We start from the raw sequence: 57,671 nt of genomic DNA, 5'->3' as shown, positions 1-57,671 counted from the left end.
CACCTTTTCCTTGGTTTTATCACTGACCTTATCCGGTTGGGTGATCACCAAAGATACGGTGGATTTAGACACTCCGGCCTGGTGGGCAACATCAATGATGGTGATTTTAGGATGAGGTGCTGTGCTGGTCATGTTGCTATCGGGGGCTGATTAAGCGTTATATGGTAGCAGATTCTGCGCCAAACTAACCAGTTAATCGCAATGAGTTGTTTCGTTTATATCCCCAGGTAGACTGTACCCAAGAGTCTGTTTATTTAGATAAATAGGCCCAAGAGGATAATAATCACAACAAAAGGGTTTTCTATGAAACAACACCTCATCGCCTCCGTGCTCCTCGGAGCAGTGGGCTTGATTTCGGCGCCCACCGCGCTTGCTCAGCAAGAAGCGTTGGTCGCTGCACAAAATGACGGTGGCTATCAAGTGCCATCGAAAGAGCTGGCGCAGGTCGTCGATGCCAAGTTGGCACCGCGTTCCATGTTATCACCGGACGGCCAATGGCTGGCGTTACTTGAACGCCGCCGCGTTGAGAGCTTACAGGAGCTGGCCAAGCCAGAGCTGAAACTAGCCGGTATCAAGCTCAATCCAGATAATTTTTCTCGCTCGCGAGTGCGCAACAAGTACACGGCGCTGACGTTTAAATCCCTCGAGGGGGATATTACCCTGGACGTAAGCGGTCTGGATGAGGGCATTATGCGCTCGCCGCAGTGGTCGAGCGACAGCCGCTATCTAAGCTTTGTCTATGAAACGCCGGCATCGGCCACCTTGTGGGTGTACGACATCAGTGCGCGTACCCTGAAACAGTTGACCGAGCATGCACTTAACTCAGTGGTTACCGCCACCCCGTATCAATGGATGCCCGATGCCAGTGGCTTAATCATTAACCAGGCGGTTAATCTGGGTAAAGCGCAGCCACAAGACGATGCCAGTACGGTTGTGCCAGTGATCCAACAAACCACGGGTGAAAAGGCGCCGGCCCGTACCTATCAGAATCTATTGACCAGTCCCTACGACGAAGCGCTGTTTTCCTTCTATGGGCAGGGTCAATTGATGCGTGTGAGTTTGGATGGCGAGGCCAAGGCCATAGGTAAGGCTCAGCTATTTAGTAATTTCAGTATCTCACCCGATAGCAACAATATTCTTGTTGCCACCTTGGATCAGCCCTTCTCTTATCAGGTGCCGTATTTCCGTTTTGCCACTACCTGGTCTGTGTGGGGAATGAGCGGCTACGAGCTAAAAGAATTGGTTAAACAACCCTTGGCCGACAATATTCCTCAGGGTTTTGACAGCGTGCGTACCGGTCCTCGTGACTTTGACTGGCGCAGCGATAAAGGTGCAACGCTTATCTGGGCCGAAGCCCAAGATGGCGGTGACATGAAAAAAGACGTGCCGCATCATGACCATATTTACACTCTAAGTGCGCCGTTTAAGCGCAAGCCTAAGCTGTTTGCTAAAACCGAGCGTCGCTTTTCCGGGGTAACATGGGGCAATGAGAACCTGGCCATGCTGTCCGAGTGGCGCTTTAGCGACCGTCAGGTGCGCAGCTGGATTATCGCGCCAAACGATGCAAGTGCTTCGCCGGTGCTCTTCTCCGAGCGCAGCTATAACGATGCCTATAAAAACCCGGGCGACCCCATTTACACCCACAATGATTTGGGCGTGCGCGTAATGCAGGTCGTGGGCGACCGCTATATTTACCTGCGCGGCGATGGTGCCTCACAGCAGGGTAATATCCCGTTTTTAGACAGGTACGATGTTAAAACCAACAGCACCGAGCGCCTGTGGCGCAGCGAGGCACCTTACTATGAGCGCGTTATTGACCTGTTAGACGAAGAGGGTGAGCGCTTTATTACCGTGCGTGAGTCTAAAACCGAACAACCCAATCTGTTCGTGCGCGACTTGGATGACGATTCCCTGACGCAACTGACTCAGTTCCCTCATCCGTATCCGGCCTTTAAAGGCATTCAAAAAGAGCAGGTACGCTATAAACGTGACGATGGTGTTGAGTTGTCCGGTACCCTGTATTTGCCAGCCGGTTATGAGCCGTCACAAGGCCCAATCCCCGTGCTGATGTGGGCCTACCCACTGGAGTACAAGGACAAAAATGTGGCCTCGCAGGTGCGTGAATCGCCTTATGAATTTACCTACATAGGTTATTGGGGCCCTATGCCTTATTTGGCCAAAGGCATTGCTGTATTCGACGACCCGAAAATGCCCATAGTTGGGGTAGATGGCAAGGAGCCGAACGACACCTTCCGCAAGCAGCTGGTCGCCAGCGCCCAGGCGGCGGTGGATGTCCTGGTTGAAAAAGGCGTGGCGGATAAGGACAAGATAGCCATTGCCGGTCACTCCTATGGTGCGTTTATGGTGGCCAACCTGCTGGCCCACAGCGACCTGTTTAAGGCCGGCATTGCCCGCAGCGGCGCCTATAACCGCACGTTAACGCCATTTGGTTTCCAGGGCGAAGAGCGTAACTTCTGGGAAGGCCAGGCGGTGTACGCCAATATGTCACCGTTTTTCCATGCAGAAAAGATTAACGAACCCATGCTGATGATCCATGGTAAGGAAGACCCCAACAGCGGCACCTTCCCGATGCAAAGTGAACGCATGTATGCGGCAATGAAAGGCCTGGGTAAAGACGCTCGTCTGGTGATGCTGCCCTACGAAGCACACGGCTATCGCGCCCGCAAGAGCCTGCTGCATGTTTTATGGGAGCAAGAGCAGTGGCTGGATAAGTACCTGCTCAGCGACACTAACGCTAACGCCGAGTAAATTGCGTTTTAAAAAGTAAAACCCACGCCTAAGCGTGGGTTTTTTATGGGGGAGGCTAAGCCTTTTGCTCGCTGTAGATATCGGGTTGCCAAATCTGCATTAGTATTTCCGGGTTCTCTATCCCTTTGAAACCATATTGAGCATATAAACCATGGGCATCTCTTGTGGCCAACACCATACGCCTTAACCCCTGTAGATCCGGGTGAGAAACAATCGACTCTACAAGCCATTTGCTCAGCCCTTTACCGCGATGCGCTTCGACTACAAATACATCGGCCAGATAGGCAAATGTCGCTCTTGGAATGCCCATGGCCCAATAACTTTGCGAAATGAATTGATAGATTACCTCGAAATCCAGGTCTTCATGGTTTGTACTGATTCGATATCCTTTCATTGAACCTTCCTCGCTTGTTACTCGCCATTTTCCTTGGCTGCAGATTGCCTGAAGCCATCAAGTGGCATGGTGATAGCAAAGCATACGCCTCCTTCACTGTGCGACTCATATTCCAGCGTTCCGCAAAAATATTGACTAATAATTTCATGTGCTAAACACAAGCCCAGCTCCGTAACTGTTGCATCGCGGTTACCGACAACAAGGGTATCGAACAGGTTGCCTTTTATAGCATCAGGAATACCACAGCCGTTGTCGCAAACCCTTATTGTTAGCTCTTGATTAGTTAAACTGGCTTGAATGTGTAATTTATATTGGGTGGATGGATGCTCAAAGGCATGGTTAAAAGAATTTTCTATCAAGATAGCCAGAGGCAGATGCAGTAAAAATCGAGGTGCTTCAATTTGAATGTGTTCATCGACATCGATGTCTAACTCTACATCCATCCCTTTGTTATCCGCGTCTTCAACACAGTCGCGTATTTCATCTGCAAGCACGAGCATTTGTGCTTTTTCGTCAAATCCATACTGAGTAATCACTTTTAGTTTGGTCATTATATTGCTGATGCGACTGGCGCTGTTACCGACTAAATTCGCACAATTTTCTATGCTTTCAATTGATTCAAGTAAGGATGTTTTGGCTAATTTATTCTCGTTAACACAGGCTTTGACCTCTTCAAGGGCAAGAAGCTGACTACTTGATGCGGTCACGGCAATGCCAACTGGCGTGTTTATCTCATGCGCTAGCCCTGGAATAAGGCGCATCAAGGTTGCCGACTTCTCGGCGTTAACCAACCTGGCTTGTACCCGCTCAAGATCGGATACTGCGGCACAGAGCGCGTTATTTTTTGATACGAGCTCGTTGGTTTGATTTTTTACTTCAGAATTCAAAAAGGAAATAATGTTTTTGCGTATGCGTGAACGGGCGTTGTAGAAGAAAATGAGGACGCAAAGTAGGGATAAAAAGCAAACCACAGCAGCGAAATAATAGACGTTGAGTTTCATCGTAGAGTAAGCGATAAACTCGTCCAGCTTTTGTTCTCGAATAGATAAAAATTCGTTGATGTGGCTCATTATGCGTACCTTACTTTGCAGATAGGCTTCGCTATATAAGATTGTTAACGCTTCTTGATTTTTACCTTGGCGCACTAAATCAAAGGCTTGGTTTTCTAATAGCACCAAAGATTCACTTTGCTCATAGGCACGCGTCAGGGCTGTTAACTCTTGCTCGGACGCGCCATTTTTTTTGAGTAGGTCGAGCAGTGATTTAGGTTCGCCACTGGGGAAGGGGGGTGACCCATCGAGCACCATAAGCATGTCCCAGTACACCCTGTTGAGGTGTTTAGGCCTGGGGCTCTCGCCGGAGCGAATACTCAGAATTTGTTCAAAAAACTGTTTAAACTTGGGATTCGATGTAGCAGCATAGGCTCTTGCCATCATGGTGAGTTGATCTGAACTCAAGCGTAGTTCTTGAGAGAGCCGTACTAGGTTAAAGTTTTGCTCCAAGCCTTTTTGTTGCTCACTCTTACTGACAAACGCTAAAACCACAAACACTAATGCGGCTATAAATAAGGTTAAACACAGTCCGATAATATATTCAAAGTATTTGAAACTAAGAAACTTGTGATATTGCTTTTCATTCATGGATCAATTCAGCTCGTAACTAATATAAAGCTTAACCCGTGATTCTTAGTATAGGTGAAGTTTTTTTGGCCCTGCGTGTTCTTGTTATGGAGGGGTGAGATTTATGCAGGCGAACTGCTGTGTTCCAGCTAATTCTTCAGACCTTGATAGCGGTGAGAAAGCAAACCAAAGTAGGTCTATAAACTCCCGGATTTATATCTACAAGGTAAGGAGTTAGTGGTGAAAATGCAGCACCAGAAAAGTGCTGCATAGGTGTTTGGTTTTATATTTAAAGCCCAAACGGGTTATCGATACTGTGTGCCGGCTCGGTAAACCACACCGGGCCTTTTTCCGTGGTATAGAAGTGATCTTCCAAACGCACGCCAAACTCGCCCGGGATCACCAGCATGGGCTCGTTCGAGAAACACATGCCCGGCGCCAGCACCTGCGGGTTGTTTTTAACCAGATAGGGCCATTCATGAATATCTAAGCCTATGCCATGGCCGGTACGGTGCGGGCAGCCTGGTAGGTGATAATCCGGGCCAAGGTTTTGCTCGGCAAGGTAGCTGCGTGCGGCCAAATCGACGTCACCACAGGTGTTGCCTACCTGCGCTGCGGCAAAGGCTTTAAGCTGGGCATTCTTTTCAATTTCCCAGAACATGCGCTGGCGCTCGGTGGCCTCGCCAAACACATAGGTGCGGGTGATATCGCTTAAATAACCTTTAAGCTGACAGCCTGTGTCAATCAGCACCATGTCACCTTGTTTTAAGGTTTGTGCGTCCTTTACGCCATGGGGAAAGCTGGTGGCCTGGCCAAACAGTACGATACAGAAATAGTTACCGGCAACGGCGCCTACTTTTTTGTGCGCCGTATTAATAAAGGCTTCCACCTCGCGGGTGCTGATCCCTTCATAAAGAATGGATGCCGCGGCCTTGTGTACTTCCAATGTCATGTCCATGGCACGTTGGATCAGCGCTAGTTCATTGGCTGATTTTTGCATACGGCAATGCTTGGTCACCTCGCCACCATTAATCAGGGTGTAATTGGGCGCGGCTTTTTTGATGCCATCGGCAATAAAAAATTGCGCGCTTTCATCTATGGCCAAAGTAGCTGTGTCGCCATAACCCAGTTGCGTCATCACCTCGCGCACCAGTTCATAGGGATTTTCTTCTTCTTGCCATGCATGAATGGGGGCATCAATCACCTGGTAGTCGCGCAGCGAACCAATTTCAAAAAACGGGGCGATAAAAGCAATATCACCTTGGGCAGGAAGAAGGGCACCCACCAAACGCTCACTCGCGTACCATTTTAAGCCGGTGAAATAGGTCATATTGGTGCCGGCATTAAGGTAGACGGCGTCTATGCTGTTGGCTTGCATATAGGCCTGGGCTTTGGCTATTCGGGTGCGGTACTCCACCTCTTCAATGGGCTTAATATCCGTGGTCATGTCGCTTAGCTGCGCCAGTGCTTGTTCTTGAGTTTGATAGCCAATGCCTTTCATTGCGCCTAGCTCCTTACTTATTGAAACCGCGAGATGCAAAATGCATCGAGATTTATCGCAGTGGGTTGTTCGTTAATACTTGCTGCTATCAGCTTGCTCCTTGTTGCCACTTGAGTCAGTCCTCAGTGCTGCGTGTAACCAAGCCGCTGGCACAGCACTTTACTGTATGCAGCGATACACACAACCGGTTTGCGATAAGTGTGTGTGGTCTGCGCTAAATAACTGGCAAAACCTCTGGGAAGGATGTATCGCCTCAACGCGTAGGGCCACATACTCTGCGCCCGCCTGAGCTAATGTATCAAAAAGATGACTGCTCAGCGCTTTTGGTGATACGGCATCGCCTACCTGAGTAATAAAAGGGTATGGTTAATATTGGTGCTCAGCCTAGGCCCAAGGGCCAGCTTTTGCTCATGAAATAAATGCCAATCCAGTGAGGGTATATCCATTGAGATACAAGAAGCAGAACTCAGATTAAATTACCTAAAAAACAAAAAAGCGCTCACTAGGAGCGCTTAAAGTAACGATTATAAAGGAATGAAACGAACCCCTTTAGCCTTGACCACCTTTTAGGTTGCCCTTCGGTACCTGGCAGCCATTGGCCTTGAGATAGTCGACTGCATCCTTGGCCTGTACTAGACCCCAGCCATAAGCATAGTCATAGCCCGACTCACCCAGATCCTGCGCCGAGGCACGAAGCGCCATGCGAATACCATTTGCAGAGCATTCGGGGAAATTACTCCATACCAGAGCAGCGACGCCGGATACATGAGGGGTTGCCATGGATGTGCCGGACATTAGATCGTGATCCGGGAAGTTTGCCGATGAAATTGTGGTCTCTTTACCAAGATTATCCATCAACAACTGACCTTCTTGGTAGGTGACGGCTCCGGCAATCATGTCGGTTGGATTGATCATGGGGATCAATTTACCTGGCATGTTATTGCGCACGATAACACCTACACCACCGTCGGCTTCACATTGGTCCACTTTTTGAAAGAAAGGGATTTGTCCCCGTTCCATTAGGCAAATTTTGCCTGTGACATCGCCACAGCTTTCGGTACCCAGACCACAATCCACTAGTTCGCCGGTGACACTGCCTATACCCGAGTTTTCCATTGAGTAGTGCAGCACGTTTAGGCCATCTTGCACCACATTAAACTTATTAAAGCGAGCACCTCGTCCCTGAGGAACGGTCGAGAAAACATCCACGCCAGGGGCGCTGAGCTCAACCTGACTCGTGCGCTGGGAGAAAGACGCATGACCTTTAGAGCTATCGATAGCGGCTACGGAAACCACACTGTCGTATGAAGCTGGGTAGCTGTGGCTCGGCTGGCCCGAGTTACCTGCGGCGGCAATCATCAGCACATTGTTACGCGCGGTCTTGGCGATGGCACGTTCCTCAAGAGGGCTAGAGAAGGTGCCGCCTAAACTCATAGAAATGATATTGGCGCCCGCTTGCTCACATTCATTGATGGCATGAGCCAGATCCGAGGCATAAGCCCAGGCACCATTGCCTGCAAATACGCGGACGATATGCATATCAAGGGAGTGATCCGAGACCAAGCCCACGGTGCCGATGTCGTTGTTCACGGCCGCTATGGTGCCGGCAACATGGGTGCCGTGACCAAATGGGTCTTCATACCATACGCCAGCGCCTCCGTCTTCGGCACCTGTTACAGCCGCGCTAGGCAGATCTGGATGGCTTAAGCCATAACCGCTGTCAATTACGCACACCTTCTGGCCGCCTTGGTAGCTTACTTGATCACCTTGCACCATGGGCAGGCCATAGGGAATAAATTGGGTGCTGCCCTCAGACATCAGCTTTCGCGGCATGTCCGGATAGAATGCCTGAATGCCCTTTAATGCGGAAACATTGCCAAGCTGGCTTTTATCTAGGGTGATCGCCAGACTATCCAAATCTGATAGTTCGCGATTTATTTGAATGCCTTGCGCAACAAGCTGTGATTTAACGCTATCAAAGTCGTTGGCGTTGACCTCTAGGACCATGCGCAGTGGCTCGGCGGCCGCAGCGGGTAGACTCAGTAGGGTGGCGATACTCGCCGCAAGTAGGGTTTTATTTTTTAGTGCTTTCATTTTTGGCTCCTTGCGTTTAGGCGTCGTCATCGCTTGATGGACAATCTTGTACTTGAACGTTACCGCTCATGGTTCCGGCATTGTGATAACCCTCATACGGGCCAGACTCGAGTAACATCACATTTAAGATGCCATTGGCACCAAAGCCCGAGTTGATCCCCTCGCCGATATCCATCATGCAGGCAAAGCCTGTTCCTTCGCCGGGCGCACCTGGGTTGGTAGAGTCATAATTAAACTCAACCTGGAACATGCCTTCGGTACAGATATCTTGTTTGCAATGTTGAGTTTCATCCTCAAGACCATCTGGGTCGACAGGGTCAACACTGCATAAGCCGGCGCCAGAGACACTGGCTCTAAATGCTACGCCGCCGACTTGTTGCCAATCGATGGCGGTTTTATCCTGGTAATTTACGCGGCCGTTAATGTCGCCATCACAGCGTGCCGCATGGGCGGTAAAGACCGCCTTGCCGTCACCGCCTTGCGAGTGCAAGGTGCCGCCGACCGCCACACGGCCATCGAGCTTGGCGCAACCGCTTAACGTGGTCATTGCCCCAAGTATGAGTAATCCTAGATATGTTGATTTCATTGGACCTTCCCCAAAAATTTAAGATTTTTGTTTTTATATGTGATGCCGCTTGTTGTGCAAAAGGCCATTCAGGCGCTTTACCGACAAGCAGCGATTTACTGCCTACAAAAATTAGTAGAGCATTCGCCATCTGATTACAACGCCCGCTCTTTGCGCAAAGTATTGGAAATGGGGCGGGAGAAAGCGCGGTGGAATTAAAAAATCAGTGTTAACAGGGTGTTAAATTGGCATCGAAACACATGTGCTAAATGGTGTTAATTTGTACTGTTCTGTATCAGGCGTTGGCATTTAATACTTTTTACTGTTGTTAGAATATAAACTCTATTATTTTATTAGTATCAGTCACTTAACATTTGAGCCAGGTTGCATATCCGCTGCGATAACGAAGAGGTTGTGTGTCGTTTTAGGAAATGACATCATTTAAGCCTTTGGATATTGTCTGCAACTCAATAGAGGAACACTCCTGTATATCGCAGACGTTATAGAAAACTAAAGGCGTGAGCCATCACCTTTACCTGCCGCAGCGAAATTAAAAAGAAGCTATGATGCTTTGTTTAAATTGGGTTTGCTGAGATATTGATAGCGTAAAGGCGCGCTTGGCGCTGTCAGCGCCTTAATTGAGAAAAGCATTAGCCGTAACAGCCGTTTTACTTCATTTTTAGGGTCTTCTTACAAGGGTTTATATTTAACTATGAGTCAGGTTTTTTTAACGCGTTTGGCACGACTACAACATCTTATGCTCTCGCAGGGCGATGAACTGCTGATCGTACAGGGATTTGAGAATATCGCTTATCTTAGTGGCTTTTCCGGCAATGCCGCGACCCTGTTGGTGATGCCGCAAAAGGTGATGATGATCACCGACTATCGCTATTACCAGCGCGCCCTGAGTGAAACCCGGAATATCGAGGTGGTGCAGCGGGACCGTGATAATGAAAGCTTGGGCGCCTGTATTGCGCGACTAAGCGGCAAAAATCTGCGCATTGGCTTTGAAGCGGCGCACTTTAGCGTGGCGCAGTGGCAGGGTATAGCTAGTGAATTGAACGCCGCCGCGCTCACACCAAGAACCGATATGGTTGAGTCCTTGCGGCGGATAAAAGACGAGGATGAAATTGCTTGCATACGTCAGGCTGCGGGCATCGCCGACAGTGCTTTGGCACATACGTTAACGCAAATTAAAACTGGTATCACAGAGCGTGAGCTGGCCATTGAGCTGGATTATCAGATGCAATTGCGCGGCTCTAACGGCACCTCATTCAACACCATCATGCTGTTTGGTGAGCGCAGCGCCTTGCCTCATGGTAATCCCGGGGAGAAGCAGCTGGCTGAGGGCGACTTTATTCTCATCGACTTTGGCGCCGTGGTGAAGGGCTACCGCTCGGATATGACCCGCAGCTATGTATGGGGGCAGCCTAGCACAGAGCAGCAGGCGATTTTCGATACGGTACAAAACGCCCAGCGCACTGCCCTTGATGCGGTGCGTCCGGGAATAAGCGCCCATGAGCTTAATGCCAAAGCCCATGAGGTGCTGCAAGCCAGTCCGTTTGGCCAATATGCCGGGGAAGGGCTAGGCCATGGCCTGGGTTTATTCTTGCACGAAATTCCATTTTTGAAGCCAGGCGAGCATTACCGCTTGCAAGCCGGTAATGTGATCACCATAGAGCCGGGCATTTATATCCCGGGCCTTGGTGGCGTGCGTCTAGAAGAGACATAGTAGTGACGGCAAATGGTTATGATTGCCTGACCCAGGCGCCGCAGCAGTTTATTTTAGGGGGCTGAAAAAACGCTGTTGGCGCTAAGCTGAGATAATAGAGTGACGGTTAGGGTAATGAACTTTTTTGTTTTTCTAAACTTACTGACAAGGAGGCTGAATGCCCTCACTCTTTTACCAATCCAAGATAGTTGCATTGGCAGTATATGAACACCTGGAAGTTGCGATGAAATCAATTATATATCTGATCATATTTTTAGTCGGTTATGTCTGTATCAGTTATTTTAGTGGGGAGCTGGTATTCTACCCTGGTGCGCTACCGGCTGTTTTCTTTTTATATGGAAGTGTCGGCGCAATTCTATTTCGGTGGCTATCGGCCAGGAAATTACGCATCAAGGAAGTGATCTTTATTCCCTTAATTTCAATTGGTTTAATGTTGAAGGCTTTCGATAGAGATGAAAACTTAATCGTAGGTTTGGGCTTGAGTTTTATGCTTTGCTTTGTGTTAGGAGTGGCGCTGGCTAATTGGTATTTAGCTCGCCAGCAGAAGTAAGTTGCAAGTTGGATATCATCAGAACAGAAGTCTTGAGCAGTGAGTTTATGCAAAGGCTTTAACTTTTAATCAATATTAGTACCTATCCAAAAAAGCTCTCTCTTCTTAGCTTATTTATGCCTTGCTCGTTGATTTGTCGGGTACAATTATTTAAATTGCACCATACAAATGATTAACAATTAACGGCATTATGATTAAAAAAACAAAAACAACGCTTTTCGCACCTGGGATCTTGAGTTTGGCGTTAGTGGGGTGCGGCGGCGGTGGCTCAAGTGATCCTGAACCTCAACCCGTTGTACAGTCTTATACGGTTAGCATTAATATCAATGGCAACGGCTCGGTTACCACGGATGACAGCAGCTATTCTAACGAACAGGTGGCCGTATTTACCGTGACCCCAGATGAAGGTTATTTGCTGGAAAGCTTCACCGGGTGTGGTGTTGAACTTAGCATTGAACAAAAGAACAGCACGGACAGCGTCACTGCCTATTCACAGGCCATGACTTCTAACTGTGAAGTAACAGTCACATTTGCCCAGCGCATTGAACTAAGTACAGCTATAGCCGATGAAACCTTACTGGCTTGCGCGCAAGGCAAGAACGACGACAATGTTGAAGGTAATCACTATGCCGATGAGGTCTATATTCTTAATTGCATGGATCAAGCGGTGAGCTCAACGCAAGGGCTTGAGTATCTAGTAAATTTGGAAACTCTTAATCTAACCCGTTCAGGGGTGAGTAGTTTAAATATCTCGGCAAATGCCAGATTAGGTAATCTGTTAGTTGATCAAAACAAACTCACCGAGTTGGACACGACCAATAATCCATATTTAACCTGGATAGACGCCGATTATAATGAGTTGACTCACCTTGATATCAGTCATAACCCCATACTAGAAAACCTCAGTGTGTATGGGAATAACCTGACGACGATCGATGTCAGCCAAAATACCCAGTTAAGCTACTTAAGTGTTGGCGCCAATGCCATTGCAGAGATTGACGTATCGCAGAACGAATCCCTTAGTTCACTGAATGTCGGTGCCATGCTGCTCACTGATCTTATCCTTGCTCATAACCCAAACCTGAAAACGCTGTATGCTGAAGGCAATCAATTGGGCAGTCTAGACTTTTCAAACAATCCGCTGCTTGAAACCGTTTCTTTGAGTGGCAATGTGCAACTGATGCAAATCGATGTATCCGTATTACCTCAGCTAACCAGTCTTTTTATTGATATGAACGAGACGCGCCCCGGTGTTATGTCGGAGTTGGATTTAAGTCAAAACAAAAACTTAGAGCGCCTGTGGTTGGGTTATCAATTGTTTACTCAGATAGACCTGGCTGCAAACCAGAAGCTTTACGATCTTAATATCGAGAACAATAAATTGACTAGTATCGATGTGACCAATAACCCAGCGCTTACCTCGTTGACCCTTAACGATAACCAACTGACCAGCATTGATCTGGCCAATAACCCAGAGCTTGATACCCTGTATCTAAACAATAACCCCTTGTCATCGTTGGACTTAACGGCAAATACTAAGCTGACGTCTGTGTATTACGATGGCGATGTTCAATGCGTGGGTGCAGCCTGTAACTAAGCGTTAGTCTTAGCTTCTAGGCTAAAAGTTATACCAACAAGGCGGGGTTATTTTACCCCGTCTTTTGCATGCGTCGGTCAAAAATAGCCTCGTCGTTTTGCTGGTACACAGTGATTAGCTGGCGCAGGGCGCCTTGCATCATCTTCAGTGGCACCAGGGTAAAATAGACCGAGGCGATAATCACCATTACAGGATCGGCAAACACGGCGTATTCTACCAGTCCTGCATAGCTCAGCGCGGAGGCGACAATAAATCCCGCCATCACCGCGCCACTGATCACCGAGTCCATCAACCATTGTTTCGATTCCGCCTCAATCAGTGCCGACTTAGATTGGTTGCCACGTTTGGCAAGCAGCCAATAGGTGCCCAGGCAGCCGACAAGGTTGATCACGGCGAATACTAATGCCAGTCCGGTATCTACCTCGCGGCCTCCCGCTAAAATGGCCAAAACCGCCGAGATAAAAGAGGCGCCGCACATCAGGGTAATGGCAAAGCCCTTAAAGGCGATCACCGCCGGCTCAATCAAGTTGATATTCACATTATGCTGACCAGCCTTGGGGGAGCGGATATACCCGGCGGCAGCCAGGGAAATAAGAGTTAGAAACAGGCTAACCAGCGAGTAGGCGCCATCGAAGAGGATCACCAGTGAGCCCATCCAGACTCCCAGGCCTATGCCCATAAGGGCAAACACTAAGGCCGACGCGGTAGAGAAGGTTAATAATTTTTTCTCTAAAGAAATACTGCACGACATACCCACCTCTATTTTGGCAATTTTTCGTCAGCTATCGCTGGCGTTTTACTTGTTGGCTTAGATTTTATAGTGGGTTTGGCTATTCCCATAATCGCTGAGCGACGATATTATCGGCGCTGGTTGCCATGGCTTTATTTTGCTCTTTTTGCCTTGGCTGCAAACTAGTTAGATTTCAATGGATTTGTGCGGGTGTAATTGATGAAAATAAGCCAGTTGGAAATGTTTCTCGCCATCAGCGAGTCGGGTTCTATTGCCGAGGCCGCGCGGCGGCTGGGGAAAAGCCGCACCACCTTGAGTTCGTCATTAAGTGCGCTGGAGGATGAGCTTGGCGTTGAGCTCTTAGAGCGCAGTGGTAATCAGGTGATGCTTACCAATATCGGCCAGGTGATCAAGAACGATTGTGAGCGTATGGTGATGATAGCCAATGATATTTCCGGGCGCTGTCAGCAACATTTGCAGGGGGTTGAGTCTGTTCTGCGCATCGCTCGGGACGATGCCTTGCCCGAGTCTTATTGGCGCCAGCTTATTCATGATATGAGTGTGCAGTTTCCCGGCACCAGCGTGTCTGTGTATATGGCGCCGCCGCCGGAGCTTAACGATATGGTGGAGCAGAATATGGTTGATATCGCCTATTGCTTATTACCTCATAGCAACCGTTTGCCGAACACTCATCATGTTAAGTTGGGGGAAATTCGCATGATGACGGTGGCCAAAAGCGATCACCCCCTATGTAAGCTCTCTCAGGTTGTTCGCTCTGACTTGGCTCGCTATACCGAATTTGCCTTGGCGACCATAGACGATGAGGGGTTACGCGCCGTGTCACCAGCCTCAAGTAATTATATTGCCCTGCCGTTTTATGAGCATCTGCGCAATGCGGTGCTCGATGGCACGGGCTTTTCCAATGTGCCCTCGGTGCTGATCAACCCCTATCTGCGCGATGGCAGTGTGAAGGTGCTCAACTATGATCAAGCGATGCAGCGCCAGGCCTATGGCATGATCCAAAATCGCTATAGTCAGCTTGGCGGCTTGACCCAATGGCTGGCCGAACAGCTGGAGGACTATTTAAGTGAGGGCTAGGCTAGCTAAGCATGCGGCAGCAGCGAATGCAGCAGGTTTTCCATCTCCTGTTGTGTCATAAAGCAGGGTACAGGGTAATCCGGGTGCGCTTCCGCCAGTGCTTGCTTGGCAATTAGAGGGATCTCCTCGGCTTTTAAATCTGAAATGCTGTGTGGGATAGCCAGCTCATCCAGCAGCGCATAAATTCTATCGCGCAACTGGGCGGCACTGCTTTGCTCGCCTAGAGTATGCTTTGCTAATTGCTCCAGACTGGCATCGACTCTATCGCCATAAAAATCCAAAATGGGTCTAAGCACCAGAGCATTGGCTAGGCCATGACCTAGGCCGTAAAAAGCCCCTAGCTGATGGGCGATGGCATGCACATAGCCGACCGAGGTACGGGTAAAGGCTTGACCGGCAAACATGGCGGCCCAGAGCATGTCGGTGCGGGCGCCTAGGTCGTGAGGCTGGTTGTAAGCCTTGGGCAGCGCGCCGAGAATAAGCGCCACGGCTTTTTCACTTTTACCACGCGTATAGGCGCTGGCATTGATGCCAATATAGGCTTCAAGAGCATGGGTAAGCGCATCTATGCCTGTGCTGGCCGTTAGCCCCGGCGGTAAGCCTGTGGTGAGCTCGGGCAAAAACAACACGCCCTTGGGCACCAGGCAAAGGTCATTGATGGAAAACTTAAGCTTGCGTTCGGTATCGCTGACCACGGCGGCTACCGTCACCTCGGAGCCGGTGCCTGCGGTGGTGGGGACAACATACACAGGGGGCAAGGTGCGCAACACCTTAAACAGCCCGTGCATTTGTCGTAACGACTTTTTGGGGCGAGCAATACGTGCGGCGATAAGCTTGGCGCAATCCATGGCCGAGCCGCCCCCAATGGCCAACAGGGTGTCGCATTGGTTTGCCTGGTAGCAGCGCACGCCTTGCTCTATCTGTTCGATACTGGGGTTGGCGCCAAGGTCGCTAAAAATAGTCACCTCAATGTTATTGGCAATTAGTTGCTCCTGCAAAGAGGCATGTAAATTAAGGGCGATAACACCCGGGTCGCTTATCAGCAGGATGCGTTTACACTTTTGCGCACACAAGTGAGCCAGCCATTGCTCAATGGCCTTATCACCATAAAACACATGGGGCTCGGGAATGGGCAAGAGCATGGCCGCCAGGCGTAAACCCAGGTGATAGGTCCGATAGAAAAGGTGTTTAACAGCCATGTTTCCTCTGTTCTAACTTGTTGAATAAAAGCCTGTTCTTAATAAAAGCAAATTTAGGTACTAAACACCAGAGCAGAAGCCAGGAGGTCACTTAGGGTGGCAGGTTTGCGCCGAAATGAGTTAGAGCCTAACCAGATAGCGTTGCACGCATTTATCGCCGACCTCTATTTCTGAGTCGAGCCGGCCGCCGCAGGCGATGATGGTTTGGCCAGATACCTGATTATCCTTGTAGCAATGGATATGCACCTCATTGACCTGGCGCTGCTGCAAAAACGCAATGGACTTGGCCATCAGCACCTTGCCCAAACCAAGCCCGCGTTGACTGGGGCGAATGCTTAAGCCAATATGGCCACCGCAATGAGCAATGGCTTCATTGAGGGTATGGCGAATATTGGTGACCCCGATGATTTCACCCTTATCGACCAACCACAGGGTTGAGCTGGGCACAAAGCCTTCAGGCAGGTTTATGCCTTTGGCAAATTCATCCAGCCGTGCCAGTAGCGCGGGGAAATCCTGATGCTCAAAATCCAGTGGAAAAGGATAGCGCTCTTCATCGCCCAACTCGGCGATATAGTCGCGGTAGCTTTGTGCAAACTCCAGGCTAGGGGTGACTAACTTCATGAATCAACCTAATTTATTGAGAAACATAAGAAACCGAGCATATATCATACCTCTTCAATTAAATAGCTAATCATTCTAGCGGGCTAGCTGAGACTCTTCTTGTGGTAAACTAAATTTTGATCAATTATATTGCGCACAATCTAAATGAGGTTTCTTATGTCTATCTACGAATTTTCTGCGACCAATAACAAAGGCGAAGAGGTGGCCTTATCCAGCTTTAAGGGTAAGGTGATGTTGATCGCCAATACCGCGAGCAAGTGCGGTTTTACGCCTCAATACCAGGGCTTAAATGATCTATATAAAGACCTGCAAGCCAAGGGGCTGGTGGTGCTAGGTTTCCCTTGCAACCAGTTTGGCGAGCAAGAGCCGGGCAGCGATAGCGAGATCAGCGAGTTTTGCGAGCTGAACTATGGCGTGTCTTTCCCCATTATGAGCAAGATAGACGTTAATGGCGCGGGTGCTCATCCCTTGTTTGACTACCTCAAGGCTCAGGCCCCGGGCCTGTTGGGCACCAAGAAGATCAAATGGAACTTTACCAAGTTTCTGGTCGACCAAAACGGCAAGGTGTTAAAGCGTTATGCACCACTGACCAAGCCCGAAGCGATCCGCGCCGACATCGAAGCCCTGCTAGCGAGCTAAACATGAGCATGGATCAGGATCTCTATTTGCAAAACCAGCTGTGTTTTAAGCTCTATACCGCTTCTCGGCTGGTGATCCGCGGTTACCAGCCGATGCTGAAAGACCTTGGGATCACCTACCCCCAATACCTAGTATTGCTGGTATTGTGGCAGGCTAACGAGCAGGGACAGTTGCCTTTAAGCTTAAAGGCCCTGGGTTCACGTTTGCATCTCGACTCGGGCACTCTAACGCCTTTATTAAAGCGCATGCAGCAGCTTGGCTTGCTCAGCAGAGTGCGCAGTGAACAGGACGAGCGGCAATTGCAGATTGCCTTGACGGAGCAGGGCATAGCCCTGGCACCCAAGGCAAAAAAATGGCGGGAAACACTCAGTGAGGGCCTAGAATGCCAACGGCCAGCGCTGACGCAGCTGGCCCAGCAGCTCGATGAGTTTATTGCCCTGCTGGAAAGGAATGACCTGAATCTGTCATTTAACTAAATGAAAAATATGATATGTTTTTAGCCAATTACATTGAATGAGCACTCGCTTATGAACAGCGTCTGGCTATTAATTGGTTTGGCTGTGGCCCTTATCATCATGATTACCTTCGCACGGCGTGGGCTTTGGGCAAGTCGAAAGGGTTATCCCCTGTTGCTTGCCAGCTTCCCCCTTTATTACTGGCTTTTTGCTCTCTGGGCCATGGACTTTCAGGCGTTGCTCTATGAAGCGGCCACCGCCGTGGTCTTTTTTCTGCTCGCCGGGTGGGCCATTAAAAGTCGAACACCTGTCCGTTGGTGGCTGGTGGGGCTCGGGATGTTTTTGCACGCTGGCTATGACTTCTTTCACGATAGTCTCTTTAGTAATGCCGGCACGCCCACCTGGTGGCCAGAATTTTGTGGCATGGTGGATCTTGTCTTGGCCCTGTACTTATGTGCGCTGGCGACCAGTTCTGGATCGCTCAGACTGCCCGGGCAGCGCCTGACCTACAAAGAATAATGACGGCGCGCCACTACAAGGCGGCAAAATAAGCTAAGGTTAATAAGGAAAATTAACCTTAAAGAAAAAGGACTTATGATGAAAAAACTATTCCTAATTTTAAGCCTGATGGTGACCAGTCTAAGTTGGGCCGGGCAAACGCCGAGCGTCGAAGTGGCTAAATCCTGGTTAGGCGGTATAGATGCAGGTCAATATGGGCAAAGCTGGGATGAGGCGGGTGCGCTTTTTCAGGAGCAGGTTACCAAGGAGCAGTGGCGGGATATTATCAAGGCGGTGCGCGCGCCCTTGGGTAAGGTTATCAGCCGCACCGAATTGGGCCGTCAAAACTTTACCTCTTTGCCAGGCGCCCCTGAAGGCGAATACCTGGTGCTGCAATTTAACACCGAGTTTGCCAATAAAGCCGGTGCCGTGGAAACCCTGACTTTGAGTAAAACTCAGGAGCATTGGCGCCCGGTGGGTTACTTTATCAAGTAGCCACTGCAGTTCAAAAATAAGCCTATTTAGGCCCAGGCGTAAACAAATCAAGGAGGAAGCATGAAGGCGATACTCAGCATTGATGGTGGTGGTATTCGGGGATTGCTTCCCGCCCTAGTGTTGGCGCAAATCGAAACCCGGCTTGGTCGTCCCATTGCCCAGTGCTTTGATCTGATCGCCGGCACGTCGACCGGGGGAATTCTCGCTTTGGGCCTAGGTAAGGATAACGGTGAGGGGATACCGCAATACAGTGCCCAGGCGCTTGCGGATATGTATGAACAGCACGGTAAGGAAATATTTTCACGCTCTTTGTGGCGAGGTGTTTCCTCGGTCGGTGGACTGCTCGATGAAACCTATAGCCATACTGGCCTAGAGCGCCTGCTTAAGCATTACTTTGACGATGAGCCCCTGGGGGCGTCGCTGACCCGATTACTGCTTACCAGCTATGACATTCATAACCGCAAGCCTTTGTTTTTAAAGAGTTGGCGTCAAGAGCATCGTACCGTACTGATGCGCCATGCGGCGCGGGCTACCTCCGCTGCTCCCACTTATTTTGAACCCGCTCATATCCCAGTTGATGGTGCCAAGCGCGCCCTGGTCGATGGCGGCGTGTTTATAAACTCGCCCTCGGTGTCGGCCTATGCCGAGGCGCAGCGCATTTTCCCCGAAGAAAAGGAGTTTCTGCTTGTCTCTATCGGCACTGGCGAGCTTAATCGTCCCATAGAGCTGCGCGATGCCAAGGATTGGGGCAAGGCAGGTTGGGTGGCTCCTTTGCTGAGTTGTATTTTTGATGGGGTGGCGGATGCCGCCGACTATCAAATGGATAAGCTGCTCGGGGAAAACTACTATCGCTTGCAAACCACTTTGGACATTGCTTCTGATGATATGGACGATGTCACCCGGGGTAACATCGCCAATTTAAAATCCGAGGCCGCCAGGCTACTGAAAACAAGTGCGGCCGAGCTTGATGCGCTCTGTCAGCGTTTAGCCAACAAAACTTAGTGCCTTAGGGTTAAGCCCTTGGGCTAAGCCCTAGGTGTGTGATGCTTCTGCTTCCTTATCGCTCTTGCTCTCTGGCTGCATCGAGCTGCCGATGGAGGCGATGATCACCAGGGCGATGGCCAGCCATTGCAGTGGCGTTAGTAATTCGCTGAGGATCATAAAACCGGCCAGCGCGGCAATGGCGGGCTCCATGCTCATCATCACGCTAAAGCCCTGTGCCGGCATATTGCGCAGCGCCACCATTTCCAGCGTATAAGGCAGGGCGCTGGACATAATCGCCACTAAAAAGCCCAGCGGGATAACTTCCCAGCTCAGTAGCGCCATGCCTTGATGGGCGGCACCGTAAGGCACCAACACAAAGGCTGCTACCGTCATGCCCAAGGCCACTGTGCGTCCCCCGGAGCTTTGGTTACCTGTGCGTTTTCCAAATAAAATATAACCAGCCCAACAGGCACCGGCGACAAGCGCTAGGGCAACACCCACAGGGTCTAGGCCGGTCTCGGCGTCGATTTCCGGCAATAACAGAATGATACCGGCAATGGCAAAGGCGACCCACAGCAGGTCCCGTTTACGTTTTGAGCTCAGCAGGGCCACCGCCAGTGGCCCAGTGAATTCCAATGCCACGCCTATGCCCAAAGGAATACGTTCGATGGCGTAATAGAAGGCGATGTTCATGCCGCCTAAACACAGGCCGTAAACGATAATGCTACGCCATTGCTGACCCTGGGGCAGGGCTTTCCAAGGTCGAAAGACAAGACACAAAACCAGGGCCGAAAACCCCAGGCGCAGCGCCGTGGTGCCCTCGGGACCGATCAAGGGAAACAGTTGCTTAGCGATGGAAGCGCCGGACTGTATGGTAACCATGGCCAGTAAAACACAGCCTATGGCGGTCAGTAGCACACGGTGGTGAGCAAAAAACATGTTGAAAACCCGTGTTTAATGAAGTGGCGCTAGTGTAGCTAAGCACCTTGTTTGGGTAAATACTGCAAAGCGCCACTGGTCGTGTTTTTATTGGTTTTGGTCTTACTCTGGGATGATGTTGGGTCGAACAGGGCCTTGGACTACCCTTGCGGCGGCTGCATTGTTACACTGCGAGATTCGTTATTGGTTTTCGCCGCAGGAGAATTGGGTGTCGCATCAGTTAATAAAGTTTGCTGCTTATGGGCTCTTGTTTGTGCTCGGCCTTGGGCTGACCCATACCCTGACGCAGGAGCAGTTACTGGAGCAAAATAAGGAGCGTACCGCCCGTCATGCTTCGGCTTTGAAGGATTATATCCAAAGCGAATTTGGCCGCTATAGCACTATCGTTGCGTTTTTAAGTGAGAGCACCTTAGTGCAACAGGCCCTTAAAAGTGCTCAAGAAGGCAACGTTGCCGACCGCTATCTAAGCGATGTGCAACAGGCCAGCGGCGCCTCCGATATCTACCTACTCAATGCCGAAGGGACAGTGGTAGCCAGCAGCAACTCACATCTGCCGCACAGTTATAAGGGCAATAACTTTGCCTTTCGTCCTTATTTTGACCGGGCCATGGCCGGCGAAACCGTGATTGATTTTGCCCTCGGGCAACGCTCCATGCGCCGCGGTTTTTATTTTTCCAAGGCGGTGGATTTTGTTGGTGGCGGTCGAGGCGTAATTGCGCTTAAGGTCAACGCCAGTAAATTTGAAACCGATAAGGCCCGTTTGGATACGGGGGAAAAAAGCCATTTTGCGCTGCTTGATGCCAATGAGGTGGTGTTGCTCTCCGATAATCCCGACTGGCAATTGCGCGCCAGCAAAGCGCTTAGCGCCGAGAAGCAGCAGCAAGTCGCACAGTCACAGCAGTTTTTAGGGCAAGCCATTAATCCCCTTGATTGGCGCTGGTTGTCGGACCAACCTCAGTTTGACTCCCAGCCCAGTGGCCAGTTGATCACCAAGCAGCGCAGGTATCTGGTCAGTAGCTCGACTCTGGCGGATACCTCCTACCGACTCTTGATGCTCAGTCCCATAGTGCCGTTTAATGAGGTGCATGCGGCGCGCCTTGGACTAGCCATGTTGCTGCTCTTACTCTTGATAGTGTTGATCGAATATCTCTCGGTCAAGGTCGCTGGCTACCGGCAACTCTTGTTTAGCCAACGCTCCCTGGAAGAGCAGGTGCAGGAGCGCACCCAGGAGTTGGAGCAGGCGCAGGACGCGCTTATTCGCGCCACCAAGCTGGCGACCATAGGTCAGTTGAGCGCCAGTGTGAATCATGAAATCAATCAGCCGCTTAGTGCCATGAGTGCTTATGTGGCCGCCTGCAAGCGCCTGTTGATGCGCGCCGAGCCGGATAAGGCGATGGAAAACCTGCAATTGATTGAGCAATTGATCCGCCGCGTGCACGCCATTGCAGCCCAACTTAAATCCTTCAGTCAAAAGCGTCCGGTGAAGATGCAACGCATCTCGCTACAACAAAGCGTACAAAACGCCCTCTTGGTGGTTGGCCCCGAGCTTAAAAAACACCATGTCAGCGTGCAGGAGTCCGGACTTGAGGTACCCGTGTGGGTCGACCCTTATCAGTTTGAGCAGGTGTTGGTAAATCTGCTCTCCAATGCCTGTCAGGCCATGGAGCACGCTCAGGATAAATGGCTGCGCCTGGAGGCGAGCAGCAAGGAGGGCAAGGTGTACTTGTCCATTATCGATAATGGCCCTGGCATCGACCAACATGCCTTAAGCACCATTTTCGAACCCTTCTATACCACCAAGTCGGAACATGGTTTAGGCTTGGGGTTGTCAATTTCAAAACAAATTATCGAATCTTTTCAGGGTAATCTCAGCGCTCATAATCACCACGATGGTGGCGCCGAGTTTTTGCTTAGCCTGCACCAACAAGAGCCACAGCTATGAGCCGAGAAAAAACCATTTACGTTATTGATGACGAAGCCAGCATTCGTCATTCGTTGCAACAATTGCTCGAACTCGAAGGCTATCGGGTGCAATGTTTTGACGATGCCGCCAAGGCCTTGCACAGCCTTAATCGCAGTTTCGCCGGGGTGGTGCTTAGCGATATCAGTATGCCGAATATGGATGGCATTAGCTTTTTGCAGCAGGTGCAGCAATTCGACTCCGAGCTGCCGGTGATCTTTCTTACTGGCTATGCCGATGTCAGTATCGCGGTGAAGGCCATGCAATTGGGGGCCTATGATCTCTTTGAAAAGCCGATTACCGAGCAGCTGCTCGATTGCCTGGCGCGCGCCTTGGACAAGCGCACCCTGGTGTTGGAAAACCGCGAATTAAAACGCCAGGTGCAAAAACAATCGGCCCCCGGGGTGAGAATCTTGGGCGAGACCCAGCAAATGCAGCAGATGATGCAGTTACTCGATGCGGTAATAGACACCCCGGCGGATGTCCTTATTGAAGGGGAAACCGGCACCGGCAAGGAGCTGGTCGCCCGTTATCTGCATGAGCAAAGTCAGCGTGCCAAACATCACTTTGTCGCCATTAACTGTGGTGCCATTCCCGAGCAATTGATCGAAAGCGAGTTGTTTGGCGCCGCCAGTGGTGCTTACACCGGCGCCAATCAGGCCCGCGAGGGTAAGTTTACCTATGCCAACGGCGGCACGGTTTTTTTAGATGAAATCGAGGCCATGTCGCCAAGCTTGCAGGTGAAACTGCTACGGGTGCTGGAAGAGCGCCAGGTGACGCCGGTGGGCAGCAATCAGGGCATTGAGCTGGATATTCGCGTGGTGGCCGCCACCAAGGTGGATTTACAAACCCTGGTCGATGCCGGGCAGTTCCGCGCCGATCTCTATTTTCGCTTGAATCTGGTGAAGGTACCGATCCCGGCGCTGCGTCAGCGTAAGGCGGATATTCCGCTTTTGTATCAGCACTTTTTATCCATTGCTGCGACCCGCTTTCATAAGCCTACCCAGCCGCTCAGTGAGGAGTTGCGTGGTCGGTTAATGCAGTATGACTGGCCGGGCAATGTGCGCGAGCTGCGTAATCATGCCGAGCGCACCTTGCTGCTGGGAGAGCAGTTGGCGCAGCAATCCGTTGGCACCCAGGAGCAGGAAGTGTTAAGTCTGGCGCAAAAGGTGGCCTATTACGAGCAGTCACTGATCGAGGATGCCCTAGCGCAAAGTCAAGGCAGTATTAAAGAGGCGATGGCCTTGTTGCAGATACCGCGTAAAACCTTGTACGACAAGATGGCCAAGTATGCACTACAGCGCACCATGTACACCTAAGCTGTGTGTGGGTTTGGTGATAAATACGTAATTCTGTGTGCGGAAATCCGCACATTTATCTTGGTCTTTTTCGCTGGTTTATTGGTAAGTCATTGTAAAATAGCGTTTTAAAAAGTTGGTTAGGTTTTTGTATGTGTCTTTGTTAACAACAAGTAGGATACAGCAATGATAAAACAACTTACATTTACCAGCGCCGCCATGCTTATGGCCGGAGCCACCACGGCCCACGCGGCCGACTATGATATCTATGGCAAGGCCGAGGTGCAGATTGCCCACACCGACAAAGGGGTGATGCGCTATACCGAGGAAGGCACCCAGATAGATGCACCTTTTTCGCGCATCGGCGTCAAGGGTCAGCATGCCCTCAACGACACCACCCAATTAGTTTTTAAATACGAGGTACAGGTGAAGGGGTTTGATGGCGACTCAACCAATGATCCATTTTCCGCCCGTAACACCTATGTCGGCGTGCAATCTCAATATGGCACAGTGCTGGTGGGACGCAACGACACCCGCTTTAAATACTCCGAGGGCAAGGTTGATCAGTTTAACGAAACCCAGGGCGATATCGCTCAGGTATTGGCCGGGCAATCTCGGGTTGGCGACAGCATCACCTACAGCACGCCGAAGTTTGGGCTTTGGGCGGTGGCGGTAACCTGGGTTCCTAAAGATGACAGCAACAGCGAAGACAATGGTGTTGCGGCGCTATTAAGCTATGGCGACCGTGCGCTTAAGCGCACCCCTTATTTTGTTGCCTTGAGCTACTCCGATGCTTTGGGTGATTTACAGGCCTCTCGGGTAACGGCCGCCTATCGCTGGCAGCAGCTGCAACTGGGCGCCATCGTCCAGCGCAGTGAAAACCTGGCCGGCGATAAAGAGGGCGATGGCCTGGTACTGAGTGCGCGCTACTGGCTCAGCGACGCCTGGCAGCCCAAGTTGCAATACAGCCGCGATGACAGTGGCCTGCGCCATGAGGGCGATGCCGAGCAGTTTACGGTGGGCGTCGACTACGTGGTCGACAAGCAAACCACCTTTTATCTCCTTGCCAGCCAATTGGAACTCGATACCAGCGATGACACCAGCACCGCTTTGGGTCTAAAGTATATGTTCTAAGGGGAGCGACAAATGACCGAAAACAAACCAAATAAAATCAATCGCCTGGTCTTCTTATGGCTAGGGCCTCTGGTGATGCTGCTGACCTGTTTAATCGACCCGCCGAGCGGCATGTCGGTGGCGGCCTGGCGCACAGCAGGTTTAACCGTGTGGCTGGCCTCTTGGTGGGTCACCGAGGTGGTGCCCATTCCGGCGACCTCCCTGTTGCCTTTGGTGGTGGTACCCCTGGCCGATATTGCCTCCATTAAGGCCGTAGCCGCGCCCTATGCGCATCCGCTTATCTATCTGTTTTTAGGTGGCTTCTTGCTTTCCATCGCGATGGAGCGCTGGGGCCTGCATAAGCGTATTGCTCTAACTACTTTGTTGTTGGCGGGCAGCAAACCCAGCACCCAGATCATGGCCATGATGCTGGTTACTGCGTTCTTATCCATGTGGATGTCGAATACCGCCACTGCGGTGATGATGTTGCCCATAGCGCTTTCTGTCGTTCATTTATTGCGCGATAACGGCAGCGAGTGCGATAACTTTGGCAAGGCGCTGCTCTTATCTATCGCCTATGGAGCCAGTATCGGCGGTATTGCCACACTGATCGGCACCCCGCCTAATGCGCTGATGGCCGCTTATTTGGCCGACAGCTATAACATAGAAATTGGTTTTGCCACTTGGATGTTGATTGGTGTGCCGCTGTCTGTGGTAATGCTGGCCTTGACCTGGCTGTGGCTCACCAAGGTGATGTACAAGGTGGATAAAACTGCGGCCCAGGTTGAAACCCGAGGCATGTTTAAGCAACAGCTTGCAGCACTGGGTAGCATGTCTCGCGCGGAGAAAGGCGTATTAGCCGTGTTTGCACTCGCCGCCGTCAGCTGGGTATTGCGCCCCTTGCTGGCCAAGGCCACCGGGCTGGCTATTTCCGACACCGGTATTGCCATTGCCGCAGCGCTGTTGCTGTTTATTTTGCCCGCCAAAAAAGACAGTGAGGAGCGTATTCTTGACTGGGACAGCGCCGCCAAGGTGCCTTGGGGGATCTTATTGTTGTTCGGCGGGGGCTTAACCCTGGCGGCCAAGATTAAGTCATCGGGCCTGGCCGACTACATTGCCAATATGCTCAGTGGCGCCGGGGCCATGGAACTGGCATTGGGGATTTTAATCGTTACCGCGCTTATCACCTTCTTAACCGAGATCACCAGTAATACCGCGACCGCCGCCGGTTTCTTGCCATTGCTTGGCCCGGTGGCCGAGTCCATTACCGGCACGCCTTTGGTGTGGGTGATCCCCGCAGCCATCGCTGCCAGTTGTGCCTTTATGATGCCGGTGGCCACGCCACCTAATGCCATCGTCTTTGGCTCAGGCGAGCTCAAGATCAAAGACATGATACGCGCCGGTTTTGCGCTGAACCTAATAGCAATTGGTCTTATCACCCTGGTGACCTTAACCCTGGCCCCCTTAGTGCTGGGCTTCTAAATTCTATGGTTAACAGACTTTAGAGAAAAATCTTTCCTAACCAAGGGCCGCCTAGCGGCCTTTTTTATTGCTTGATTTTAGGACGTTGTTTTAGGCGATCAGCTGGCGATATTGCGCCGGAGTTAGGGTGGTAACTTGCTTAAAGGTGCGCCGGAATGAGGTTTCATCGCCATAGCCCAATCGATCTACTACCTCCTTCACCGACAAACCCTGGTAGGTGATGAGATCGCACGCCTGCTGAATTTTTACCAAACGCATAAATTGCGCCGCCGATGCGTCCGTGCCGTTAGCGATGCGCCGCGCCAGGGTGCGGGTCGACATATTCAGTGCAGCGGCGAAATTGTTCAGGGTTAAATCCTGCGCCGGCGTTTGTTCAACCCAGCGATAGGCACGTGCCACTTCTGGCGATTTTGATTTTATCATCTCGATACGCTGCCAGGGCAAGGCGGCTTTTTGAGGTCGGGCGATCACCATGAGTTTATTGATTTCGGCGAGAATAGCGGCGCCACAATGACTTTGGATCAGCGTATTGGCAATGGCCAGATAGCCCTGTACGCCACTGGCGGTGATTAACTCTTGGTCCTCTACCTGGGTGTCGTTAAATTGCCAATTAACGCCTGTAAAAGCGGTGCTAAGGTATTGGGCTAACCACCAGGTGGCGGTGGCGCGGCGGCCTTCCAGCTGCCTGCTGGCGGCCAGCAGACACACCGCGGAGCAGTAGCCCCAGAGCTGGGTCGTTGACGCCAGCCGACTGAGCGTGTCGATCAGCTCGCGATTTACCGCCAGCGCTTTTGCGCAATCCTGCTCCGAGCTGGCCCAGAAGCCAGGCAATAAAAGGGCATCAAACTGGCCCTCGGCAAGGCTGGTTTGGGGCTCAATAGTGATGCTGGGGCCCTGAGAGGCCAAGGTCAGGGTGACGGGGGTGCCGTCGACGCTGGTAAAGACACATTCGAAGGTGCGTTGCTGCGTTCTCTGATTGCACGCGGTGAGTATTTCGGCAAAGGCCATCAGGCCCGAGGGGATGCAGCCGGGGTAAACAACAAGACCTATACGCATAGTTGGCAATAATTGCATTAATTGTGACTTAGTTGGCCATATTAGGTGCCGCGATGGCGAAATACAATAAGGTCATTGTTACTTTTTCGAGCACGCCAATGAAAATTACCCAAATACGTAATGCCACAGTGATCATTGAATATAAACAAGTGACCTTATTGGTGGACCCCATGCTGGCGCCCCAGGGCAAGGCGCCAGCGCTTAAATACCTGGGAGTAAAGCGGCGCAAAAACCCACTGGTGGAGTTGCCGGATAATAGCGAGGAGTTACTGGCCAAGGTCAGTCACTGCTTGATCACCCATTGTCAAAAAGGACATTTTGATCATCTGGACCGTGCCGCGGTGCGCTGGTTAAGGCAAAAGCAACTTCCGGTGCTGGCCTCTAACGCCGATGAGGCGTTTTTAAAAAAGCGGGGTTTGCATGTGATGCCCTTGTCATCGCGCTCAGCTAATGCCTTTGCCGGCGGGCTTATAGAGTTGGTGCCCTGTGTTCATGGTCATGGCTTGGTGGGGAAGCTGATGGCCCATGGCGTTGGTTATTACATTGAAATGCCGGGGGAGCCCAGTGTCTATATCACCGGCGATACCCTGCTGACAGAGACCATTATCGACTTTGTGCAATCCCGACAGCCCGATGTGATCATTGCTCCGGCAGGTGGTGCCCGTTTTGATTTTGGTGGCGAAATCATTATGGGTGCCGAGGATGTGTTGGAGCTGGCATCCATCGCTCGTGGTCAGGTGATAGCCAACCACCTGGAAGCGCTGGATCACTGCCCGGTAACCCGTTTACAACTGGGTGAGGCGATGCTGGATGCCGATCTGGGCGAGCGCGTGCTGATCCCCGATGACGGTCAGACCTTGGCATTTTAACGGTGCCTAACGGCTGGCTTAATTTTTGGAGGCAATATCGTGACTCATATCATTTGTTTTGGCGATAGTATTACCCGGGGCGAAAACGACGCGGCGGCAGGCGGCTGGGTTGACAGGTTAAAAGCGAGAGAAATTTGTCGCTTTGTGACCGGCTCACGGGCCGAAACCTGTGTGTTCAATATGGGCATAGGCGCAGAGACCAGCGATGGTCTGGTGCAGCGCTTTGCGAATGAGCTCGCGCCGCGTATGGCTGCGCCGCATATGGCTGCGCCACATATGGCTGCGCCGCAGCGCACCTTTGTTACCCTGGCTTATGGCGCTAATGATGTGGCGATTACGGCGCAGCAGCACAGCGTACCCCTAGCGCGTTTTATAAGCAATTTGCGCATCTGTATCGAACATGCCCAGGAGTTGGGCGTACAGCCGATATTGATCAATATTCTGCCCGTTGCCCAATACTTGGATGGTGTTCCCAATAACCTAGGTAAGCGCCGCCTGAATACGGATATAGCCAGTTATAATCAGGCCTTGGCGCAGTTGGCCGAGGATACCTCGGTGCCGCTTATCGATGTTGCGGCCTTGTTTTCCAATAGTCGGGGCGGGTTTGGGCTCTTGACCGCCGATGGCGTGCACCCTAACAGCGCCGGACACCGGCTGCTGTTCGAGTGCATTTATAGCCATTTGGAGCACATTACGCGGGTGGAGATGGCAGCATCAGTGGATATGCAGCTCTAGCTTATTATCCAGTATGGGTAGCAGGGCGCGCTCGCGACGTAAGTCGTCCTGTTCATGCTCCAGGCGATGGCGGCGGTGTTTAAGTTCGCGGCGCTGCTCGCGGGTGAGCTCCTCAGAGTGCAACTGCCAGTGAATGTGTTTCAGTTCGTCGTCAATCTGGTTGAGGCGCGAGGATATTTCATGGCGATGGCGGTTCACCACGTATCTGTCATGGCCTTGTTGCCAGGCGAGGCGAAATTCTTCGCTGCGACAAATGGGGTTATAGTCTCTGCCATTAAGGCCTTGGGTAAAGGCGTTTTCCGGCTCACAGTAATCTTTCAGGCCTTCCTGGTGCCCGCGCTTATAATCTTCCAGGGTTGGGCGCACACCGTATTCCAGGCAGTCGTAAATAATGTTTTTACCATTGGCCAAGGAGCGACCCTGCTGACCATGACTGAAGCCGATATCGAACCAGTCCCCCCGTTCGCACTGCTGCTGCGATATGCTGGAGCAGCCGCTGAGCAGTGCCAGCATTATTATCATTAATCCGGTTCGGACTAAACCCATAGTGAAATCCCGTTGTAGTTATTATTGAAATACCGACTTTAAGTGGTATCCAGTGCCGTCAAAACGGCATAAATTAGGGGTAATTTACCCAAGTTCAGTGAGTTATTAAAGAGTAGCGAGGATGAACAAGCGCTGTTTTTAAATTAACAGCGCTGCCTGACGGGCCCTGAGTGAGAGCCAAAACATCTGAGTTAGCGGGCAAACAACAGGCTTAAGCGGCGCTTGAGTTCGGGCTTATCGAGCTGGCCGTAATAGAGCAGCAGGTCACTTTTACCGTCGTCGTTGATATCCGTGCTGCTAATATGGCTGCCGGATTGGGGCAGGGCGAGTTTTTGCTTTTGGCTGCGGGCAAAGGCCTGCTGGCCTTGGTTAAGGCGATAGACCAGGGTGTCGTTATCTTCGGAGAACAGCAGGTCTTTGCGGCCATCGCCATTGATATCGGCGAGCATGACCAAGGGTTGACTGGCGCGGCCCTTGCTGATGCTGAAGTTCATTTCCGTTTCATAGTCCAATGACGGCTTTTTCGGGAACTGGCCTTGGGTGTTTTGCCAATACAGCAGAATATCCTGATCTATGCTGCTGGCGAGCAAGGCTGATATCACTTGCGATACCCCGAGCTCAAAGCTGGCGACCATCACTTCCAGGCGGCCATCGCCGTCGATATCTTGCAGTTGCAGATCGGTTAAGGTGCCCTCGGCGCTGACCGTGGTATCTGCTTTATTGGCATAGCTTAGTTGGCGCTGTTTATCCAGGCTACCGTAATAAATTTCGTAATCATTGCTTCTATCGAACACCCCGGAGCTCTTGGTGTAGCGCACCACTAAATCAGGAATGGCATCGCCATTGATATCTTCAAAACGCTCTAATTTGCGGTACCTAAGGTCGCTTTGGTCAAGGGGCTGGCCATCATCATCGAGCTGATCCCACCAATCTATGCTGTAGATGCCACCACGGATCGCCAGTTGCTGATGTTCAAAATGGCGGCCGTGGGCGTAGTAAAGGTGCAGCTTGCCCTCGTGCAAATTGGCGATATCAAGGCGACCGTCTTGGTTAAGATCTAAGGTAAATACCTGCGCCGGTGAGGCGTTGAGTTCGACGCCATTGAGTACGCTGTGGCTGCCAATATCCAGGCTCACCTTTTTATGGCCACCTTCGTGTTGTGAAAGCCATACATGCAAGTCGGTGAAATCCGCGAGCATGATGTCGCTGTCGCCATCGTTATTAAAGTCATGGATAAAGTCGATTTGGCGCATAAAGTTACTGCGCTCAATACGATAAATAGAAGACACATCGGCAAAGGCAAACAGGCGTGGTTCGCCTTGTTGCTGTGGATACTGATAGCGACCGACATGATCATGGGCTAAAAAGTATAGCGTGTGCTCGCTCTTTTCCTGCTCACTGATATCGTAAGCGAAATACTCTTCGCCGATGGCAAAGCGGTCCACCTGTTGTAGCCTGCCATCGACCACAGCCAGCACCGCCACCTGATGGGCCTTGGCTTCATTGCGACCAAAGACCACGATTTCCTTGCCTGGATGAGGCGTGAGATCGGCGCTCAGCGGTGTACGACTGATATTAAAATCAAGATCTATGCTCAGAGCTTGGAATGGTTCCCCCTGAACGGATGCGGCCGCCACGGGCGTTGCCATAAAAGCCAATGGCAGGCTGGCCAACAGTGCTGTGTGTAGAAATCCCTTCATGATCAACTCTAATAGTTCGCATTATTTCTACTACAGTGCCAACAGCGGCACTCGAGTGCAAGGGTCAATATGTAAGCAAGTGTTCAAACTGTGCAAGCAAGCGTTGGCACCATGCGAGCAAGCGTTAACGCTTAGTCGGTGTTTTTATGAAAGTCCGCCAGCCAGCGTTGCCATTGGCTGTCATAGCCCTGCATATGGCGATGTTGTTTGGAGTTAAGATGGCCCTCGCGGTCTCGCTCGCTTTGAAACGGGCCGGCGCGGCACAGCAAGCAGCAGTGGGGGTCATCAAGATGATGGCGGCGATGGCAATGCGCGCTTATCTCGCTGTCGGCATTGAGGGCGTAGGTGTAGGTAATGCCTAGTGTGTCTTTAACATGCTTGTCGCGGTCGACATTACGCACTTTGTAGCCTGGGAAACGGCGTAAATCAAATTGCTGCTCACCTAAGAAGTGCATCGGCGTATGCGATGTTAAGGCATGGTCTAAGCCCCAATGACTGTAGGGTTTAACGTCTTTGGAGGTGATGTAGCACAGGCCCGCGCCTTGAGGGGCGAGGGCATAACGAGCGCTGTTGAGCAGATACTGGTGCAACAGGGCGCGATTGAGAATATTCAAGCCGCCGTTTTGTTTTGCCGCGGCAAAGGCCTGCTCTGAGCCGAGCTGGCTTAACAGCGGAAATTGGAAAATAACCAGATCGAAGCGCTTTTCACCCAGGCGCTGCCAGCTTTCGGTGGCGGTGACGTCAAATTCAAAATCAAGGCTGACCTTTGCGGCGCGCAGCGCATCTATGCCGTGGTGCTGGTATTTATCGCGCAGCGTTGTTTCGCTGTCGTACACACTGCCGTGTAATTGCGACGCCGGGTAGAAATCCAATAAAGCCTTGGTGAAGGTGAGATCGCCATCGCCTACGGTTAACACCCGCCAGTTGCGCTGCAAATACATGATTACTTATTCACCTTGTGGCTGCGGCTCGTCGCGGCGCAGAGCCCCGGCTGCATATAAACGCGCCTTGAGTGATTCGATGGCGATTTGGCGAATAAGCACATGCAGGGCAATCAGGGCGGCAATGGCAAAATGCACCGGACCATGAGTGAAGCCCAGCTCCGGGTTATAAATGGTGGCGCCAAACATGATAAACAGCAAAACCATGGCAATTTCCAGCAGTTGATTGCTGTAGAAGGTGAGTTTGCCTTCACGCTTGTGGTCTTTTTTAATGTTTACCGCGCAGAAAAACGGGATTACTTTCACCTTAAAGGCGGCATTTTTTTCAACGTAAATTTCACCGATCTCATCCAGGGCGCGGCGCAGGGCATCTATCATAATTTTGCTCGTATTCTGTTAGGCCGGCGCAGTGTAATGCATAGGCGCCGGACTGTCTAAGGGTTCAGTCGAGAAGGCTGGCGATCATCAGCAGGTGGGTTACAAACACCACGGAAGTCAGCACAAAGCGCATCTTGCGATAGTCCTTATGGTGCTCTTGCCAAGCAGGCGCCTTGACCTCAAACAGTAACACCAGCCAATAGCTGGCACTGAGCCAGGCCAGGGTGAAAATGCTGTTGCCTAACGCCAACAGCGGAATGGGTAAAATTGGCACTATGGCGGCAATGGCGCGGCCGTGGGGCTGGTTGCCCGGGCGCCACAGCTGACCGGCTAAAAAGCTGACAATGGCGATACTGTAATAGATAAATAAGGGGGCAACCGACTCGCCCTGACCGGATAATAAGGTCCAGCCCTGCATGGCCAAAAAGGGCAACAAACCCAAATAACCCAGTTGAATATGATTTACATAGCGCTCAATAGCCACAAATAACTCCGCAAATTAGCAACCTACCAATTGTACGTGCCAGCGGGCACTAAGTTCAATAATCTTTCCGCCTGCTTTTATTGGGCAATTGCCAGCGCTGCAAGGTGCTGTTAGCTTAAGGGTTGAGCAAATTAATAAGAAGGGGATAGGGATATGCAGGTTCATTTTGTAACCCAAGATCAGGATTACCCAGGAGAGCACTCTGAGGTACTTGAAGTCTTATTGCAGTTGCGTGGCCAATATACACTGGAAACCTTGGCGGCGCAGGTGAAAAAACAACTGGCCCAGGGTTACCAGCTGGTGTATGTGCAAGCCGATAGCGGAATTTTGGCGGTGGCCGGCTTTGTGGTCACAGAGAAACTCGCCTGGGGCAAATGCATTTATATCGACGACCTGGTAACCAATAGCGCCTGTCGCAGCCAGGGCGTCGGGCATTTCCTGATAAGCTGGTTTAAGGACTACGCTAAGGCTAATCAATGCACGCAAATCCACCTCGACTCGGGTGTCCAGCGCTTCCCCGCCCACCGTTTTTATCTGCGTGAGGGCTTTAATATTGCCAGTCATCATTTTTCTATGCTGGATGTGTGAGGGGTTTACCAATGACCGTGCTCTGTGAAACCGAAAGATTAATCATCAGGCAACTGGATTTGGGTGATGCCGACTTTATCTTGCGCTTACTCAATGACGAGTCCTTTATACGTTATATCGCGGATAAAAATGTTCGTACGCACCAAGATGCGATAAATCATCTAACGAATGGCCCCATGGCCAGTTACAAGACCAATGGCTTTGGCCTGAACCTGGTGCAGTTAAAAGGTGAATCAACACCCATAGGCATGTGCGGGTTATTAAAAAGAGAAGAGTTGGAGCATCCGGATTTGGGCTACGCGTTTTTACCCGAATTTTGTGGCAAGGGCTACGCCCGGGAGGCGGCCGAAGCCGTGTTAAAACAAGCTGTGGCTGAGCATAGCATGTACACCATTTTAGCCGTTACCGCTCCCAATAACCTAAGATCCATGCACTTATTGGAAAGTATCGGCTTTAATTTAACAGGCACCAAGGAGCTGTATGGCTTAGAAAATAATCTCTATGAGTATCACGGCCGATAGATCGCTAGCACAATGACTCAAGTTAACACTCTCACCCTCGCCATCTATACCGGCATTGTTGCCCTTGTAGTTGGCGCGATCGCCTTCACCCTTAGTTGGAATCTGTGGGATTACTGGGGCGGCCCAATGCCTGGAATTCAGGTGTTGCTGTTTCCCGGAAATTTGACTCTGATCCATGTGTGGCACCCTTTATTCACAGAAGAAGTGAGTTTTTGGCCTAAGCTCGCGCTGCTTTTTATTGGCCAGTTTGTCGTTGTTACCCTGGTGGCGGCCCTTTTTATCGGCCCGGTTAGAAAGTTTAATTGCCTCTTTGCCCATGCAAACCGCTAGCGCGCGTTTCGTATCAGGGAGATGATAACGTGTTTGCTTGCATTGAAGACTTTGATGGGGGTGTTTTGGTTGGGGCGACAAAGTACCAAAATAATTTATAACAAGGCGATCCGCCGCGTTAGCTATTTTTTAAATTTAAGGAGCTACACTTGGAAAAGGTGTTAGTCAGTGCGTGTTTGCTTGGAAACAAGGTTCGCTACAATGCGAGTTGTTTATCTGTGCCAGAGTCTGATTTAAATTGGCTGCAATCACATGTTGAACTTGTGGTTTGTTGTCCCGAGGTCTCGGCAGGTTTACCCATTCCCAGAGCCCCGGCTGAAATAATCGCAGGTCAAGGAGCTGACGTCCTGAAAGGTGCTGCGAGTGTTGTTGGCAAGGATGGTGTTGATGTCACTCATCGGTTTATTGCTGGCGCAAACAATGCGTTGAAACTATGCCAAGAACAACAAATAAAGTACGCGGTGCTCGCTGAGGGCAGCCCCTCCTGCGGTAGTGCAAAAATCTACGATGGTACATTTAGCGGCACTAAAATAGATGGTTTGGGAGTAACGGCCGCATAACTAGAACGTGAGGGTATTCGCGTATTCAGTCAATATACCATAGCTAGCCTCAGAGCAGAGCTGGAACAAGATAGCTAACACGGCGTGATATGTATGGGTGAAAAAACGAATCAATTAATTGAAGTTTTAACCGAGCTTCGACAGTTAACATCAGAAGATGACCAAGAGCATTGGGTTAAATTTTTGCTCCTTGCTGAAACCCGATTAAAAAAGTCTGACTTTTCAGGGATAGAGCATTTGTTGGCTGGCTATGGCGGGCTGGGTTCATTTAATGATGTTTGGATCCAATCAAGCAAAGAAAAAGATGAAAGGTTTTGTTTTTTAAGGTCCAAGGCTTGGGACCTGGCAAATTACATTAAGGAAAATCATGAATTTATCACTTAATAAGGTGCTGAAGTTATGTCGGACTTTGCCCTCAAGGTGATGGGGACGCGCTAAAGTACAGCCCCTTAGTGGCGCGTTAGGCTGAACCCAAATTACGGAGATATAAATTATGCTCGGTGTAAATGAACTTACTGCTTTTTTCGGTTGGTGTACGGTAATAAATCTGGCTTTTTATTTGCTGTCCGCATTTTTTATTTTGGTATTTAAAGATTTCACTATTAATCTTCACAGTAAAATTGCAGACGTCGCGCCTTCCGAATTGCCACGTATATACTTTAATTTCATGGGTAATTATAAATTAGGTATATTGCTTTTAAACCTTACACCCTATATCGCACTCAAGTTAATGGCATAGATAAAGCTCAGCATAATAAGGTGTTAAGGTGGAACTGTGAAACAAGCCTCTGATGCCAGGGAGTAATAATGAAAATCGTAGAAGGTGATTTAATTAAGCTCGCCCTGGCTGGTGAATTTGATGTCATCATTCATGGGTGCAATTGTTTTTGCACCATGGGGGCAGGTATTGCAAAAGCAATAAAAGCTGAATTTCCTGAAGCATTCAAGGCCGACCTGGATACTGAAAAAGGTTCAAAACAAAAACTGGGTACTTATTCTCAAGCTAGTGTTGTAAGAAACGGTAACACCATAACTGTCATCAATGCTTACACCCAGTTTAATGGGCATGGACGCGGTGTAAAAGCAGACTACCAAGCAATCCAAAGTGTCTTTTCGCGGCTTAAAAAAGAGTTCAGTTGCTCTCGCTTTGGCTACCCCTTAATTGGCGCTGGGCTGGCGGGCGGTGACTGGAATGTCATTTCGCAAATTATTGAATCTGAGCTTGCCGGTGAAAACCACACCCTGGTGAAATTCGCACCCTAACGAACTTTGACCTGCAGTTTTTAGCGCGCCACCATGCACCTTAATATAGTCCAGTTAAAGTGAATCGTGTACCGTGGAAGGTATCAAGCTTGCAAGGTAAGCTGTCTTGTAAGGAATTACTAATAACCTATTAGGCATCTGAAATGTTGATTCAAAGAGTTCTATTATTTGTGGTTACCATTGGGGTTACATTATCCGCAGGTGTAGCTGGTATATACGGTGGTGAAGCTGTTGCAGTTAAGTTATTTGGCCCAGAAATATTGATTGGCCCATACACAGCTTTATCACCAAAGTTGTGGGTGCTAATTCTGTTTTTTGGATTGGGTGCACTTGTCTCTGGCTTTGGTGTTATTACCTTGCTGGTTATGCCTCTGAAGTTCATGTTCCCTAACTATAGAAAGCCTTTCTCATGGATGAAAAAGCCTTCAAAAAGGGAAATACTCATTCTAAAGTGGTACGCTGAAGGGCTTAAAAAGTATACGGATGATTTGGAAAGAAATGCCTAGCAAGGTTGTCAAGTTTTCTCCAGCCCTTCGGGCCTGCGCGGTACAGCCAAGCCGTTGGCTTGTATGCCCTTCCAACGGCGTTGATATCAGTTTTTAGCCATACCCATTCACCAAAAAACGCAGACGATCAGGTATCGATCCTCCCGTTTAGATTTGCGCTGCGAAGCCTTGCTTGGGACGCTCGTAGCCCAACGTCACAAGATCTATCGGCAAACGCCTCGCCCGCAGCCAAAGGCGCTCTAAGTAAAGCCATTAATGAGGTAAATCCAGCTCCACCACCTTATCGATAACAAAGCGGCGCATAGCTTCGCCATCGACCAGCTTGTACTGCACCTGACGCATTTTCTTCGTTTGTCCGGCATTGGTGTCGCTTTCGCCATAAACAGGGAAACGCTGCACCAGAGAGGTTTCTACGATGGCGAACTCATCATGGCCCATGTAGCCGGCGCTGATCTTAGGCTGCTCGGTCACGGGTTGAAAATAAATCTGGCTCATGGATTTTTTGTTATTCACCGAATAGCCGATCACCTCACCATAACTGCCACTGCCATCGGATTGGGTAAAGACCAAGAGCTCGGGATAGCCATCGGAGTTTAAGTCTTCAATCTCGGCGCCCACCACACGGCCATTAATCCCATGGCTGACCGCCTCATTGCTGATGGATAAGCCAAAGGGCGCTATGGTTAGCCGGTTTTCACCTTCGCCCTTAAAGGAGGTGACATTAAAGCCAATGCCTTGTAACACCAGAGTTTTATTGAAGATGCTTTGGTCCAGCTGGCTGTTGTCCAAAGGCTCACTCAGTTTGCTGTAGCCGCCCTTAATTGAGGCGCCGCCGGAGCAGAAGAAATTAAGCATGCCTTCGGCTTCTGGCTGTTCTGTGCCTATCTCAATGCCTTGCGCGGTGAAGTCAAAGAGTATGGCGGTGCCCTGGGTTTCGGCCTTATAGCGGGTGTCGCTTAATCGCTGTGCCGTGCCCGTGTAGGTACAGGTCGGGCGCTTTCTATCGATACGAGAGCGTATTGATACATTGATTTGCTCGGGGCCGCTTTGACTCACCTGGACCGCCATCCAGTCATAACCTTGGTCGCGTTTGTGGTATTCGCCACTGACATAATTACCTGCAGGGCTGAAAGTTGCTGTTTGTGTAGTTGTTGGCGCGGTCGAAGTCGCGTTTTCCTGTGCCTGTGCCTCGGTCTTATCTTGTTTGGCTGCTAGCGGCTCGTCCTGACAGGCTGCCAGGGCAATGCTTAAGGCGACAATAAGGGTCTTTTTCATCATAAGTTAAATCTTGCGGCTTGTTTCTAAACTAGGTATCACGCCAATCTAACATAAAACATCGACTGTACCCAGTGAGCTTAGACGAGTTTACCTAGGGCTCAATTGAGTTCGATTACTTACGATGCAATTCTTGTTACTCCTCTTGGCACTGTTTATGGCGCGACTGTGATTACCGCAAAAAGTGAGTATTTCCGGTGCGGCACTAAATCAATCACAAAATACGATTGAAGTAATCTAAACAATCAATTTTATTTATCAACCCCTCATCGTTATCTTAGTAATCAAGCCAGCGGGGCAAGGTACTTCCCGCACTAATTCACTTAAATCATTGAGATAAATGAGAGGATAAAATGAGCAACTCTTTAATCAACACTAAAATCAAACCATTCACAGCCACAGCCTTCCACAACGGCGATTTCACTCAGGTGAGCGAGCAGGATTTACTGGGCAAATGGTCAATCGTGTTCTTCTACCCGGCGGACTTTACCTTTGTATGTCCTACCGAGCTGGGCGATTTGGCTGACCACTATGCCAAGCTGCAGGAAATGGGCGTAGAGGTGTACTCGGTATCAACCGACACCCACTTCACCCACAAGGCATGGCACGACGCCTCAGACACTATTAAGAAAATCCAATTTCCTATGATTGGTGACCCAACAGGTCAAATTACCCGCAACTTCGGGGTAATGATTGAAGAAGAAGGTTTGGCACTGCGCGGTACCTTCGTGATTAACCCTGAGGGTGAAATCAAGGTCGTTGAAACGCATGACCTGGGTATTGGCCGCAGCGCGTCAGAGCTACTGCGTAAGGTTCAAGCCGCTCAGTACATCGCCACTCACGATGGTGAAGTATGTCCGGCATCATGGCAGCCAGGTGAAGAGACGCTTGCGCCTTCACTGGACTTAATCGGCAAAATCTAAGTCGGCCGGGTTAAATAAGTCAGACTGTGGCGGTGGAGACACCGCCTTTTTCTTCTAAATTGTTGAGGCAAACCATGTTAGACACTGCAATTAAAAATCAATTATCAAGCCATTTTAGTACGTTGACGGGTGACATAGAGCTGGTTCTTGCCCTCGACGACACGAACAAAAGTAACGAATTACAGGCGCTGGCCAATGATCTTGCATCGCTAAGCGAGCGCATTCGCATCAGTACAAATAATGATGACCAGGCCCGCCGCCCATCGATGACGGTTAAGGGTGAGCAGGGCACCGCCATTGCCTTTGCCGGGGTGCCCATGGGCCATGAATTTACCTCTTTGGTACTGGCCATACTGCACAGCGGCGGGATTGCCACCAAGGCCGATGCGGCTCAGGTTGAGCAAATCAAAGCACTGGATAAGGAACTGAATTTTGAGATTTATATCTCCTTAAGCTGTCAGACCTGTCCGGGCGTGGTGCAGGCCCTTAATACCATGGCGGCACTGAACACACAGATCACCACTACCATGGTCGATGGCGCCTTATTCCAGGACGAAGTAGAGGCCCGCAATATTATGGCGGTGCCCACGGTATACCTAAACGGTGAAGTCTTCAGCCAGGGCGCCATCAGCCTAAACGATATCCTCACCAAGGTGGACGCAGGCGCCAGTGCCCGTCAGGCCGAGCTGTTAAATGAAAAAGACCCCTATGACGTACTGGTTGTTGGTGGCGGTCCGGCTGGCGCATCCGCGGCCATTTATGCGGCTCGTAAAGGGTTGCGCACCGGCGTGGTGGCGGAGCGCTTTGGCGGCCAGGTTGCCGATACCCTGGCGATTGAGAACTTTATCTCGGTCAAGGCCACCGAAGGCCCTAAGCTGGTGGCCCAGCTTGAGGAGCATGTTAAAGACTATGATGTGGACGTGATTGATAACCAGCGTGCATCGCGACTTTACAGTGACAATGGCAACCACATTGAGCTTGAAAACGGCGCCACCTTAACGGCCAAGGCGGTGATCCTGGCGACCGGTGCTCGCTGGCGTGAAATGAACGTGCCCGGCGAGCGCGAATATCGCGGCCGCGGTGTGGCCTACTGCCCGCACTGTGACGGCCCCTTGTTTAAAGGCAAGCCCGTGGCGGTAATTGGTGGTGGTAACTCGGGTATTGAGGCGGCCATTGATCTGGCCAATATCGTAGAGCAGGTAACCGTACTTGAATTTGCCGATACCCTGCGTGCCGATGAGGTTTTGGTGCGCAAGGCGCAGAGCATGGCCAATATCACCATCATCAAAAGCGCGCAAACTACACAGGTGCTGGGCGATGGCAATAAGGTAACGGCGCTGACCTATACCGACCGCAACACGGGCGAGCAGCATCAGCTCAGTATTGCCGGGGTATTTGTACAAATCGGTTTGGTACCCAACACCGAATGGTTGAAAGAAAGCGGTGTGACCTTGTCACAATTCGGTGAAATCGAAGTGGATAATCGCGGTGCCACCAATGTAGAGGGCGTGTATGCGGCGGGCGATGCTACCAACTCCGCCTTTAAGCAAATTATTATTGCCATGGGCTCAGGCGCCAGTGCCAGCCTGGGCGCCTTTGACTACCTGATCCGTCATGGCCAGGAGTAATACCAATTCATTTATCCAGCGCTATATCTGATCACATACTTAACAGAATTGGTAGAAAGCTACTGCACTTACACCCTGAAATCTCCAGTGGTGCAGTGTCCTAGCCGCTCAATTGAGCGGCTTTTTTTGTTTTAGCTGAGCGAGCTTAGTGAACGGCCATTTCCTGCTCTTCCTCTTGCACATCTAACTCGCCAACATGCCAATAAAAAGCACCTATTTCCTGGGTCAGGCGTTTTTTAACCCAGGCCCGATAGGCACCATCGTACGTGGGGGTCATCTCAAAGGAGTCTGAACCCGTAGCATTAGTTGTGAGCTCTGCAAACGCCTGTGCGTGAGCGCGACTGGCGCCGTCCTTGTCGCGTTTATCCATAAGCGGCAACACCAAGGGCAGGGGGCAATTGATATTCATAAAGGCTTGTAAAACGCCCCATAGCTCGGTGGCGGCGCTGACGTTAATGGCGCACCAGGTGCTTAAGGGCACGCGTCGTCTAGGCGTTTTTTGTGGGTAACGCGGGTAAATTTCCAAGGTGGTGCTTGGCGGCTGAGTCTGATTGCCCGGGCTAAAATTCGCGTAGGCGTTCAGCTCGGAAAAGTGGCAGCGCCACTGCAGCACCTCATTATGGTAATGCTCGACCATGCCGCTAAGGCGATAAAAAACCAAATAGGGATAAAAGCGCGTGACCCGCACCTTGGTCTTTTTATAGATAAAGGGAAGGGCGGCGGAGATTAGAAAAAGCGCGATATAGGCGGGAGTATTGACCGGCTCTGACAACACCTGGATGAGCATAAAAGGCCATCCTAAAAATATCATCAAGAAGTTCAGGGCATTTAGCCCCCACAGCAGATTGCCAAGCCAAGATCGTTTCCAACTATAGAAAGTGAGGGAATCGTTACTCCAGTAATACTTATGTTTGGCGATAAAGCCTGCTTTATCCAGCCTTTGTGACGGCTTCATGTCTAGCAAAGATAGGATATGCAGCGGCTGCAAATTGATCAACGTGCTGTAGTCGAGCCTATGCATATTAACGTGCTCCTCGGGAGAGAGCATATCCCCGCCGGCATCCAGATATTCTCGATACCGCCAACGCAGGTAGAGGTGAGAAAGCAGCCAAGGCGCTCCTGCAACGATAGCGACCGTAAACCAATAACCGGCAAATTGCCAGGCATGGCTGTCGGCTATGATGTTTTGCCAAAACAGGCCATGACTAAGAGCCAGGCCGACGCTTACTCCCATGCCAATGAGTAGTACGGGGACTGCAAGCAGGGCAAGTATAAAGAACACCTTGTCCAGGGTGCGATAGGCAGAGGAGGGCCGTGGGAAGTCAAATTCGTCGGCCACAGCTTCTGCCAGACTGAGTGTGTGTTGATCTGGCCCTTGCCAGGGAGACGTCCCTCGAGAATAAGTTGATGAGCTGGTGGGTTTAGTTACTGCGTTATTCATATCTGACATCCTGTCAACTTTGTCCTTAAGGCTGAGAAATTGGGTGAAAGGGCACCGCTAGGGCGCACTGATAAACGCCTGTGCGGCGTTGCGCCCCATGGCATAACCGGCATCGAGTTTGGCTAAATCCCGAGTGGTACGGGAGATGTCGAACTCAGTCGGTGGAGCAATAATATCTATCTCACAGTCGCCCGGCGGCTGCATAATAAAATCCAGGCTGGCATTGTAGTCAGCCCAGCGGTTAGTCATGCTTTTGGCCAGTGCTGGCGTGTTTTTTAACAGGCGTTGGGTCAGCCAGTTGAATTTCGCCGGTTTTGTACGATAGCCCAGAGGCTGAGAGAGGATCACTGTGATTTTACGCGCGCCCATGGCGTAGGCCTGGCGCACGGGAATGGAGTCGCCAATGCCGCCATCGGTATAGAATTGGCCCTGATATTCGGGGTAATCTCTGTACGCCAATGGCAAGGCGCAGGAGGCCTTTAGCACCTGCTCCAGGTTTTCAGCCGTGCCTTGAATATACTCGGCTTGGGCGTTGTGCACATTGGTCGCAACCACATAAAATGGGGCACTTTGGCTGGCAAAGGTCGCCAGGTCTAAGCGAATTTCACTGATGGTTTTATGCCACAACCAGTCCAAATCAAACAGGTGGCCACCGCGGATAAAGCGCCCATAGCTGATAAATTCGGGGCGACAGGAGTAGTCGGTGATCACCTTGTAGTTACGCCCCTGCTGGGCGCACAAAAAAGCGGCGATGTTAGTGGCGCCCGCCGACACACCAAAGTACATATCAAAGGGTTGATAATTGGCCGCTAGCCAGGCATCGAGTACGCCAGTGGCAAAGATGCCGCGCATTGCGCCGCCTTCTACGACCAGGGCATGCTTAAGAGAAGAAGTTGCCATGTTAAAAACCAACACTTTGTTTATTGGGGAGTTTATCTTTAAATTCAGCCTACCACCTAATGGTCAGGGGAGCCAGAAAATGGGACCAGTGCCGGCGCTTTACTTTGTTAGGGCTGGGGAGCTGTTGCGCGCCTCTCATGTCACCATGGCTGATTTTACAGCATACGCAGCGGTGAAGTGTGGAAAACGGGTGTAATGTTGTCGCAAAACAATTACAATTGCTACTATATATCATTTCTCCTCTTTAGTGACCTTGCGCCCATGACCGACATCACCACCCATCAGGCTTCACGTAAACGCTTGCTTATCGCTTTGAGCATCACGTGTAGTTTTATGGTTATTCAGCTGGTGGCGGCGTATTTTGCTAATTCCCTGGCGGTGTTTGCCGATGCCGGACACCTGTTCGTGCATAACAGCACCTTGTTTATCGCTATTCTGGCTTCGTCCATGCCATTCATCTGGCGCGCAACTTTAATGATGGCTTTAACAAGGCAGAGCTGGTTGGCGGGCTTATCAACGGCAGTTTATATCTGGCCATCAGTTTGACCATTTTAACCTTGGGTACGGATCGCTTTGTTGATTTGCACCACGGCCATGAACGCGGTGATGTGAATCCGCAAATTATGGCGCTGGTGTCCATGCTGGGTTTTTTGTTTCATGGCACTGCGGCCTGGGTGCTCTATAAAGGCCGCAAAGAAAGCATTAACGTGTATGCGGTGTTTTTACATACCTTTTTCGATTTGCTTTCCACGGTCACTACCTTGGTGGCGAGCGTGATTATTGTCTTGACCGGCTGGCAGCAGGTGGATGTGCTCTTTAGCATGTTGATAGCGGTATTTGTGCTGGTGACTGGCTTGCGCCTGATTTACCAATGTTTGCAGCGTTTGCGTGGCGCTGCCCCTGCCTTGCCCAAAGCGGCTCGGGTGGAAAAAGCGCTGGCTCAGCTCGACCATGTCGCCAGCGTTCACAATGTTACCGTGTCCATGGTGGATAATGCCCCCGCGGTCGGTGCGCATATTGTGTTGAAACATCACTGTACCTTGGCCGCCCATGATGCCAAATGTCGCGCCGCTGCGGAGCAGATGCTGCAGAGCAAGTTCAGCATAGCCCATAGCGTGTTGCAGATTGAAGCCAGTGCCATTGACGGTAATCATCAGCCCTGTGGGGTCAGCGGGGCGAGTTAGACGCCTGGTGCCGACAATGGGAGAGCAATGCCTTTTGTCGGTATAGAATCCCGACTACAGCCATGGCGGCAAATCCCGACCTAAAGGCTGTTCATCTTTTTCAGGGTTTTTTCCAGGTAATACTTGGCTGCCAAGGTGGTCGCATCGCACGGCTTGGCGAAGAAGAAGCCCTGTAAGTGATGACAGCCCAGCTTATTTAAGAAGAATATCTGCTCCCGCGTTTCCACCCCTTCGGCAATACAATACAGACCCAGGCTGCCGGCGAGATTATGTATGGTACGGATAATGGCTTCGTTGGTGGGGTTGATACCAATTTGGCGCACAAAGCTTTGGTCTATCTTGATCACATCAATAGGGAACTGATTGAGATAGGTCAGCGATGAGTAGCCGGTGCCGAAGTCATCTAAGAAGAGTTTTAAGCCGGCGGCGCGTAATTTATTAAGCTGAGCCGCGGCCTTGGCCTTATCGTCCAATAGCGTGCTTTCGGTGATCTCCAGGCGCAATTGCCCCGGGCTGACATCATGCATGGCGAGAATATCCACCAATCGCTCGGTGAGGTTGGATTTCAAAATATGTATGGGTGAGAGGTTCACCGACAGATAGAAATCGTCATAGGTGCTAAACCATTGTTTCAGCTCGCGCAGGGCGCGGTGCAGGGCCTGCTCGGTAATGGCATCGATCAGGCCGATTTCCTCGGCCACAGGAATAAACTCGGTGGGCGATATAAACTGGCCTTCACTTTGCCACCGCAGCAACAACTCCACGCCAACAATACGCTTTTGATGAATATGCACTATGGGCTGATAATGGTTTGTCAGCAGTTCGTCGCGATAGGCATCCTGCAGGGCATTTTCCAACATCAGTTTATGGGTGATGCGATTGTTCATCTGCTCGGTGAAGAACTTATAGCCGTTGCGGCCGGCATTTTTGGCGTAGATCATCGCCATATCGGCGTTACGGATCAGGTCTTCGGCGTTATCGGCATCAAAAGGCGACAGGGCGATACCTATACTGACGGAAATATTGATGGTGATATTGCCGATTTTAATCGGCTTTTCCAAGGTTTTCGCCAGGAGCTCGGATAGCTCACTGAGCACCTGCGGCGATTGCACCTGCTCAATCAGGAGTAGGAATTCGTCGCCGCTTTGGCGCGCCAGTAGCGAGTTATCATCCAGTTGCTCACTGATGCGCTCACAGATGCAACAAAGTACCTGATCGCCCACCGCATGACCGAAGGAATCGTTCACCGGCTTAAATTTATCCAGGTCGATAAACAGCAGGGCCAACAGGGATGAGTTTTCTTTGGCGTAGTCTATGGCCTGGGCGATTTTGCCGCGCATCATGGTGCGATTCGGCAAGCCGGTAAGGGGATCATAATTGGCCAGGTAGCGCAACTCGTCTTCGGCGCGCTTTTGCTCGGTCAAGTCGGTGATCACCACCACATAGTAGCTGATCTCGTCGCTCTCTTCTTGCTTGTCGCGACACACGGCGGTCACGCTTATCTGTACCGGGTGACGAATATCGTGCTTGGTGCGGATTTTCTCTTCGATACGCCAGTTATCGCCTGCTGCCAATTGGCCGATCAGCTCCATATAGCGTTGGAACTTTTGTTTGCCAAGGGCACGAACAAAAGGCTGTATGCTGAGTCCCGGGCTGTCGGGGTCGGAAAATGCCCGTAAAAAACTGTCATTGGCAGAAAACGGTTGCAGGTGCTCGTCTAAAATTAACAACCAATCGCTGATCTGTCCTATGGCTTCACCGAGCACAGTGGCTTGTTGCGCCGACGCTTTGGCATCTGTGATATTGGTGTAGATCCCCGATACTTCCTTGGGTTGGCCATTGGCATCGTATTCGGTAATGCGTCCCACCTCGTGATACCAGTGCCAGGTGCCTTGTTTATGGCATAAGCGGTAGGTGAAATCCCAGGTGGCCTGCTCGCCCTGGTTTAAAAAGCGCTTCCAGTTCAGGCGATAACGGTCGACATCCTGAGGATGGATCAAGTCCATATATTGCTCAAAAGAGCACTGATTATAAGTACTTCTATAACCTAACTCCGCTGCTAAGCGACGCTGCATAAAGCGTCGTTGCTTAACCCGGTAGTGCCAGATGCCGCTGTTGGAGCTTTGCAGTGCCAAGTCCGTTTGTTGCTGTGAAGCCAGCAACTTGCCATGGGCATGGTGCAGGCGGCGTTGCTGGCGTCTTAGCCAGAGCATCCAACTGCCAAGGAGCAGAACGCTGATAACGATATAGAGGGTGAGCGCCAGCGGTGAGCGCCAGGGGGCATAAGCCACTTCAATGCCCATATGCAGGGTGCGGGACCATTTACCCGACACAGGGTCGAAGGCGCTAATACTGAGCTGATGCGCGCCGGGATTCAGGGTGGCAAACTGTAAATTGTTACTGGCGTAGTTGGGGTACTTAAATTCGCTGGCGCCGCTGAGACTGATTTTATAGCGCACCTGATCGCGATGAATATAATCGAAGCTGGAAAAAGAAATGGTCAGGCCAAGATCGTCATGTTGTAACTTTAACGGGCTGTTGGCATATTTGCTCGGCGTATAGCCCAGAGGCCGCGAGAGCAGGTTAATGTCGGTAATTTGCGGCGCCGGGGCAATATAATGATTATTGCTGTTAATAAAATCGGCGGGGTCGACAATAAGCAGGCCTTTAACCGTGCCAAAGGCGAGCTCGCCGCTAGCTAGCTTGGCTGCGGAGTAGCCGTTGAATTCTGCCGCTGAGAGGCCGTCTTTGACGCTAAAGTGGCGCAGGTGACCGCTGTTGATGTTATAGCGATATAAGCCATTATTAGAGCCAAACCACAGGAAACCGAAGTTATCCAGCACCGGGGTAAACACGCTCAGACTTTGCAGGCCTTGCGCCGGACCTATGCGGTCACGCTCTTCCAGGGTTTCCAAGTCCAGGGCGACCACGCCCTCACCGTCTACGCTGAGCCACAAACTGTTATTCTGATCCAAGGTCCAGGAATCGACTAAATTGTTTGACTGGGCGCTTGGGTGTTGTGGCTGGTAAATGGGCTGCAGGCTGTCGTTGTCGACGTCATAACGATATAAACCACCGCCATAACTCAGCAGCGGATCATCTTTATGGGTAGGCAATGGCGCCAGAAAATGCGAGGCGTGCTCGGGCTGCAGCGTTTGTTCGATTGACGGCAGTGCCTCTATGGTATTGCTGCTCGGGTCGAAACGATAGAATCCCGACTCGGCAATAAAATAGGCGGTGCCGTTGGCAAGTTGATACAGTCCCCAGTGAACGTTATTGGCATCAAACTCTAACGGATGAGCGGCATTTACCAGGGGATAACTCAGGCGGTCGGTATTCATATCAAGCAGGGCTATGCCCTGGATGGCCTCGACCCACAGGCTGTTGTCAATATGAGTGGCCGGCAGTAACTGATAGACTGTTTGTTGGCCCTGGGCCATTTTTTTATCATCGACACTTAAAAAGGTACTGCTTGGCCCATCCTTAGGGATTTTATTTAGGCCATTACCGCTGCCAACCCACAAGGTGCCATTGTCCTGCTCGTAAATGGCCCAGGCGGCATGACCGTGCTGGTATTGGCCGGTGGGCAGAGCCTTTTGCTTAAAGCGCATGGCCAAAGGCGACCAGGAAAACACTCCCTGGGCTTGCGAGCCGAGCCAGAGCATGCCGCTTTTATCGCGAAACATAGTCATTATGGTGTTGTCGTTGACCGCATAGCGAGAGTCGCTAAAACGAATTAAATTGAGCGTCTGCCGAGTTTGCCGATCAAATTGCAGCAGACCGTCTCCAGTGGCGACGAAATCCACTGCGCCGTAGCGCTGCATCGACCAAATATTATGATGCTCGATCAGGGTTTCTATAACTGGCTTCTCAGTGTCGAGATTGTGCCGGTACAGGCCTTCTACCGTGCCGACTAAGAGGCCAAATTCGTTATCCCACTGCAAGAATTTGATATTTCGCTGATCGTTGCTTACTTGCTCTTTGGGTAAATGAGTCAATGCCGAGCTGGTACCATTGTGATAACGAAACAGGCCGTCAGAGGTGCCAATATACAAGGCGTTATCATGAGGCAGCAGGGCGCGTATCATATGGGTGCGGTTGTCCAGAGTAAACACCAGCTCCAGGGTCCGCCGATTCAGACTGTATTTGTAGACCTGATGGTTAATACCCAACCAGACAATATCCTGGTTACTATTATCCTGGCTGATAGCCCACACAGTGGCGTATTTTGCATCGACTTCGGACAGCGGATTATTGATCAATTGTTGTGAGTTTAGGGTGGCCGGGTTGACTAAAAACAGTCCATTGAGCTGAGCGGAGACGAGGAAGTTGCCGTTTTTCAAGGGCGCAATTGTTAAAATAGCATCGCTGGCCAGAGCGGGATCGCCACTTTTAAAGAGGTTCAGTTGATAGCCGTCGTAGCGGTTCAGGCCGCGGTCGGTGGCAAACCAAAGGTAGCCAAACTCGTCTTGAGCTATGGCATTGACCGTGCCTTGGCTTAACCCTTCTTCGGTTGAAAGACGTTGTAACTGATAGCCATAGTTGACCGGGGTGGCGAAAACGACATTGGCGCTGCAAAGGAAGACTAAAAAGCTAAGTAATGCGTTGAGCAACAAACTGATATAGCGACGCAATTCTTGACTCCAATAAGGCGCTGAAACCCACCTAGTAGGCGGCATCCCCAAAACTGAACTAGGCCATCAACAGGGAATTAACATAATAATTTGTAAATCTAGCATAGAAGTGTCCGTGGTCACCATATCTTTATAATTTCGCTTCTAAAAAACCCGAATCTATGGTTAACATTGAAGCAACTTTTTAGCTCAAGGAAGACCACATGCCCCAGCTCTCGCCCAACCCAGATTCTGCACCCGCACTTATTGTTATCGACATGCAGCTTCGCTTAGCCCCAGCGATGGCCGACTATCAGCAGGTGTGCGCCCGTGTCGACTTGCTGAGCCAGGTGGCCACTAAACTTGAATTGGCGCATATAATTACCGAGCAAAACCCACAGGGTTTGGGGGCTACTGATCCTTGTCTGGTTACTCCCAGCGCCAAGGTGGTGGCCAAGGACACCTTTAGTGCGGTGCAAAGTGAAGCCTTTATTGCCGCCCTCGAGCCCTTGGGAGAATCCCACCTGTATTTATGCGGCATGGAAAGTCATGTATGCGTGTACCATAGCGCCAATGAACTGCTCGCCAGAGGCTATCAGGTAACTGTGTTGGCCGATGCTGTGTGTTCGCGCGACCCGGAAAATAAGGCGCTGGCCTTGGCGCAACTGCGCCACAACGGGGCACAAATTTGTTCTTCGGAAACCGCCATCTTCGCCTGGATGAATAGCTGTCGCCACCCGCAGTTTCGCGACATATTGGCCTTGATAAAATAAAACGTCAGCCCGCTCTGGTGGAATGACTTTTTTGATCAAATGTTAAGCAAAACAGCTGGATGACAATCAATCAATATTTTTATTGATAACTATTTTCGTTTAGATTAAAATTGGCGGCATAATCTAACTGAGAGTGGTTTTTATTCGTGTATATCTGTCTTTGTCATGGTGTGTCCGATAAGAAAATTGAACAAGCAATCGATCAAGGTGCTCGTTCTATGCGTGATCTTAGCTCCGAGCTTAAGGTCGGCTCTCAGTGCGGCAAATGTTGTAACTGTGCCAAAAAGATCCTTAATCAAAAGCTTATCGATATCGTCGATGTCACCGACGAAGTGGCCTAATCACCAGCAAATTTAGCTAATTTCTGTTATATCTCCCTGTTTTTGTTATATTGAGTAGCATGATGATGGCGAACGGCCAGGGCTCATGCACGCAAAAACTTATCTCCGAATCCTGCTGATCTCGCTATGCACATGGTATTTGATTGGCTGTAGCTCGGTGTCAGACTTCGAATCTATGCCCGAACGTCCAGCCAGTTATGCATTACCCAGTGAGGATGCTGACTTGCTAAATACGTTTTTTGAACAACAACCCAATGCCGACTTATCTGGCTTTTATCCCTTGATCGATGGCCTGGATGCCTTCGCAGCCCGTATCGCCTTAGCCGAAGTCGCACAAACCTCCATCGATGTTCAATATTATTTGTATCACCGCCAGGAAACCGGCAAGGTGCTCAGTGCCTACCTGTTAAAGGCGGCGGAGCGCGGCGTCAGGGTGCGTATCCTGCTCGACGATATGTCACAGGCCGAATCGGAACGCGACTTGGCCGCCTTGGCACGCCACGACAATATAGAAGTTCGTCTGTTTAATCCCCTTAATCACCGTAAGCTGCGTTTTCTTAGTTTTATTACCGATTATTCACGGGTGTCGCGACGTATGCACAACAAGAGCTTTATCGTCGACAGCCAGGTGTTTATTACCGGTGGTCGCAATATCGGCAATGCTTACTTCTCGGGAGAAGATAATTCCCAGTTTGTTGATTTGGATGTGCTCAGCATTGGCCCGGTGGTCGAAAAGGCTACCCAGGCGTTTGATTTGTATTGGAACCACCCCTTAGCTGAGGATATCGACAAGCTATTTACCGAGGTCGACGACAGCCACTTGGATACCCTCAAGGGCAAGCTGGCTTATTTTGTCAGCCGTGAGTACAGCGACAGCAGCCCCTATGTACAGCGGGTAAAAGAGTCGGATCTGGTGCAGTCGTTGCGCCGCGGTAAGTTGAACCTCGATTGGGCACTGGGCTATTTATATGTCGATGATCCCAACAAACTGCTAACCGACAGTAGCAATACCAGCACCCATATGGCTCCTAAAATGATCCGTGCCTTGGGCGTACCCAAACAGCAAGCGATTATTATCTCCCCGTATTTTGTACCGCGAGAGCCGGGCATGGCCCTATTGCGGCGCTGGGCCGAGCAGGGGGTGAAGATCACCATTCTAACCAACTCCCTGTCCGCCACCGATGTGCCCGTGGTGCATGCCGGGTATGCCGGTTATCGCAAGGAGTTATTGGCCATGGGCGTCAACCTCTGGGAGCTGAAACGTAACTTCGAGGTAACCCCGAAGAAAATTAAGATAAAAAGCTTTACCGGCTCTTCCGCCGCCAGCTTACACGCCAAAACCATGGCCTTTGACCACGAGCAGGTTTTTATTGGCTCTTTGAATTTGGATCCCCGTTCTTTCAATCTTAATACCGAGCAGGGGTTGGTGATCACATCGCCTCGGTTTAATCGCTTACTGCGTCGTTGGGTGGAAAACGATATGGCGAAATTTGCCTGGCGATTAAGCTTGGATGAAGAAGGTGAGTTGCAATGGCAGGGAGTAGACAGCGATAAGATTTACCATCATGAGCCGGATACCAGCCGTTGGCAGCGCTTTAGCGTGTGGCTGATGTCCTTATTGCCCATTGAGGGCGTGCTCTAGCAAAGCTTTTGCTGTAGCTAGTAAATATGGACACAAAAAAGCCGCTGTAACAGCGGCTTTTTTAAGTAAATTACATCTGCGATTGCAGGTAGTTTTCTATTCCGGTGACCTTGATCAGGTGCTGCTGAGTTTCCAGCCAATCAATCTGCTCTTCCTGCTCATGCTGTATGGCATCAAGAGCTTCACGGCTGATATAGTCAAGGCGCTCTTCCGCCAGTTTAATTGCTGCTTGCAGGTCTTTTAACGACTCTGTTTCAAAGTGCATATTGGCGGCAATCATCTCCTCGGCATCCTCACCGATACGCAGGCGGCCCAAGTCTTGTAAATTAGGCAGGCCTTCTAAAAATAAAATACGCTCAATCAATCTGTCGGCGTTTTTCATTTTTTGAATTGAAACCTTGTAATCAGCCTTATCTAGCTTGCTAAAGCCGAAGTCTTTAAACATGCGGGCGTGTAGAAAATATTGGTTTATGCCAACCAGCTCATTGGCCAATACCTTATTTAGCGCGCGTATTACGTCCATATCACCTTTCATTATGATACCTCGGCATCGCCCATTTGCGATTGTTGATAGTTTTGCAGACCAATTTTATCGATAAGACCCAGTTGTTGTTCAAGCCAGTAAACATGGTCTTCTTCGGTGTCGAACAAGAGTTTTTCCAGTACTTCACGAGACTGATAATCCTGCTCTTCTTCGCAAATTTTGATGGTTTCTTTGACGCATTGCACTACTTCAAGCTCAAGCTTGAGATCATTGGCCATCATGTCTTTAACATTGGTACCTACGAGCAGATCGCGACGCTTGGTCATATCGGGCACGCCTTCTAAGAATAGAATGCGTTTGATCAGCCAGTCGGCGTGTTGGGTTTCTTCTTCACGCTCATGCTCAAGACGTTCATAAAGTTTATTCAAACCCCAGTCTTCATACATGCGTGAATGGATGAAATATTGATCGATTGCGGCGAGCTCATTTGCCAGCAGTTTATTGAAGCTATCGATAACTCTTTGTTTACCTTGCATTTGCCACGGCCTCGTTGTGCATTGATGGAACAAGTGTAGTCTATCTTGCCAATAAATCAAATATTTTCATTATAAATCAGGTGGTTACAATTGTAACTTATTCGCATTCCAATTTATATTTGCCGTTAGGGTTTATGCATAAACGCCGCCATAATTTCGCTATGAAAGCCCACCTTGTTGCTCAGTTTGTTGACCAACAAAGTGGGGTCTAATCGGGCTTAGAACTGATACTTCACACCGGCGGTTATGCTGGTGCCTAAGCCTTTAATGTTATAGCCACCATAGGTATAGGCCTGGGCGCGGGCAGGGTAGTAGTCGTGATTAAAGAGGTTTTCAACGCCAAAGTACCCATTGAGCTGCTCGGTAAACTGATGCTGACCACTGAGATTGACGACCAGGTAATCGTTCACCGGGCCCTGATCGCCCACATAGTTGCCATCGGCATTGGGTTCAAAACGCTTGCGGTTGCCCACATACAGCAAGGTCAGGCTTAAACCTGTCTCGCGACTTGGTTGCCACTTCAGGTTCGCGGTGGTTTTTGGTGGGCTGATCTGTTTGGCGCCAAGGTAAATATCGTCCTCGGTGTTCTTACCCTCCACATAGGCGTAGGTCAACGTGGTGCGCCAGGCCGGGCTAAAGCGGTAGTCCGCCAGTAGCTCATAGCCCCAAATCTTTTGTGGTGCACGTACCGGCATATAGACACCGGTGGTTTCGTCGAAGCTGTTGGTGGTACCTAACTCCGAAGTACTGCGATACAAGGAGCCTTCTAGGCGCAGCCCATCAAGCACCGAGGTGAAACCAAGCTCATAGTTATCGATCACTGATGCCTCGGTGCGAATAAGCGCGATATCGTCAACCGTGGCTGTGCGCAGTAAAAGGCCAATATCCGAGATATCGGCGCCTTGTGAATAGCTGATAAAGGGGCTAAAGGCTTCATAGGCATTGTACTTAACGCCGACATTGTAGGTGGTGGCGGTGTAATTCAGGGTATCTCCTTTGACATCGATGGGCACCGAGCACTGAGTTTCGCTGCGACACAGCTCTAACGTGCGATAATCGTCCACCTCCAGGTCGATATCTTCATGACGCACACCGGCTTTAATCACATAATGGTCATCAATAACCCATTTGCTTTGGATAAAGCCGGCAAGGTTACTCATGTCCATTTCCGGCACCCAAACCCGGCCATCGACCAAGGGCTGTGAGGTAACGTCATGAAGTAAGTCAACTCCATAAATAAAGGTGGCTTCGGTGCCTTGCAGGTTGAACTGGCTGTTAAAGGTGGCCCGCAACCCTTCTTTTTCCGAGGCGATAATTGACTGACCGCCATCATATCCGGCGCTTGGATTGGCTAGATTGGGTGAATAGAAGAAGACATTTTCAATGTCTTGGGCGTATAAGTCGACGGTCAGTGCGGTATAAGCAAACACCTCGCTATCCGTATATTTGAGCATTATATTGGTATTGCCGCTTGGTCCTTGCGGGCGACCTTGTTTTTGTTGCTCTGCGGGTACGTGAATGGCGTAGGACTTATCGCCTTGATTGATATTGCCAAAGACATCGCCAAGATCGGTTTTTTGTTGGGATTTGTAATAGTTATAGGTTAATGACAGGGACTTTTCGGCGTCGAGATCATAGCCTAATTTGGTGAAGTAGTTTGCGGTTTCTACATCGCTCAGTCCGTATTGCAGACCAAGAATGTCGCCCTCGGCGTCACGCTTTACGCCATTTTCCTCATAGCTCAGGGTGGCCAGATATGAGAACTTATCCATGCGGCCATTGATTGAGCCTTCCACTCGTGCACCCAGCGTTTCGTCGCTTTTAACGGCACTAAAACGGGTAGAGGCATCAACCGTGGCGGAAAAGTCATTGCTGTTGCTTGGTTTTTTGGTGATGTAGTTAATCACTCCACCGGCGGCGCCATTACCATAGACCGAAGTCGCGCCTTTGATCACCTCAATACGCTCCAGCACGCTTGGGTCCAGGCTGCGAATTCCCAAAGAGCCATTACGCAGTGGTGTTGATTGCGGCACGCCATCAATCATGATTAACGGCGCACGACCGCGCAGGGTCTGTCCGGTATTACTTGAGCTATTGGTGCTTGGCGCCATGCCCGGCACCAGTACTTCGAGCAGGTTTTGTAACTCGGGACTGACCTTGAGCTGGGCCTGTATCTGTTCACGGGTGATCACAGTCACCGACGCGGGCACTTCGTCAATATTCTCCACCACACGGCTGCCAGTGACTATGATATGTTCTAGGTCTTGCGTTGTTTGCTCGGCATACAGGGGAGCGCTAAGGGCTATGGTCAAAAGAGAAAGTGAAAAACGCACGGAGATTACCTTTATTATTAAATGATTTTGCAAATGATAATGAAAATAAATCTCAATAACAATATTCAGGTTGCTTTTGTTGTTAACAGGTGCGTTGTTTCAATAAAAACTATTAGTGCTCAGGAGTCATCCTGAGCGGGAGCTGTGTAAGTGCGGCTGCAAGTGCGCACGATGGCAGTGATTATGTTAGGGCGTGGGATGATATGTGTAGGTAAGCCGACAAAGGAAGTCCCCGGGGGCTGACCCGGGAACTCGTCACTGTGTTATAACAGCTCTTTCGGCTTTTCGATAAAGTAGCCTTGGGCACCATCGAGACAAAGTTGTTCGATAATCTGTTTTTCTTCCAGGCTTTCTACGCCCTCGGCAAAGACACGCACGCCAATACGGTGCGCCAGGTCGACCATAAGACGCATAAAGTACTGGTTGTTCTTGTCGTCTTCCAGGCCGCGGGTATAGCTGGCGTCCATCTTGATATAGTCGGGTTTGATCTCGCGGAAAAACTTAAACGAGGTCAGGCCAACACCGAATCTCTCTACCGTCAGGCGGGAACCACAACGATGCAGCATGCTGATAAAACGCTTACTGGCGGTTATATCCTGCTGTAAACCTAATTCCGATATTTCAAACACCAGGCGCTGGGCGAAATCGCCTTCTTTAATAAGGCGGCGCTCTAACCAGATCATAAACTTATCGTCATGAGCACTGGCAGCAGAGACGTTAATACCAAAATATTGGGCGGTGAGGTTTTGATTCTTTATTGCATTCAATGCGTGGTCGATAATCATCTGGTCAAGCTCGACCGACTTACCCAGTTGATCGGCCATGGCCATAAAGGAGGAGGTCGGTAGGATATGATCTTCCTCATCGCGAAAACGAGCCTGAATTTCAGAGTAGGCCACGCTGCTTTTACCAAGAGGGATAATGGGTTGAATGGCCAGTTTAACAGACTGTTTTTCAAGCAGCTCATTAATCATCTTACGCCAGTTTTGTGTCCCTTGGATAGCGCTGTCACTGATATCTTCCAAGCGTAACATGTGCCAGGCGTTGGCGTGATTGCTTTGCGCTATGCTCATAGCGATATCGACATTGGCGAGCAACTCACCCAGTGGCTTATGTTGTTCAAAAGACACTATGCCGGTATAGGCGACCGATGCCAAATTATACACTTTTTGATACTGATTGAATTTGAGCTGTATTTGCGTTGCAAAGCGCTCCGCTTCTTTGGGAGGCGTGTTAGGTAACACCACGGCAAAGTCCGAGCTATTAAGGCGGAACACAGTGGCGGAACCGTAATTTCGAATACCGGTCGTTAAAATGTCGGCAATACTGCGAATATACTCATCCCCTTCCTGGTAGCCCTTGCTCTGATTAATGTGCTGCAATTCGGTACCGCGCACCAAGGCAATACAGCCAAAACAATCACCGCTGACATGTTCAATATGACGCTCGTAATACTCCACAAACATATTGCGGTTACCCAGCTCGGTGATCACATCCTTATAGGCTTCTTTTTTAATTTCCAGCGCCGAGCTGGCAATATTCTCTATTTGCAGGCCTAGATGGGACTGTAAACGATTAAGGGCGGGGGAGATTTGATTCGCAAGTTTGAGCTTTAAGCTATCATCGGCAAAAGCACGGTTGATCGGCTCTGGCATATTATTGCTGGTAATGAACTGGTCGATAATGTCACTGACGATATCGGCGATACGACGGCGATAACCACGATATGCGGTTTTCAGGCTGGCTATGGGAATAAAGCAGAGAAAGGTGATCAGCAGGGCGAAATAGATCAAGCCTTGCTCAAAGGCGTGGGCCATGTCCTTGATGTCGGCGACAAACTCTACCCGTAACTCGGCGTTCTGATCTGTGGCAAATTGACTGCGCAGGGTGCCAAACTGGAACTGGGCCATTTGCGCAATAAAGCTCTCTTCGGTGCGCTGAGTTTTGCTGCTGAGCACTTCGCCATTGCTATCGCGTAGCCACAGTTTTTGCACCGGCATCAAGGCGACAAGCTGCTCAGCCATAAGCGGAGCCTGTTCTTTGACCTGCTCGGCATTCATGCTCGGCTGGAGATCTAAAAAGCGTTGTAGTTGTGCCTGCATCGCTTCCTGCTTATGCATGCCATAGGAATGAAAGAGCATTGTGTTGACTATTACAGCGGCGCCTAGAGCCAGCAGCCATAACGTAAACTGCAGTAGTGTGAATCGTTTCACGGTAGTTTATCCTTTCCCTTATTTTTATTTAGTTGAAGCATGTGGTCCAAGTGTCTTTATACCAGTCACTTAAATAGCTAATCATTCTAGCGGGTTAAATATCATGCTCACAGGGTTGTAATTTTTCTAGGTAGAATAACTACATAAGAAAAATTCCGTCTTGTTATCACATCATTTATCCAGCGCTACCTCTGAACACATACTTAACAGAGTTGGTATTACACCAGTGCTACAACAAGGCGATCGCCAACAGCTTGGTGCTGCGATCGTTTTGTGCACTTACATCCATGTTTATTTACCAGGCACCACAATAAGTTAGCTTTGTATTTTTGCGGCCATATTATTATGCAGCAGCATGAGAATGGCAATGTACAGAGACATGATTGTAGTAGTGCAGGGCGTTTATTTATATTTACTAGTGTATTGAATAATAAAAATAATTATGAATAGAGATTAGTCTATGGGGAAAATCTTGTCTAGAGAAGGGTGTTTTTAAAATGGGAACATCAGGGTGGTTTTAGGTGTTATTTTGGCTCCCCCTCCCCGACTCGAACGGGGGACCTGCGGATTAACAGT

54 protein-coding genes and 1 pseudogene (1 of these 55 running past the window's edge) are annotated in these 57,671 nt (G+C 50.3%); 31 read left to right on the top strand and 24 right to left on the bottom strand.

Going from position 1 to position 57,671, the window contains the following annotated elements:
- Window positions 1–132, bottom strand: partial view of a LacI family DNA-binding transcriptional regulator gene (locus C2M34_RS11350; protein ID WP_105258815.1) — the 5' portion only. It extends 909 nt beyond the left edge of the window; only the first 132 of its 1,041 coding nucleotides appear in the window; the start codon lies at window positions 130–132; the stop codon falls past the left edge of the window.
- Between the two features lie 171 nt (window positions 133–303).
- Between C2M34_RS11350 and C2M34_RS11345 the strand changes: the two genes are divergently transcribed.
- Window positions 304–2,769, top strand: a complete 2,466-nt coding sequence (locus C2M34_RS11345) for a S9 family peptidase (protein ID WP_105258814.1) — start codon at window positions 304–306, stop codon at window positions 2,767–2,769.
- A gap of 55 nt (window positions 2,770–2,824) precedes the next feature.
- On the opposite strand, the gene C2M34_RS11340 is transcribed toward C2M34_RS11345, so the two are convergent.
- From C2M34_RS11340 to C2M34_RS11320, 5 genes are all read right to left on the bottom strand, one after another.
- Window positions 2,825–3,163 (bottom strand): GNAT family N-acetyltransferase, encoded by a 339-nt coding sequence (locus tag C2M34_RS11340; RefSeq protein WP_105258813.1) that lies wholly within the window; start codon window positions 3,161–3,163, stop codon window positions 2,825–2,827.
- 17 nt (window positions 3,164–3,180) lie between these two features.
- Window positions 3,181–4,803 carry a sensor histidine kinase gene (locus C2M34_RS11335; protein WP_105258812.1) on the bottom strand — a complete coding sequence of 541 codons (1,623 nt, stop codon included), beginning with the start codon at window positions 4,801–4,803 and terminating at the stop codon, window positions 3,181–3,183.
- Between the two features lie 268 nt (window positions 4,804–5,071).
- Entirely contained in the window at window positions 5,072–6,283 is a 1,212-nt protein-coding gene (locus C2M34_RS11330; protein ID WP_105258811.1) for a M24 family metallopeptidase, read from the bottom strand.
- A gap of 549 nt (window positions 6,284–6,832) precedes the next feature.
- Window positions 6,833–8,377, bottom strand: a complete 1,545-nt coding sequence (locus C2M34_RS11325) for a S8 family serine peptidase (RefSeq protein ID WP_158681437.1) — start codon at window positions 8,375–8,377, stop codon at window positions 6,833–6,835.
- A gap of 16 nt (window positions 8,378–8,393) precedes the next feature.
- Window positions 8,394–8,963, bottom strand: coding sequence for a hypothetical protein (locus tag C2M34_RS11320; RefSeq protein ID WP_158677874.1), 570 nt, complete (start codon window positions 8,961–8,963; stop codon window positions 8,394–8,396).
- Between the two features lie 691 nt (window positions 8,964–9,654).
- Between C2M34_RS11320 and C2M34_RS11315 the strand changes: the two genes are divergently transcribed.
- From C2M34_RS11315 to C2M34_RS11305, 3 genes are all read left to right on the top strand, one after another.
- Window positions 9,655–10,674, top strand: coding sequence for a M24 family metallopeptidase (locus tag C2M34_RS11315; RefSeq protein ID WP_234398806.1), 1,020 nt, complete (start codon window positions 9,655–9,657; stop codon window positions 10,672–10,674).
- A 157-nt stretch (window positions 10,675–10,831) separates the two neighbouring features.
- Window positions 10,832–11,224 (top strand): hypothetical protein, encoded by a 393-nt coding sequence (locus tag C2M34_RS11310; RefSeq protein WP_105201601.1) that lies wholly within the window; start codon window positions 10,832–10,834, stop codon window positions 11,222–11,224.
- A gap of 190 nt (window positions 11,225–11,414) precedes the next feature.
- Window positions 11,415–12,821 (top strand): InlB B-repeat-containing protein, encoded by a 1,407-nt coding sequence (locus C2M34_RS11305; protein ID WP_105258809.1) that lies wholly within the window; start codon window positions 11,415–11,417, stop codon window positions 12,819–12,821.
- Between the two features lie 52 nt (window positions 12,822–12,873).
- Here the strand turns inward: C2M34_RS11305 and C2M34_RS11300 are convergent, their stop codons facing one another.
- Complete coding sequence (locus C2M34_RS11300) at window positions 12,874–13,572, bottom strand: cation transporter (RefSeq protein WP_105258808.1); 699 nt, start codon at window positions 13,570–13,572, stop codon at window positions 12,874–12,876.
- 198 nt (window positions 13,573–13,770) lie between these two features.
- Between C2M34_RS11300 and C2M34_RS11295 the strand changes: the two genes are divergently transcribed.
- The gene (locus C2M34_RS11295; RefSeq protein ID WP_105201598.1) at window positions 13,771–14,649 is read left to right on the top strand and encodes a LysR family transcriptional regulator; all 879 of its coding nucleotides are present in this window, start codon (window positions 13,771–13,773) and stop codon (window positions 14,647–14,649) included.
- Window positions 14,650–14,654: 5 nt separating this feature from the next.
- Here C2M34_RS11295 and C2M34_RS11290 read toward each other — a convergent pair whose 3' ends face one another.
- Together C2M34_RS11290 and C2M34_RS11285 are read right to left on the bottom strand one after the other, a co-directional pair.
- Window positions 14,655–15,848 (bottom strand): iron-containing alcohol dehydrogenase, encoded by a 1,194-nt coding sequence (locus tag C2M34_RS11290; RefSeq protein WP_105258807.1) that lies wholly within the window; start codon window positions 15,846–15,848, stop codon window positions 14,655–14,657.
- 120 nt (window positions 15,849–15,968) lie between these two features.
- Window positions 15,969–16,469, bottom strand: coding sequence for a GNAT family N-acetyltransferase (locus C2M34_RS11285; RefSeq protein WP_105201596.1), 501 nt, complete (start codon window positions 16,467–16,469; stop codon window positions 15,969–15,971).
- A gap of 156 nt (window positions 16,470–16,625) precedes the next feature.
- On the opposite strand from C2M34_RS11285, the gene C2M34_RS11280 reads away from it, so the two are divergent.
- The 5 genes from C2M34_RS11280 (at window position 16,626) to C2M34_RS11260 (ending at window position 19,558) form a co-directional block, all read left to right on the top strand.
- On the top strand, window positions 16,626–17,108 hold the full coding sequence (locus tag C2M34_RS11280) for a glutathione peroxidase (protein ID WP_105201595.1): 483 nt from the start codon (window positions 16,626–16,628) through the stop codon (window positions 17,106–17,108).
- A gap of 2 nt (window positions 17,109–17,110) precedes the next feature.
- Window positions 17,111–17,584, top strand: coding sequence for a MarR family winged helix-turn-helix transcriptional regulator (locus tag C2M34_RS11275; protein WP_105214393.1), 474 nt, complete (start codon window positions 17,111–17,113; stop codon window positions 17,582–17,584).
- Window positions 17,585–17,635: 51 nt separating this feature from the next.
- Complete coding sequence (locus tag C2M34_RS11270) at window positions 17,636–18,082, top strand: hypothetical protein (protein ID WP_105214391.1); 447 nt, start codon at window positions 17,636–17,638, stop codon at window positions 18,080–18,082.
- Window positions 18,083–18,160: 78 nt separating this feature from the next.
- Window positions 18,161–18,556, top strand: a complete 396-nt coding sequence (locus C2M34_RS11265; RefSeq protein ID WP_105214389.1) for a DUF4019 domain-containing protein — start codon at window positions 18,161–18,163, stop codon at window positions 18,554–18,556.
- A 60-nt stretch (window positions 18,557–18,616) separates the two neighbouring features.
- Entirely contained in the window at window positions 18,617–19,558 is a 942-nt protein-coding gene (locus C2M34_RS11260; RefSeq protein ID WP_105201590.1) for a patatin-like phospholipase family protein, read from the top strand.
- A 30-nt stretch (window positions 19,559–19,588) separates the two neighbouring features.
- Here the strand turns inward: C2M34_RS11260 and C2M34_RS11255 are convergent, their stop codons facing one another.
- Window positions 19,589–20,479 (bottom strand): EamA family transporter, encoded by an 891-nt coding sequence (locus C2M34_RS11255; protein WP_105201589.1) that lies wholly within the window; start codon window positions 20,477–20,479, stop codon window positions 19,589–19,591.
- Between the two features lie 208 nt (window positions 20,480–20,687).
- Between C2M34_RS11255 and C2M34_RS11250 the strand changes: the two genes are divergently transcribed.
- From C2M34_RS11250 to C2M34_RS11235, 4 genes are all read left to right on the top strand, one after another.
- Entirely contained in the window at window positions 20,688–22,421 is a 1,734-nt protein-coding gene (locus C2M34_RS11250; RefSeq protein WP_158681436.1) for a sensor histidine kinase, read from the top strand.
- A complete protein-coding gene (locus C2M34_RS11245) occupies window positions 22,418–23,758 on the top strand; it encodes a sigma-54-dependent transcriptional regulator (protein ID WP_105201587.1) in 1,341 nt (446 codons plus the stop codon). Before C2M34_RS11250 ends, C2M34_RS11245 begins: the two co-directional genes overlap by 4 nt.
- A 165-nt stretch (window positions 23,759–23,923) precedes the next feature.
- On the top strand, window positions 23,924–24,871 hold the full coding sequence (locus C2M34_RS11240) for a porin (protein WP_105258805.1): 948 nt from the start codon (window positions 23,924–23,926) through the stop codon (window positions 24,869–24,871).
- 12 nt (window positions 24,872–24,883) lie between these two features.
- Entirely contained in the window at window positions 24,884–26,332 is a 1,449-nt protein-coding gene (locus C2M34_RS11235; protein WP_105214383.1) for an SLC13 family permease, read from the top strand.
- Window positions 26,333–26,422: 90 nt separating this feature from the next.
- On the opposite strand, the gene C2M34_RS11230 is transcribed toward C2M34_RS11235, so the two are convergent.
- Window positions 26,423–27,406: a GlxA family transcriptional regulator gene (locus C2M34_RS11230; protein ID WP_105258804.1), complete on the bottom strand. Its 984-nt coding sequence runs from the start codon at window positions 27,404–27,406 to the stop codon at window positions 26,423–26,425.
- Window positions 27,407–27,441: 35 nt separating this feature from the next.
- Between C2M34_RS11230 and C2M34_RS11225 the strand changes: the two genes are divergently transcribed.
- Window positions 27,442–28,257 (top strand): MBL fold metallo-hydrolase, encoded by an 816-nt coding sequence (locus tag C2M34_RS11225; RefSeq protein WP_199878790.1) that lies wholly within the window; start codon window positions 27,442–27,444, stop codon window positions 28,255–28,257.
- A gap of 39 nt (window positions 28,258–28,296) precedes the next feature.
- A complete protein-coding gene (locus C2M34_RS11220; protein WP_158681435.1) occupies window positions 28,297–28,992 on the top strand; it encodes an SGNH/GDSL hydrolase family protein in 696 nt (231 codons plus the stop codon).
- On the opposite strand, the gene C2M34_RS11215 is transcribed toward C2M34_RS11220, so the two are convergent.
- The 5 genes from C2M34_RS11215 to C2M34_RS11195 form a co-directional block, all read right to left on the bottom strand.
- The gene (locus tag C2M34_RS11215) at window positions 28,972–29,538 is read right to left on the bottom strand and encodes a DUF2799 domain-containing protein (RefSeq protein ID WP_105201583.1); all 567 of its coding nucleotides are present in this window, start codon (window positions 29,536–29,538) and stop codon (window positions 28,972–28,974) included. The two genes, C2M34_RS11220 and C2M34_RS11215, sit on opposite strands and share 21 nt — an antisense overlap.
- A gap of 191 nt (window positions 29,539–29,729) precedes the next feature.
- Window positions 29,730–31,238 (bottom strand): FG-GAP repeat domain-containing protein, encoded by a 1,509-nt coding sequence (locus C2M34_RS11210; RefSeq protein ID WP_105201582.1) that lies wholly within the window; start codon window positions 31,236–31,238, stop codon window positions 29,730–29,732.
- Between the two features lie 131 nt (window positions 31,239–31,369).
- Window positions 31,370–32,179, bottom strand: a complete 810-nt coding sequence (locus tag C2M34_RS11205) for a Rossmann-like fold-containing protein (RefSeq protein ID WP_105214373.1) — start codon at window positions 32,177–32,179, stop codon at window positions 31,370–31,372.
- 6 nt (window positions 32,180–32,185) lie between these two features.
- The gene (locus C2M34_RS11200) at window positions 32,186–32,557 is read right to left on the bottom strand and encodes a hypothetical protein (RefSeq protein WP_105201580.1); all 372 of its coding nucleotides are present in this window, start codon (window positions 32,555–32,557) and stop codon (window positions 32,186–32,188) included.
- Between the two features lie 64 nt (window positions 32,558–32,621).
- Window positions 32,622–33,035 (bottom strand): DUF3429 domain-containing protein, encoded by a 414-nt coding sequence (locus C2M34_RS11195; protein WP_105258878.1) that lies wholly within the window; start codon window positions 33,033–33,035, stop codon window positions 32,622–32,624.
- 159 nt (window positions 33,036–33,194) lie between these two features.
- Between C2M34_RS11195 and C2M34_RS11190 the strand changes: the two genes are divergently transcribed.
- From C2M34_RS11190 to C2M34_RS11155, 8 genes are all read left to right on the top strand, one after another.
- Entirely contained in the window at window positions 33,195–33,629 is a 435-nt protein-coding gene (locus tag C2M34_RS11190) for a GNAT family N-acetyltransferase (RefSeq protein ID WP_105258802.1), read from the top strand.
- A gap of 11 nt (window positions 33,630–33,640) precedes the next feature.
- The gene (locus C2M34_RS11185; RefSeq protein ID WP_105258801.1) at window positions 33,641–34,150 is read left to right on the top strand and encodes a GNAT family N-acetyltransferase; all 510 of its coding nucleotides are present in this window, start codon (window positions 33,641–33,643) and stop codon (window positions 34,148–34,150) included.
- A 12-nt stretch (window positions 34,151–34,162) separates the two neighbouring features.
- The gene (locus tag C2M34_RS11180) at window positions 34,163–34,480 is read left to right on the top strand and encodes a hypothetical protein (RefSeq protein ID WP_105258800.1); all 318 of its coding nucleotides are present in this window, start codon (window positions 34,163–34,165) and stop codon (window positions 34,478–34,480) included.
- A 158-nt stretch (window positions 34,481–34,638) separates the two neighbouring features.
- Window positions 34,639–35,040 (top strand): DUF523 domain-containing protein, encoded by a 402-nt coding sequence (locus tag C2M34_RS11175; protein WP_234398813.1) that lies wholly within the window; start codon window positions 34,639–34,641, stop codon window positions 35,038–35,040.
- A gap of 93 nt (window positions 35,041–35,133) precedes the next feature.
- Window positions 35,134–35,424: a DUF6966 domain-containing protein gene (locus C2M34_RS11170; protein WP_105189144.1), complete on the top strand. Its 291-nt coding sequence runs from the start codon at window positions 35,134–35,136 to the stop codon at window positions 35,422–35,424.
- Window positions 35,425–35,533: 109 nt separating this feature from the next.
- Window positions 35,534–35,779 (top strand): DUF6868 family protein, encoded by a 246-nt coding sequence (locus C2M34_RS16045; protein ID WP_105258799.1) that lies wholly within the window; start codon window positions 35,534–35,536, stop codon window positions 35,777–35,779.
- 68 nt (window positions 35,780–35,847) lie between these two features.
- Window positions 35,848–36,303, top strand: coding sequence for a macro domain-containing protein (locus C2M34_RS11160; RefSeq protein ID WP_105258798.1), 456 nt, complete (start codon window positions 35,848–35,850; stop codon window positions 36,301–36,303).
- Between the two features lie 143 nt (window positions 36,304–36,446).
- Window positions 36,447–36,809: a hypothetical protein gene (locus C2M34_RS11155; RefSeq protein WP_105258797.1), complete on the top strand. Its 363-nt coding sequence runs from the start codon at window positions 36,447–36,449 to the stop codon at window positions 36,807–36,809.
- A 252-nt stretch (window positions 36,810–37,061) separates the two neighbouring features.
- On the opposite strand, the gene C2M34_RS11150 is transcribed toward C2M34_RS11155, so the two are convergent.
- Window positions 37,062–38,087, bottom strand: coding sequence for a PliI family lysozyme inhibitor of I-type lysozyme (locus C2M34_RS11150; RefSeq protein WP_158681434.1), 1,026 nt, complete (start codon window positions 38,085–38,087; stop codon window positions 37,062–37,064).
- A gap of 350 nt (window positions 38,088–38,437) precedes the next feature.
- Between C2M34_RS11150 and ahpC the strand changes: the two genes are divergently transcribed.
- Window positions 38,438–39,007, top strand: a complete 570-nt coding sequence (ahpC, locus tag C2M34_RS11145) for an alkyl hydroperoxide reductase subunit C (protein WP_105201571.1) — start codon at window positions 38,438–38,440, stop codon at window positions 39,005–39,007.
- A 74-nt stretch (window positions 39,008–39,081) separates the two neighbouring features.
- Complete coding sequence (gene ahpF / locus C2M34_RS11140) at window positions 39,082–40,635, top strand: alkyl hydroperoxide reductase subunit F (protein ID WP_105258795.1); 1,554 nt, start codon at window positions 39,082–39,084, stop codon at window positions 40,633–40,635.
- A gap of 145 nt (window positions 40,636–40,780) precedes the next feature.
- Here ahpF and C2M34_RS11135 read toward each other — a convergent pair whose 3' ends face one another.
- Both C2M34_RS11135 and C2M34_RS11130 read right to left on the bottom strand, forming a co-directional pair.
- Window positions 40,781–42,076, bottom strand: a complete 1,296-nt coding sequence (locus tag C2M34_RS11135; RefSeq protein WP_158681433.1) for a hypothetical protein — start codon at window positions 42,074–42,076, stop codon at window positions 40,781–40,783.
- Window positions 42,077–42,133: 57 nt separating this feature from the next.
- The gene (locus C2M34_RS11130) at window positions 42,134–42,976 is read right to left on the bottom strand and encodes a patatin-like phospholipase family protein (protein WP_105258793.1); all 843 of its coding nucleotides are present in this window, start codon (window positions 42,974–42,976) and stop codon (window positions 42,134–42,136) included.
- On the opposite strand from C2M34_RS11130, the gene C2M34_RS11125 reads away from it, so the two are divergent.
- Entirely contained in the window at window positions 42,975–43,172 is a 198-nt protein-coding gene (locus C2M34_RS11125; protein WP_105201567.1) for a hypothetical protein, read from the top strand. The genes C2M34_RS11130 and C2M34_RS11125 overlap by 2 nt on opposite strands.
- A gap of 65 nt (window positions 43,173–43,237) precedes the next feature.
- Window positions 43,238–44,160, top strand: a pseudogene (locus C2M34_RS11120) (cation diffusion facilitator family transporter).
- An 80-nt stretch (window positions 44,161–44,240) separates the two neighbouring features.
- Here the strand turns inward: C2M34_RS11120 and C2M34_RS11115 are convergent.
- Window positions 44,241–48,794, bottom strand: a complete 4,554-nt coding sequence (locus C2M34_RS11115; protein ID WP_158681432.1) for an EAL domain-containing protein — start codon at window positions 48,792–48,794, stop codon at window positions 44,241–44,243.
- Window positions 48,795–48,997: 203 nt separating this feature from the next.
- On the opposite strand from C2M34_RS11115, the gene C2M34_RS11110 reads away from it, so the two are divergent.
- The 3 genes from C2M34_RS11110 to C2M34_RS11100 all read left to right on the top strand — a co-directional run bounded on the left by C2M34_RS11110 (window position 48,998) and on the right by C2M34_RS11100 (window position 51,529).
- Window positions 48,998–49,546: an isochorismatase family protein gene (locus C2M34_RS11110; RefSeq protein ID WP_105201565.1), complete on the top strand. Its 549-nt coding sequence runs from the start codon at window positions 48,998–49,000 to the stop codon at window positions 49,544–49,546.
- A 146-nt stretch (window positions 49,547–49,692) separates the two neighbouring features.
- Complete coding sequence (locus C2M34_RS11105; RefSeq protein WP_105189134.1) at window positions 49,693–49,887, top strand: (2Fe-2S)-binding protein; 195 nt, start codon at window positions 49,693–49,695, stop codon at window positions 49,885–49,887.
- A 175-nt stretch (window positions 49,888–50,062) separates the two neighbouring features.
- Entirely contained in the window at window positions 50,063–51,529 is a 1,467-nt protein-coding gene (locus C2M34_RS11100; RefSeq protein ID WP_158681431.1) for a phospholipase D family protein, read from the top strand.
- A gap of 70 nt (window positions 51,530–51,599) precedes the next feature.
- Here the strand turns inward: C2M34_RS11100 and bfr (C2M34_RS11095) are convergent, their stop codons facing one another.
- From bfr (C2M34_RS11095) to C2M34_RS11080, 4 genes are all read right to left on the bottom strand, one after another.
- A complete protein-coding gene (gene bfr / locus C2M34_RS11095; protein ID WP_105201563.1) occupies window positions 51,600–52,064 on the bottom strand; it encodes a bacterioferritin in 465 nt (154 codons plus the stop codon).
- Window positions 52,064–52,549 (bottom strand): bacterioferritin, encoded by a 486-nt coding sequence (gene bfr / locus C2M34_RS11090; protein ID WP_105201562.1) that lies wholly within the window; start codon window positions 52,547–52,549, stop codon window positions 52,064–52,066. Before bfr (C2M34_RS11090) ends, bfr (C2M34_RS11095) begins: the two co-directional genes overlap by 1 nt.
- A 218-nt stretch (window positions 52,550–52,767) precedes the next feature.
- A complete protein-coding gene (locus C2M34_RS11085) occupies window positions 52,768–54,882 on the bottom strand; it encodes a TonB-dependent receptor (RefSeq protein WP_105258790.1) in 2,115 nt (704 codons plus the stop codon).
- Window positions 54,883–55,145: 263 nt separating this feature from the next.
- On the bottom strand, window positions 55,146–57,095 hold the full coding sequence (locus C2M34_RS11080) for an EAL domain-containing protein (RefSeq protein ID WP_234398805.1): 1,950 nt from the start codon (window positions 57,093–57,095) through the stop codon (window positions 55,146–55,148).
- Window positions 57,096–57,671 lie beyond the last annotated feature (576 nt).

Origin of the sequence: Pseudoalteromonas sp. T1lg88, from assembly GCF_002964765.1 — a bacterium.
In the GTDB taxonomy this organism is placed as follows: Bacteria; Pseudomonadota; Gammaproteobacteria; order Enterobacterales; family Alteromonadaceae; genus Pseudoalteromonas.
Note: the sequence above shows the minus strand (reverse complement) of the source record. Positions and strands in the feature narration are given on the sequence as shown.

Bases quoted from the DNA above. Each gene is read 5' to 3' on its own strand.
- C2M34_RS11345 (WP_105258814.1), top strand. From the start codon at position 304: ATGAAACAACACCTCATCGCCTCCGTGCTCCTCGGAGCAGTGGGCTTG.
- C2M34_RS11340 (WP_105258813.1), bottom strand. From the start codon at position 3,163: ATGAAAGGATATCGAATCAGTACAAACCATGAAGACCTGGATTTCGAG.
- C2M34_RS11335 (WP_105258812.1), bottom strand. From the start codon at position 4,803: ATGAATGAAAAGCAATATCACAAGTTTCTTAGTTTCAAATACTTTGAA.
- C2M34_RS11330 (WP_105258811.1), bottom strand. From the start codon at position 6,283: ATGAAAGGCATTGGCTATCAAACTCAAGAACAAGCACTGGCGCAGCTA.
- C2M34_RS11325 (WP_158681437.1), bottom strand. From the start codon at position 8,377: ATGAAAGCACTAAAAAATAAAACCCTACTTGCGGCGAGTATCGCCACC.
- C2M34_RS11320 (WP_158677874.1), bottom strand. From the start codon at position 8,963: ATGAAATCAACATATCTAGGATTACTCATACTTGGGGCAATGACCACG.
- C2M34_RS11315 (WP_234398806.1), top strand. From the start codon at position 9,655: ATGAGTCAGGTTTTTTTAACGCGTTTGGCACGACTACAACATCTTATG.
- C2M34_RS11310 (WP_105201601.1), top strand. From the start codon at position 10,832: ATGCCCTCACTCTTTTACCAATCCAAGATAGTTGCATTGGCAGTATAT.
- C2M34_RS11305 (WP_105258809.1), top strand. From the start codon at position 11,415: ATGATTAAAAAAACAAAAACAACGCTTTTCGCACCTGGGATCTTGAGT.
- C2M34_RS11300 (WP_105258808.1), bottom strand. From the start codon at position 13,572: ATGTCGTGCAGTATTTCTTTAGAGAAAAAATTATTAACCTTCTCTACC.
- C2M34_RS11295 (WP_105201598.1), top strand. From the start codon at position 13,771: ATGAAAATAAGCCAGTTGGAAATGTTTCTCGCCATCAGCGAGTCGGGT.
- C2M34_RS11290 (WP_105258807.1), bottom strand. From the start codon at position 15,848: ATGGCTGTTAAACACCTTTTCTATCGGACCTATCACCTGGGTTTACGC.
- C2M34_RS11285 (WP_105201596.1), bottom strand. From the start codon at position 16,469: ATGAAGTTAGTCACCCCTAGCCTGGAGTTTGCACAAAGCTACCGCGAC.
- C2M34_RS11280 (WP_105201595.1), top strand. From the start codon at position 16,626: ATGTCTATCTACGAATTTTCTGCGACCAATAACAAAGGCGAAGAGGTG.
- C2M34_RS11275 (WP_105214393.1), top strand. From the start codon at position 17,111: ATGAGCATGGATCAGGATCTCTATTTGCAAAACCAGCTGTGTTTTAAG.
- C2M34_RS11270 (WP_105214391.1), top strand. From the start codon at position 17,636: ATGAACAGCGTCTGGCTATTAATTGGTTTGGCTGTGGCCCTTATCATC.
- C2M34_RS11265 (WP_105214389.1), top strand. From the start codon at position 18,161: ATGAAAAAACTATTCCTAATTTTAAGCCTGATGGTGACCAGTCTAAGT.
- C2M34_RS11260 (WP_105201590.1), top strand. From the start codon at position 18,617: ATGAAGGCGATACTCAGCATTGATGGTGGTGGTATTCGGGGATTGCTT.
- C2M34_RS11255 (WP_105201589.1), bottom strand. From the start codon at position 20,479: ATGTTTTTTGCTCACCACCGTGTGCTACTGACCGCCATAGGCTGTGTT.
- C2M34_RS11245 (WP_105201587.1), top strand. From the start codon at position 22,418: ATGAGCCGAGAAAAAACCATTTACGTTATTGATGACGAAGCCAGCATT.
- C2M34_RS11240 (WP_105258805.1), top strand. From the start codon at position 23,924: ATGATAAAACAACTTACATTTACCAGCGCCGCCATGCTTATGGCCGGA.
- C2M34_RS11235 (WP_105214383.1), top strand. From the start codon at position 24,884: ATGACCGAAAACAAACCAAATAAAATCAATCGCCTGGTCTTCTTATGG.
- C2M34_RS11230 (WP_105258804.1), bottom strand. From the start codon at position 27,406: ATGCAATTATTGCCAACTATGCGTATAGGTCTTGTTGTTTACCCCGGC.
- C2M34_RS11225 (WP_199878790.1), top strand. From the start codon at position 27,442: ATGGCGAAATACAATAAGGTCATTGTTACTTTTTCGAGCACGCCAATG.
- C2M34_RS11215 (WP_105201583.1), bottom strand. From the start codon at position 29,538: ATGGGTTTAGTCCGAACCGGATTAATGATAATAATGCTGGCACTGCTC.
- C2M34_RS11210 (WP_105201582.1), bottom strand. From the start codon at position 31,238: ATGAAGGGATTTCTACACACAGCACTGTTGGCCAGCCTGCCATTGGCT.
- C2M34_RS11205 (WP_105214373.1), bottom strand. From the start codon at position 32,179: ATGTATTTGCAGCGCAACTGGCGGGTGTTAACCGTAGGCGATGGCGAT.
- C2M34_RS11200 (WP_105201580.1), bottom strand. From the start codon at position 32,557: ATGATAGATGCCCTGCGCCGCGCCCTGGATGAGATCGGTGAAATTTAC.
- C2M34_RS11190 (WP_105258802.1), top strand. From the start codon at position 33,195: ATGCAGGTTCATTTTGTAACCCAAGATCAGGATTACCCAGGAGAGCAC.
- C2M34_RS11185 (WP_105258801.1), top strand. From the start codon at position 33,641: ATGACCGTGCTCTGTGAAACCGAAAGATTAATCATCAGGCAACTGGAT.
- C2M34_RS11180 (WP_105258800.1), top strand. From the start codon at position 34,163: ATGACTCAAGTTAACACTCTCACCCTCGCCATCTATACCGGCATTGTT.
- C2M34_RS11170 (WP_105189144.1), top strand. From the start codon at position 35,134: ATGGGTGAAAAAACGAATCAATTAATTGAAGTTTTAACCGAGCTTCGA.
- C2M34_RS16045 (WP_105258799.1), top strand. From the start codon at position 35,534: ATGCTCGGTGTAAATGAACTTACTGCTTTTTTCGGTTGGTGTACGGTA.
- C2M34_RS11160 (WP_105258798.1), top strand. From the start codon at position 35,848: ATGAAAATCGTAGAAGGTGATTTAATTAAGCTCGCCCTGGCTGGTGAA.
- C2M34_RS11155 (WP_105258797.1), top strand. From the start codon at position 36,447: ATGTTGATTCAAAGAGTTCTATTATTTGTGGTTACCATTGGGGTTACA.
- C2M34_RS11150 (WP_158681434.1), bottom strand. From the start codon at position 38,087: ATGATGAAAAAGACCCTTATTGTCGCCTTAAGCATTGCCCTGGCAGCC.
- ahpC (WP_105201571.1), top strand. From the start codon at position 38,438: ATGAGCAACTCTTTAATCAACACTAAAATCAAACCATTCACAGCCACA.
- ahpF (WP_105258795.1), top strand. From the start codon at position 39,082: ATGTTAGACACTGCAATTAAAAATCAATTATCAAGCCATTTTAGTACG.
- C2M34_RS11135 (WP_158681433.1), bottom strand. From the start codon at position 42,076: ATGAATAACGCAGTAACTAAACCCACCAGCTCATCAACTTATTCTCGA.
- C2M34_RS11125 (WP_105201567.1), top strand. From the start codon at position 42,975: ATGTTAAAAACCAACACTTTGTTTATTGGGGAGTTTATCTTTAAATTC.
- C2M34_RS11130 (WP_105258793.1), bottom strand. From the start codon at position 42,976: ATGGCAACTTCTTCTCTTAAGCATGCCCTGGTCGTAGAAGGCGGCGCA.
- C2M34_RS11110 (WP_105201565.1), top strand. From the start codon at position 48,998: ATGCCCCAGCTCTCGCCCAACCCAGATTCTGCACCCGCACTTATTGTT.
- C2M34_RS11100 (WP_158681431.1), top strand. From the start codon at position 50,063: ATGCCCGAACGTCCAGCCAGTTATGCATTACCCAGTGAGGATGCTGAC.
- bfr (WP_105201563.1), bottom strand. From the start codon at position 52,064: ATGAAAGGTGATATGGACGTAATACGCGCGCTAAATAAGGTATTGGCC.
- bfr (WP_105201562.1), bottom strand. From the start codon at position 52,549: ATGCAAGGTAAACAAAGAGTTATCGATAGCTTCAATAAACTGCTGGCA.